Origin of the sequence: Actinoplanes sp. NPDC051346, from assembly GCF_040682215.1 — a bacterium.
In the GTDB taxonomy this organism is placed as follows: Bacteria; Actinomycetota; Actinomycetes; order Mycobacteriales; family Micromonosporaceae; genus Actinoplanes.
On record NZ_JBFBAJ010000001.1, the window covers coordinates 512,810 to 570,480 of the forward strand.

Annotated in this window: 47 protein-coding genes and 2 pseudogenes (2 of these 49 running past the window's edge); 31 read left to right on the forward strand and 18 right to left on the reverse strand. The window is 72.1% G+C overall.

The genetic code is table 11. The features are described 5' to 3' along the window. The 6 genes from AB0M36_RS02335 to AB0M36_RS02360 form a co-directional block, all read right to left on the reverse strand. Nucleotides 1–1,506, reverse strand: partial view of an RHS repeat-associated core domain-containing protein gene (locus AB0M36_RS02335; RefSeq protein WP_364151083.1) — the start only. It extends 2,355 nt beyond the left edge of the window; only the first 1,506 of its 3,861 coding nucleotides appear in the window; it begins with the start codon at nt 1,504–1,506; the stop codon falls past the left edge of the window. Nucleotides 1,507–1,652: 146 nt separating this feature from the next. Continuing rightward, the gene (locus tag AB0M36_RS02340; RefSeq protein WP_364151086.1) at nt 1,653–2,405 is read right to left on the reverse strand and encodes a hypothetical protein; all 753 of its coding nucleotides are present in this window, start codon (nt 2,403–2,405) and stop codon (nt 1,653–1,655) included. A gap of 41 nt (nt 2,406–2,446) precedes the next feature. Then, a complete protein-coding gene (locus AB0M36_RS02345; RefSeq protein WP_364151088.1) occupies nt 2,447–3,769 on the reverse strand; it encodes an MFS transporter in 1,323 nt (440 codons plus the stop codon). A 94-nt stretch (nt 3,770–3,863) separates the two neighbouring features. After that, entirely contained in the window at nt 3,864–5,606 is a 1,743-nt protein-coding gene (locus AB0M36_RS02350; RefSeq protein WP_364151091.1) for a S9 family peptidase, read from the reverse strand. Nucleotides 5,607–5,617: 11 nt separating this feature from the next. Further along, complete coding sequence (locus AB0M36_RS02355; RefSeq protein WP_364151094.1) at nt 5,618–7,393, reverse strand: N-acetylglutaminylglutamine amidotransferase; 1,776 nt, start codon at nt 7,391–7,393, stop codon at nt 5,618–5,620. A gap of 20 nt (nt 7,394–7,413) precedes the next feature. Continuing rightward, a complete protein-coding gene (locus AB0M36_RS02360; protein WP_364151096.1) occupies nt 7,414–9,996 on the reverse strand; it encodes a carboxylate--amine ligase/circularly permuted type 2 ATP-grasp protein in 2,583 nt (860 codons plus the stop codon). 278 nt (nt 9,997–10,274) lie between these two features. Between AB0M36_RS02360 and ppdK the strand changes: the two genes are divergently transcribed. The 11 genes from ppdK (at nt 10,275) to AB0M36_RS02415 (ending at nt 21,983) form a co-directional block, all read left to right on the forward strand. Continuing rightward, nucleotides 10,275–12,953: a pyruvate, phosphate dikinase gene (gene ppdK / locus AB0M36_RS02365; protein WP_364151098.1), complete on the forward strand. Its 2,679-nt coding sequence runs from the start codon at nt 10,275–10,277 to the stop codon at nt 12,951–12,953. Between the two features lie 194 nt (nt 12,954–13,147). Then, nucleotides 13,148–15,301 carry a bifunctional SulP family inorganic anion transporter/carbonic anhydrase gene (locus tag AB0M36_RS02370; RefSeq protein ID WP_364151101.1) on the forward strand — a complete coding sequence of 718 codons (2,154 nt, stop codon included), beginning with the start codon at nt 13,148–13,150 and terminating at the stop codon, nt 15,299–15,301. Nucleotides 15,302–15,469: 168 nt separating this feature from the next. Next, complete coding sequence (locus AB0M36_RS02375) at nt 15,470–15,727, forward strand: hypothetical protein (RefSeq protein ID WP_364151103.1); 258 nt, start codon at nt 15,470–15,472, stop codon at nt 15,725–15,727. Next, a complete protein-coding gene (locus AB0M36_RS02380) occupies nt 15,720–15,989 on the forward strand; it encodes a hypothetical protein (protein WP_364151106.1) in 270 nt (89 codons plus the stop codon). Before AB0M36_RS02375 ends, AB0M36_RS02380 begins: the two co-directional genes overlap by 8 nt. Before the next feature lie 95 nt (nt 15,990–16,084). Beyond that, on the forward strand, nt 16,085–16,600 hold the full coding sequence (locus tag AB0M36_RS02385) for a methyl-accepting chemotaxis protein (RefSeq protein WP_364151109.1): 516 nt from the start codon (nt 16,085–16,087) through the stop codon (nt 16,598–16,600). A gap of 32 nt (nt 16,601–16,632) precedes the next feature. Then, nucleotides 16,633–17,082: a YchJ family metal-binding protein gene (locus AB0M36_RS02390; RefSeq protein ID WP_364151112.1), complete on the forward strand. Its 450-nt coding sequence runs from the start codon at nt 16,633–16,635 to the stop codon at nt 17,080–17,082. A gap of 43 nt (nt 17,083–17,125) precedes the next feature. Continuing rightward, nucleotides 17,126–17,983 (forward strand): tryptophan 2,3-dioxygenase, encoded by an 858-nt coding sequence (gene kynA, locus AB0M36_RS02395; RefSeq protein WP_364151115.1) that lies wholly within the window; start codon nt 17,126–17,128, stop codon nt 17,981–17,983. A 55-nt stretch (nt 17,984–18,038) separates the two neighbouring features. After that, on the forward strand, nt 18,039–19,268 hold the full coding sequence (gene kynU, locus AB0M36_RS02400) for a kynureninase (RefSeq protein ID WP_364151117.1): 1,230 nt from the start codon (nt 18,039–18,041) through the stop codon (nt 19,266–19,268). Continuing rightward, on the forward strand, nt 19,265–20,254 hold the full coding sequence (locus AB0M36_RS02405; RefSeq protein WP_364151120.1) for an amidohydrolase family protein: 990 nt from the start codon (nt 19,265–19,267) through the stop codon (nt 20,252–20,254). Before kynU ends, AB0M36_RS02405 begins: the two co-directional genes overlap by 4 nt. Further along, nucleotides 20,251–21,072 (forward strand): SDR family oxidoreductase, encoded by an 822-nt coding sequence (locus tag AB0M36_RS02410; protein WP_364151122.1) that lies wholly within the window; start codon nt 20,251–20,253, stop codon nt 21,070–21,072. The genes AB0M36_RS02405 and AB0M36_RS02410 overlap by 4 nt, the downstream gene beginning before the upstream one ends. A 29-nt stretch (nt 21,073–21,101) precedes the next feature. Next, nucleotides 21,102–21,983: a serine hydrolase domain-containing protein gene (locus AB0M36_RS02415; protein ID WP_364151125.1), complete on the forward strand. Its 882-nt coding sequence runs from the start codon at nt 21,102–21,104 to the stop codon at nt 21,981–21,983. Here AB0M36_RS02415 and AB0M36_RS02420 read toward each other — a convergent pair. Continuing rightward, nucleotides 21,980–22,999, reverse strand: a complete 1,020-nt coding sequence (locus AB0M36_RS02420; protein WP_364151128.1) for a Gfo/Idh/MocA family oxidoreductase — start codon at nt 22,997–22,999, stop codon at nt 21,980–21,982. The genes AB0M36_RS02415 and AB0M36_RS02420 overlap by 4 nt on opposite strands. 157 nt (nt 23,000–23,156) lie before the next feature. Between AB0M36_RS02420 and AB0M36_RS02425 the strand changes: the two genes are divergently transcribed. Next, entirely contained in the window at nt 23,157–23,978 is an 822-nt protein-coding gene (locus AB0M36_RS02425; protein WP_364151130.1) for a methyltransferase domain-containing protein, read from the forward strand. Nucleotides 23,979–24,006: 28 nt separating this feature from the next. On the opposite strand, the gene AB0M36_RS02430 is transcribed toward AB0M36_RS02425, so the two are convergent. From AB0M36_RS02430 to AB0M36_RS02450, 5 genes are all read right to left on the reverse strand, one after another. Next, nucleotides 24,007–25,470: a tetratricopeptide repeat protein gene (locus AB0M36_RS02430; protein ID WP_364151133.1), complete on the reverse strand. Its 1,464-nt coding sequence runs from the start codon at nt 25,468–25,470 to the stop codon at nt 24,007–24,009. Nucleotides 25,471–25,501: 31 nt separating this feature from the next. Further along, a complete protein-coding gene (locus tag AB0M36_RS02435; protein ID WP_364151136.1) occupies nt 25,502–27,004 on the reverse strand; it encodes a glycosylase in 1,503 nt (500 codons plus the stop codon). Beyond that, entirely contained in the window at nt 27,001–28,083 is a 1,083-nt protein-coding gene (locus AB0M36_RS02440) for a glycosyltransferase (protein ID WP_364151139.1), read from the reverse strand. Before AB0M36_RS02440 ends, AB0M36_RS02435 begins: the two co-directional genes overlap by 4 nt. After that, entirely contained in the window at nt 28,080–29,231 is a 1,152-nt protein-coding gene (locus AB0M36_RS02445) for a glycosyltransferase (protein ID WP_364151142.1), read from the reverse strand. Before AB0M36_RS02445 ends, AB0M36_RS02440 begins: the two co-directional genes overlap by 4 nt. Nucleotides 29,232–29,356: 125 nt before the next feature. Further along, nucleotides 29,357–30,358: a glycosyltransferase family 4 protein gene (locus AB0M36_RS02450; RefSeq protein ID WP_364151145.1), complete on the reverse strand. Its 1,002-nt coding sequence runs from the start codon at nt 30,356–30,358 to the stop codon at nt 29,357–29,359. A gap of 62 nt (nt 30,359–30,420) precedes the next feature. On the opposite strand from AB0M36_RS02450, the gene AB0M36_RS02455 reads away from it, so the two are divergent. Continuing rightward, nucleotides 30,421–32,115 (forward strand): alpha-glucosidase, encoded by a 1,695-nt coding sequence (locus AB0M36_RS02455; protein ID WP_364151147.1) that lies wholly within the window; start codon nt 30,421–30,423, stop codon nt 32,113–32,115. Here the strand turns inward: AB0M36_RS02455 and AB0M36_RS02460 are convergent. The 3 genes from AB0M36_RS02460 to AB0M36_RS02470 are packed head-to-tail and all read right to left on the reverse strand — an operon-like array spanning nt 32,097 to nt 36,353. Further along, nucleotides 32,097–33,332: an MFS transporter gene (locus AB0M36_RS02460; RefSeq protein WP_364151150.1), complete on the reverse strand. Its 1,236-nt coding sequence runs from the start codon at nt 33,330–33,332 to the stop codon at nt 32,097–32,099. The genes AB0M36_RS02455 and AB0M36_RS02460 overlap by 19 nt on opposite strands. Before the next feature lies 1 nt (nt 33,333). Next, nucleotides 33,334–33,930, reverse strand: a complete 597-nt coding sequence (locus tag AB0M36_RS02465; protein WP_364151152.1) for a winged helix-turn-helix domain-containing protein — start codon at nt 33,928–33,930, stop codon at nt 33,334–33,336. A 56-nt stretch (nt 33,931–33,986) separates the two neighbouring features. Then, entirely contained in the window at nt 33,987–36,353 is a 2,367-nt protein-coding gene (locus tag AB0M36_RS02470; protein WP_364151155.1) for a LuxR C-terminal-related transcriptional regulator, read from the reverse strand. 143 nt (nt 36,354–36,496) lie between these two features. Between AB0M36_RS02470 and AB0M36_RS02475 the strand changes: the two genes are divergently transcribed. Further along, the gene (locus AB0M36_RS02475; protein WP_364151158.1) at nt 36,497–37,165 is read left to right on the forward strand and encodes a sigma factor; all 669 of its coding nucleotides are present in this window, start codon (nt 36,497–36,499) and stop codon (nt 37,163–37,165) included. Here the strand turns inward: AB0M36_RS02475 and AB0M36_RS02480 are convergent. Further along, nucleotides 37,153–39,177, reverse strand: a complete 2,025-nt coding sequence (locus tag AB0M36_RS02480) for an N-acetylmuramoyl-L-alanine amidase (protein WP_364151161.1) — start codon at nt 39,175–39,177, stop codon at nt 37,153–37,155. The two genes, AB0M36_RS02475 and AB0M36_RS02480, sit on opposite strands and share 13 nt — an antisense overlap. A 201-nt stretch (nt 39,178–39,378) precedes the next feature. Here AB0M36_RS02480 and AB0M36_RS02485 point away from each other — a divergent pair, with 201 nt between their 5' ends. The 14 genes and pseudogenes from AB0M36_RS02485 to AB0M36_RS02550 all read left to right on the forward strand — a co-directional run bounded on the left by AB0M36_RS02485 (nt 39,379) and on the right by AB0M36_RS02550 (nt 53,094). Then, on the forward strand, nt 39,379–41,706 hold the full coding sequence (locus AB0M36_RS02485; RefSeq protein WP_364151164.1) for an EAL domain-containing protein: 2,328 nt from the start codon (nt 39,379–39,381) through the stop codon (nt 41,704–41,706). A gap of 182 nt (nt 41,707–41,888) precedes the next feature. Continuing rightward, nucleotides 41,889–43,259: a hypothetical protein gene (locus tag AB0M36_RS02490; RefSeq protein WP_364151167.1), complete on the forward strand. Its 1,371-nt coding sequence runs from the start codon at nt 41,889–41,891 to the stop codon at nt 43,257–43,259. 244 nt (nt 43,260–43,503) lie between these two features. After that, nucleotides 43,504–44,094: a hypothetical protein gene (locus AB0M36_RS02495; protein ID WP_364151170.1), complete on the forward strand. Its 591-nt coding sequence runs from the start codon at nt 43,504–43,506 to the stop codon at nt 44,092–44,094. Nucleotides 44,095–44,116: 22 nt separating this feature from the next. After that, complete coding sequence (locus tag AB0M36_RS02500; RefSeq protein ID WP_364151173.1) at nt 44,117–44,746, forward strand: bifunctional 4-hydroxy-2-oxoglutarate aldolase/2-dehydro-3-deoxy-phosphogluconate aldolase; 630 nt, start codon at nt 44,117–44,119, stop codon at nt 44,744–44,746. Continuing rightward, nucleotides 44,743–45,663 (forward strand): sugar kinase, encoded by a 921-nt coding sequence (locus tag AB0M36_RS02505; protein ID WP_364151176.1) that lies wholly within the window; start codon nt 44,743–44,745, stop codon nt 45,661–45,663. Before AB0M36_RS02500 ends, AB0M36_RS02505 begins: the two co-directional genes overlap by 4 nt. A 78-nt stretch (nt 45,664–45,741) precedes the next feature. Further along, a pseudogene (locus AB0M36_RS02510) lies at nt 45,742–46,325 on the forward strand (isochorismatase family protein). Further along, nucleotides 46,322–47,239, forward strand: coding sequence for an AraC family transcriptional regulator (locus AB0M36_RS02515; protein WP_364151178.1), 918 nt, complete (start codon nt 46,322–46,324; stop codon nt 47,237–47,239). Before AB0M36_RS02510 ends, AB0M36_RS02515 begins: the two are co-directional and overlap by 4 nt. A 47-nt stretch (nt 47,240–47,286) precedes the next feature. Next, nucleotides 47,287–47,859: a nucleotidyltransferase family protein gene (locus AB0M36_RS02520; RefSeq protein ID WP_364151181.1), complete on the forward strand. Its 573-nt coding sequence runs from the start codon at nt 47,287–47,289 to the stop codon at nt 47,857–47,859. After that, the gene (locus tag AB0M36_RS02525; protein WP_364151184.1) at nt 47,852–48,964 is read left to right on the forward strand and encodes an XdhC/CoxI family protein; all 1,113 of its coding nucleotides are present in this window, start codon (nt 47,852–47,854) and stop codon (nt 48,962–48,964) included. The genes AB0M36_RS02520 and AB0M36_RS02525 overlap by 8 nt, the downstream gene beginning before the upstream one ends. Then, nucleotides 48,961–49,836, forward strand: coding sequence for a pyridoxal-phosphate dependent enzyme (locus AB0M36_RS02530; RefSeq protein ID WP_364151187.1), 876 nt, complete (start codon nt 48,961–48,963; stop codon nt 49,834–49,836). The genes AB0M36_RS02525 and AB0M36_RS02530 overlap by 4 nt, the downstream gene beginning before the upstream one ends. Before the next feature lie 82 nt (nt 49,837–49,918). Next, nucleotides 49,919–50,824, forward strand: a complete 906-nt coding sequence (locus AB0M36_RS02535; RefSeq protein WP_364151189.1) for a hypothetical protein — start codon at nt 49,919–49,921, stop codon at nt 50,822–50,824. Beyond that, entirely contained in the window at nt 50,821–51,261 is a 441-nt protein-coding gene (locus AB0M36_RS02540; RefSeq protein ID WP_364151192.1) for an ABA4-like family protein, read from the forward strand. Before AB0M36_RS02535 ends, AB0M36_RS02540 begins: the two co-directional genes overlap by 4 nt. A 19-nt stretch (nt 51,262–51,280) precedes the next feature. Beyond that, nucleotides 51,281–52,471: a histidine kinase gene (locus AB0M36_RS02545; RefSeq protein ID WP_364151194.1), complete on the forward strand. Its 1,191-nt coding sequence runs from the start codon at nt 51,281–51,283 to the stop codon at nt 52,469–52,471. Then, a complete protein-coding gene (locus tag AB0M36_RS02550) occupies nt 52,468–53,094 on the forward strand; it encodes a response regulator transcription factor (protein ID WP_364151196.1) in 627 nt (208 codons plus the stop codon). Before AB0M36_RS02545 ends, AB0M36_RS02550 begins: the two co-directional genes overlap by 4 nt. Nucleotides 53,095–53,105: 11 nt before the next feature. Here the strand turns inward: AB0M36_RS02550 and AB0M36_RS02555 are convergent, their stop codons facing one another. Further along, nucleotides 53,106–53,942, reverse strand: coding sequence for an alpha/beta fold hydrolase (locus tag AB0M36_RS02555; RefSeq protein ID WP_364151199.1), 837 nt, complete (start codon nt 53,940–53,942; stop codon nt 53,106–53,108). Between the two features lie 100 nt (nt 53,943–54,042). Here AB0M36_RS02555 and AB0M36_RS02560 point away from each other — a divergent pair, with 100 nt between their 5' ends. From AB0M36_RS02560 to AB0M36_RS02570, 3 genes are all read left to right on the forward strand, one after another. After that, a complete protein-coding gene (locus tag AB0M36_RS02560; protein ID WP_364151202.1) occupies nt 54,043–54,567 on the forward strand; it encodes a deaminase in 525 nt (174 codons plus the stop codon). 35 nt (nt 54,568–54,602) lie between these two features. Continuing rightward, on the forward strand, nt 54,603–55,835 hold the full coding sequence (locus AB0M36_RS02565) for an MFS transporter (protein ID WP_364151204.1): 1,233 nt from the start codon (nt 54,603–54,605) through the stop codon (nt 55,833–55,835). Between the two features lie 230 nt (nt 55,836–56,065). Further along, complete coding sequence (locus AB0M36_RS02570) at nt 56,066–56,995, forward strand: hypothetical protein (protein ID WP_364151207.1); 930 nt, start codon at nt 56,066–56,068, stop codon at nt 56,993–56,995. 570 nt (nt 56,996–57,565) lie between these two features. Here the strand turns inward: AB0M36_RS02570 and AB0M36_RS02575 are convergent. After that, nucleotides 57,566–57,671: pseudogene (locus tag AB0M36_RS02575) on the reverse strand (hypothetical protein) (its annotated part continues 247 nt past the right edge of the window); the annotation flags it as partial.

Genomic DNA, 57,671 nt, shown 5'->3' on the forward strand with positions numbered 1-57,671 from the left:
CAGCATTCCGTGGGCGTTGTAGGTGTACGTCCACACCTTGCCGGCGGGATCCGTGGTGGACGTGCGGTCGCCCGGGTGGTCGGCGTCGCCGTACGTGTGCGTCGTGGTGAGGTCGCCCTGGCTGACCTTCGTCAGGTTGCCCTTCGCGTCATAGGTCCGGGTGGCGACACGGCCCAGCGGATCGGTCGTCGTCAGCACCTTGTTCGTGGGGCTGTACGTCGAGCGCGTCACCCTGCCGAGGGCGTCCTTCGCCGTGGCGACGTTGCCGTAGGCGTCGAAGGTCTGCTCGATGGTGTGCAGGTTCGGGTCGACGATCTTCGAGATGCCGCGCAGCTGCGGGTCGTAGCTGTACGACCAACCGCTGGTGCCGACCACGCGCTGCACCATGGCGCACTGGGCGAACGTGTACGTGCGCAGCACGCCGCCGCCGCTCGTCACCCTGACGACCTTGTTGGGACAACCCATCAACGGCTTCGCGTCCGGGTTGGTGACGTAGTCGTACTTGGTGACGTTGCCCAGCGCATCGGTCTGCGACGTCGCCTGGATCGCGTAGTTCAGGTACGCGTAGGTCACCCGGGTCGTGTGGCCGCGCGGGCTCTTCACCGAGATCAGCTTATGCTCGGCGTCATAGCCGTAGCGGGTGACGGCACCGACCGGATCGGTCACTGCCACCAGGTGTCCGGCGCTGTCGTACGCGTAGCCGACCGAGCGGCCCGCCGCGTCGGACACCTTCGCGACGCGGTCGCCGGCAGCCGTGATGGTGAGCTTGCGCCCGGCGGTGTCGGTGATCGCCGTCGGGACCTTCCCGGACCAGCTGATGGTGATGCCCGCCCCGTTCTCGTCCTTCATGGAGAGCAGCTCGCCACCGACCTGCGGCAGCGACCACGGCGCCGGGTTGAACGTCAGCGTCGTCTGGTCGTGCCGCGTCAGCACCCACTTGCCGTCGGGCGCGATGACGATCCGCTGGCCGAGCGCGCCGCTGAAACTCTTGCCGCCGGGATCGCGGGAGAAGTGCAGAACGTTGCCGTGTTCGTCAACGAGCTCGGGTTGGAACGAGAAGCCGTTGGACCGCATGAACGGCAGGGAGCTGGTCCAGCCGGGGCCGAACAATCCGCCCAGGCTCATGATCCCCGAGTTGTAGGTCCGGCCGAGCGCGGCCGCCACGCCCCGGCCCGGCACGGCCAGGTCGGTCTTGGTCAGCCACAGGTTGCCCGTGGCGAGGTTCACCGGCAGGGCACCCACGGACGGCGACGTCGAGGTTCTCGGTTCGTCCACGAGTCCGGGACCCATCATCCGCGCCGCGCTGTACGCGTACTCGGGCAACGGCGGGGTGCCCGGCGGCGGGATCGCCTCGGTGGGTGGCGCCGCGTCGGCCGCCCGGGGCTGCACGCCGATGAGCGATACCCCGGCGACCGCGACGGCGACCGCGACCGCCCATGCCGCTCGCGCCCGGCGGCGCCGCACGGCGGGCGCCCGCTCGGACGGCGGAAGGCCGTCAGATTCCACGTTTCCTCCTCAGACAGGTGGCGCCCGGTGATCATTACCGAGCGCCACGACAGTCTCGACGAGGAGTATTCACACCGACAGATCCCGCGGCTTGGTCTTACCTCGCCCAAACGAAGCCCGGATCGGCTCCGTACAGTGTGGACGAGCTATTCGGCCGCGGGCTCGACCTGCCGATCCGCGGGTGGCTGGGGCTCCTTCGGGTCGGCCGGTTGGTCCGGGTCGCTGGCTCCGCCCGCCCCTGGGGCCTGCGTGGTCGCCTCGGTCGTCGGCTCCGGCGTCACCGGTGTGGTGGTCGCCGGTGGTTGCTGCGGGGCGTCCGTCGGTGCCTCACTGGTCGACGGGTCCGGGGTGGACGTTTCCTCGGTTGGGCTGTCGGGGGAGGGGACTGAGGTCTTCGGCTTCTTCTCGTCCTTGCCCGTGTCGCTGCGGCCGCCGAACAGGGTGCTTCCCGTTCCCGAGGTCTGGCGCACCGTCGCCGAGATCGGCTTGTCGGTGAACGCCTCGATGAGGCTCACCGCGCCCATGGACAGGGCGAACAGCGCGCATGCGGCGAGGGCGGCGTGGCCCCAGCGGATCCTTCGCCGGGCCCGCGGCGGCACGATGTGCGCGGGGTTCTCCTGTTCGGTCGCGGCCGCGACCGGCGGTGTGCCGACGGCTGCCGGGGCCTTGATAAATGACGGCGCCACCGTCTGGAGTTGTCTCGTGCCGCGCTTCAGGGAGTTGTTGAACAGCTCCGTGCCGACCGAGCCGACCACGCTGGCCAGCGCGGCCCCGGCCAGGGTGCCGGCCACGCCCAGATAGGAGCCGAGCACGGCGGCTGCCACCGCCGCGAGGGTGCCGGCGATGACCTTGCTGATCTGGATGCCGGACCATAACCGGTCCGGTGCTTGCTCGCTCATGTCCTCCTCACTTGCCAGGGTCCGCCGATTGCGCGAAGCTCTCAGCCTTTACCGGTGCGCTGGGCGCTAAACCATCCTCGTTCGGCGAGGATTTCGCGCAACGGACGCACGTGGACGCCCTCCTCGGCCAGCCGCTGCCGGGCCAGCCTGCGGGTCCGCAGGATGCCCGCGACCCCCACGGCGCCGATCAGATATTGCGTGGACATCGCCACCTTGAAGTCGGCGATGTCATATGTGGCCTGCCCGCCCGTGCGGACGTCCAGGATCAGGCCAACGAGCAGGATCGTGACCAGCGACGCCACGAAGCCGCCGACGTTGACGACGCCGGTGGCCGTGCCCAGCCGGTGCGGCGGGTTGAAGGTCCGGGCGAACTCGAAACCGATCATCGAGCCCGGTCCGCCGAGTCCCATCGCGATCACCAGCGGCACCACCACGGGCAGGGGTGCCCGTCCCGGCCAGGCGATCACCATCGCCCAGCCGAGCCCGTTGGCGGCGATCACGCCCAGCACCAGCCACGAGCGGCGCAGCGGGTGCCGTTGCACCAGTACGCCGAGCAGCGGGCCGCCGGCCATCCCGACGAACACGAACATGGTGAGCAACGCGCTCGCCGTGGCCCGCGACAGGCCCTCGCCCGCGACCAGGAACGGATATCCCCACATGAGGGCGAAGACCGTGCCCGGGAACGGGGTCGTGAAGTGGGTCCACAGCCCCAGCCGGGTGCCCGGATGCCGCCAGACGGTGACGAGGTCGGCGCCGAGCCGGCGGGCGGTCATCGCCTCTCCCGAGGTGACCCGGCGCTCCGGGCTGTCGTGCAGCGCCACGAGGGCGACGATGGCGACGAACAGCCCGGTGGCGGACGCGCCGACGAACGCGGTGGTCCAGCCGGCGCCGGCCAGCAGTGCCGCCAACGGTACGGCGCTGAGCACCTGCCCGAGCTGCCCGACGATGCCGGTGAGCTGGGTGAGGACCGGCACCCGCCGCGACGGGAACCACTGCGGCACCAACCGCAGCACGCTGATGAAGGTCATCGCGTCACCCGCGCCGACCAGCACCCGCGCCAGCACCGCACCGCCGGCCCCGTCGGCGACCGCCATCAGGGCCTGCCCCGACGCCATGATCAGCGCGCCGGCGACCACGAGCCGCAGCGAGCCGAACCGGTCCAACAGCACCCCGACCGGGATCTGCAGGGCGGCGTACACCAGAAGTTGCAGCACGGCGAACGAGGCGAGCGTGCCGGCGCCGATGCCGAACCGGGCCTGCGCGTCGAGCCCGGCCACCCCGAGCGACGTGCGATGCAGGACGGCGACGATGTAGGCACCGAGCCCGACGGCCCACACCGCCCAGGCGCGCGCACCGCCTCGCATGAAACCCACTCCGTCCGCTCGCCTGCCGCTCCACCCTGTCCCGGGCGGCCCATGAGCGCCAATGGCGAACGCCATAAATCGGACGTGTGTCCCGTCACCGGGCGGAGGGCTGGCCCCCGAGGTGTCGGGTGAGCCAGCCGACTGTCTCGCGCAGATATTCGGCTCGCGACGACCGGTGCAGCAGCTCGTGGCCCTCGTCGGGGAAGAGCAGATACCGGTGCTCGACACCCCGCGCCGCGAGGGCCTCGACCACCTGTTCCGCCTCGATGACCGGGACGTTGCTGTCGTTCTCGCCGTGCACCACCAGCAGCGGCGCCCGCAGGCGGTCGATCCGCGTGATCGGCGAGAGGTCGCGCAGCAATTCGGCGTCACGGACCGGGTCGCCGTACTTGGACACGGCCGCGGCGGCGATCCAGGGCTCGGTGTGCTCGTAGAACGTGGCGAAGTTCGCCATGCCGCAGACGTCGATGCCGACGGCGAACAGCTCCGGGTACGTGGTGAGCGCCGCGAGCGTCAGGTAGCCGCCGTACGAGCGGCCCATGCAGCCCACCCGCGCCGGGTCGGCCACGCCCGTGGCGACGAGATGCTCGACGCAGGCGGCGACGTCGGCGACGGCCGCCCACCGCAGCGGGCCGTTGTCCGCGTTGACGAAGCCGCGCCCGAAGCCGGACGACCCGCGGACGTTCGCCGCGAACACCGCGATGCCACGGCCCACCAACGACTGGAACAGCGGTCCGTGCCCGGGCCGCTCCTGGGCCTCCGGGCCGCCGTGCAGCCACAGCACCACCGGGTGCGGGCCCGACGTCGGCGGCGCGAACAGCCAGCCGCTGATCTCGAGGCCGTCGTGGGAGGAGAACCGCCGCAGCACCGGCTGGACGGCGTCGGGGGAGGGCTCCTCGACGGACACGGGATGCAGGTCGCCGTCCCACGCCCAGACGCCGTGCGCCTGTCCCGGCGCTTCGGCGGTGAACGCCAGCGTGCTGCCGTCGGCGCTCCACACCGGCCCCGAGACCACCGTGCCGGGCAGGTCGATCCGGGTTTCGCCGAGCACGGTCAGCTCGGAGAGGCCGCCGCCCGAATTCCACAGGACGGCCACCCTCGTGCCGTCGGGGGTGAGGGCGAACGTCTCGACCTCCGCGGTGTCGGAGGCGGCCAGGATCTCGGCGGCGCCGCCGCGGGCGCGCAACAGCACCGGGCGCTCGCCGGCGTCGCCGCGGGCGTAGACCGAGCCGTCGGGGGCGAAGCAGGCCTGTTCGCCGCTGGTCACGTACTCCTCGATCCCGGTCTCGAGGTCACGCAGCACCACGTGGCGGCCGCCGCGGGGGCCGTGCCGCAGCAGGGCGCGGCGACGATCCGACGAGACGTCGAAGAGGGACACCAGTTCGCCCTCGGCGATCACCTCCCGGGTGCCGTGCTCGGCGTCGACCAGCAGGGCCGTGGTGAGGTTCTCGGTGACCGCGAGCAGCGGCCGCCCGGGCAACCAGCGCACGTTCTCCGCGCTGTCCGTGCCGAATCCGGCGACCTGGTGCGGCACCGAGCCGTCCGGGCGGACCAGCCAGACTTCGGTACGGGGTGCGCCCCCCGGCGCGATCACGCAGGCCAGCCAGCCGCCGCCGGTGGACCAGTGCACCGAGACGACCGGCTCCTCGCCGGTGTCGACGAGGAACGTCAGGTCGCTGCCGACCGGCTGCACCCACACCTTCGGGGAGCCGCTGCGGTCGGACACGTACGCCAGGTGCCGGCCGTCCGGTGACAGCGCCGGCGACCAACTGCCGCTGGCTTCCGAGGGGTAGGAGCCCAACGCCCGCCAGCCCGCGGGCAGCACGGTGACGTCCATCCGGCTTCGCCTCACAATCGCTTGTCCTGCAACCACATCTCCAGCAGGGCCAGCTGCCACAGCTGGTTGGCCCCGAGGGTCGTCCGTGGCGTGTTCGGGTCGGCCAGGAGCGCGTCGACGTACTCCTTGCGGAACAGTCCCCGCGCGCGGGCCGCAGGTGCGTGCAGCGCGTCGCGGACCAGCTCCAGCATCGGGCCTTCGAGGTGGCGGATGCCGGGAACCGGGAAGTATCCCTTGGTCCGGTCGATCACCTCGTCGGGCACGGTCCCACGGGCCGCGTCCTTGAGCACCCCCTTGCCGCCCTGGGCCAGTTTCAGCTCGGGCGGGCAGGCCGCCGCGAGCTCGACCAGCTCGTGGTCCAGGAACGGCACGCGCGCCTCCAATCCCCACGCCATCGTCATGTTGTCGACCCGCTTGACCGGATCGTCGACCAGCATGACCTGCGAGTCGAGTCGCAACGCCGCGTCGACCGCGGTGTCCGCGCCGGGCCGGGCGAAGCTCGCCGCCACGAACTCGCGGCTGACGTCGCGGTCGAGGAACCAATCCGGGTTCAGCTGGCCGGCCAGGTCACGGTGCGGCCGGTCGAAGAATTCCCGCGCGTACGCGTCCACGGCCCGGTCCCTGGGAACGTCGGCCAACGGCGGATACCAGCTGTATCCGGCCAGGATCTCGTCGGCTCCCTGCCCCGACTGGACGACGGTGACCTGCTGGGACACGTCCTCGCTGAGCAGGTTGAAGGCGATGCAGTCGTGGCTGACCATGGGCTCGCTCATCGCCGCGACGGTGCGGGCCACCGCGGGCAGGAAGCGGTCCCGGCCGATGCGGATCTGCTGGTGCCGGGTGTCGAAGTGCTTCGCGATCAGGTCCGAGTACGCGAACTCGTCGCCGCTCTCCCCGGCCGCGGACTCGAAGCCGATCGAGAAGGTGGTGAGCCCGCGCTGCCCCTGCTCGGCCAGGAGCGCCACGATGTAGGAGGAGTCGAGCCCGCCGGAGAGCAGCACGCCGACCGGCACGTCGGCGACCATCCGGCGTTCCACCGCGGTCCGCAGCCCGGCGTGGATCGCCTCGGCCCACTGTTCGCGGGTCGAGGGCGTGTCGACCCGGCTGTGCGACGCCTCCCAGTACACCGTCGAGGTCGACGTGCCGTCCGAGCGGATGACCCGCACGGTGGCCGGCGGCAGCTTGCGAATGCCCTCGACGATCGTGCGCGGAGCGGGCACGACGGAGTGGAAGGTCATGTAGTGCTGCAACGCCACCTTGTCGATCGCGGTGTCGACGTCCCCGGCGGCGAGCAGCGCCGGCAGGGTGGAGGCGAAGCGCAGCCGGCCCGGGGTCTCCGCCAGGTAGAGCGGCTTGATGCCGAGCCGGTCGCGGGCCAGCATCACCGTGCCGGTGGCGTGCTCGACGATCGCGAAGGCGAACATGCCGAGAAAGCGCCGGACGCAGTCGGTACCCCAGCGGTGGTACGCCTTGATGATCACCTCGGTGTCCGAGGTGGAGTCGAAGGTGTAGCCGTAGCCGCGCAGTTCCTCGCGCAGCTGCCGGTAGTTGTAGACGCAACCGTTGAAGACGAGCGTGAGGCCCAGCCGCTCGTCGGTCATCGGCTGCGCACCGGCCTCGGTCAGGTCGATGATCTTCAGCCGCCGGTGACCGAGGGCCACCGGGCCGCGATGCCACAGGCCCTCACCGTCGGGGCCCCGGGACTCGAGGCTCGGCAGCATGCGCCGGACCGCCTCGGGGTCGGCCGCCCGGCCGTCGAACCGCAGCTCGCCACCGATTCCACACATGATCGACTCCTCCTCTTCCGTCAGCCCAGCAGCCAGGTGTCTTTGCTGCCGCCGCCGCGCGAGGAGTTGACGATCATGCTCCCGGCGGGTGCGACGCGGGTCAGGGCGGCGGGGGCGACCACCGATTCCCGCCCGGTGAAGACGAAGGCGCGCAGGTCGACGTGGCGGGGCACCAGCTCGTGGCCGTCGAAGACCGGGTGGGTCGACAGGTCCACCACCTCCTGGGCCACCCAGCGGTGCGGCGCGGTGAGGATCTGGCGACGCACGGCGGCCAGGTCGTCCCGGCTCGCGTGCGGACCGATGACGACGCGGTCGCCGCCGTAGCCGTCGACCGGCTTGCAGACCAACTCGTCCAGCCGCTCCAACACCCGCGCCCGCTGCTCCGGAATGCCACACAGGTATGTCGGCACGTCCGCGAGCAGCGGCTTCTCGCCGAGGTAGTACTCGATGAGCTTCGGCACGTACGCGTAGACGGCCTTGTCGTCACCGACGCCGTTGCCCAGCGCGTTCGCGAGGACCACCGAGCCGGCGTGCAGGGCGGTGATCAGGCTCGGTCCCAGCGGCATGCCGTCCGCGCCCGGCGAGTGCACCAGGCTGTCCTCGCCCATGCGCAGATAGACGACGTCGACGCGGTGCTTGCGCCCGTTCGCGACCCGGAACACGACCGCGTCGTCCACCAGCAGTTCGGTGCCGCGGACCAGCGGCACGCCCATCTCCTCGGCGAGCATCCGGTGCTCGAACCACGCCGAGTCGTCCGGGCCCTGGCTGAGCACGACGATCCGCGGGTCGTCCCCGGCGGCCGGCCCGGCGGCGTCGAGCAGCGCCCGCTTGAGCAGCCGCGGCGTCTCCTCTCCGCTGAGCAGGCCGGCCGGGCGGGGCAGCTCGGGCAGGACGCTCTCGGTGAGGCGGCGGTTCTGCATCGCGTACGCGATCCCGGACGGCACCCGCAGGTTGTCCTCCAGCGCGTACCAGGTGCCGGCGCCGTCGCGGACCAGGTCGACGCCGGCCACCTGGACGCGGACGCCGGGGTGGCCGGCCAGGGCGCCGCTGGGCCGCAGCTCGGGCGAGCCGTCGACGACCCATTGCGGGACGATGCCGTCGGCGACCACGGCGCGGTCGCCGTACACATCGCCGAGGAACGCGTCGAGGGCCCGGACCCTCTGCACCAGCCCGCCGCGCAGTCGTTCCCATTCGGTCGCCGGCACGATCCGCGGCACGAGGTCGAAAGGAAACAGCCGCGTGGCGGCCTCGCCGGCGACGCTGAAGGTGATGCCTCGGGCGCGCTGCTCGTCGTCCTTGGCGTCCTCGCGGCGGCGCAACCCGGCCGGGCCTAGAGCGCCGAGAACGGTGACGATCGGCTCGTACGCCTCCACGACATCGCCGCCGGGGAACGCCTCGTCGCCGCTCGCCGCGTACGGGGTGAGCCCGGCCGGGACGGTCTGCCCGCCCGGACCGATGCCGGTGGCGCCGCCGCGGGTGTCGGCGACAACGAGGTCGACCACGTCGGAGATGCGTCCGCGGCGGGCCATGGCCCGCCGCTGCCGGGCGGCTGAGCTGCCCCGGCTCAGCGCCTGCACGGACAGGTCGAACACCTGCTCCCAGTCGCCGAGTTCCTCCAGCTGCGGGCGCAGGTCGCCGACGAGGCGCTCCACGGCGACCGCGGCCGGCACCGGCACCGGCGAGCGGGGCAGGTCCAGCAGGTCGCCCTCCAGGCCCGACCGGGCGGCGCGCCACATCGCGGCCCGGTGCAGCGGCGGGCGGACCGGCGCGGGTGGTCGGCCGGCGCGGTGGTCCTGGAGGGCGCGCAGCACCAGGCCGCGGAAGAGGCCGCCGAGCAGCACGACGGTGTCGGCGTCCGGGCTGGAGTCGGTGACGCGCAGCTCCACCGTGGGCAGATGCGCCGACGGGCGTACGTCGAAGTAGACCATCTTGGGATCGGTGATGGTGCCGGACGCGATGAGGTCGGCGACCAGCGCGTCGTGGTCGGCGGCGTCGGTGACGACGCCGCTGTCGCCGGCGGTCGGCCAGCGGGTCCAGACCAGCGAGCGCACGCTGGCGTAGCCGCTGTCCTCACCCATCCAGTACGGCGAGCTGGCGGAGAGCGCGAGCAGCACCGGCAGCGCCGGCGTGACCCGCTGCGCGACGGCGACCGCCTCGTCGCGATCGGCGACGCCGACGTGCACCTGGGCGCCGCAGATGAGCTGTTCCCGGGTGAGCATCTGGTATTCGTCGAGCATCCGGCGGTAGCGCGAGGTCGGCGTGACCGGCAGTGCGTCGAGATCGACGACCGGGACCGTCCCGGCGGCCACCAGGCCGAGGCCCAGCGACTCGGCGACGCCGATCGCCTCGCGACGCAGCGTGACGATTCCACGGCGCAGGTCGTCGAGGCCGGCGGCGACCGGGGTGTTCGTCTCCACCACTGAGCGATGCAGCTCCGCGGAGTAGTGCTCCCCGCCCAGCTGCTCCAGGACCTCCGGTGCGCGCGGCACGAGCTCGCGGGTCCTGAGATCCACGACGTGGAGTTCCTCCTCCACGCCGAGCGTGAGGTCCGTGCCGCGGACCTCGTTCCCGGGGCCTTCGCTGACGCTCAGTGACTCCGCCATGTCAACCGCCTATGTCGCCTCGTGGGACCCGTGAGGTGCCCACTTCCGGCGGCCGCCAAGCATGATGATCAACACACCGCCCGGCGGCGGGGCGATGCTCGCTCGGCGTGCACATGTATGTGCGGTGCGCAAGGATGCTCGAAGGGATCGCCTTCCGCGCTCAATCACGCGAAACCTTGTGCAAATGTTCACGAAGGCTAGGGCGTCCGGTGGCGCCGCCCGTAGCCTCCGGGACACCATTAACGGGCGTTCGGGCTCGATGGCAATGGGAGGCGGCAATGGCCGGGGAGAAGTACGTCTACGATTTTTCCGAGGGTCACAAGGGTCTCAAGGAGCTCCTCGGCGGCAAAGGCGCGAACCTCGCCGAGATGACCCGCCTCGGGCTGCCCGTGCCGGCCGGATTCATTGTCACCACCCGGGCCTGCCAGGCCTACCTGGCGACCGGGCACAACCCGGACGGGCTCGACGCCGAGATCGACGAGCACCTCGCCGCGCTCGAGCGCACGATGGGCCGCCGGCTCGGCGACGCCGAGGATCCGCTGCTGGTATCCGTACGTTCCGGAGCCGCCTTCTCCATGCCCGGCATGATGGAGACCGTGCTCAACGTCGGCCTGACCGACGCCAGCGTCACCGGGCTGGCCGCGCAGGCCGGCGGCAACGAGCGCTTCGCCTGGGACTCCTACCGCCGGCTCATCCAGATGTTCGGAAAAACCGTCTGTGACGTGCCCGGCGAGGAATTCTCCGACGCCCTCGAAGAGGCGAAGAAAGCCAAGGGCGCGACCGACGATCTGCACCTCGACGCCGCCGACCTGCGGGCCCTGGTCGATCGGTTCAAGCGCATTTTCGCCAAGCACACCGGATACGACTTCCCGCAGGATCCGCGCGAGCAGATGCGGCTGGCGATGGAAGCCGTCTTCCGCTCCTGGAATGCCGAGCGGGCCGTGCTCTACCGCCGCCAGGAACGCATTCCGGCCGACCTGGGCACCGCGGTCAACGTGTGCTCCATGGTGTTCGGCAACCTCGGCGCCGACTCCGGCACCGGCGTGGCGTTCACCCGCGACCCCGCCTCCGGCTCCCAGGGCATCTACGGCGACTACCTGTCGAACGCGCAGGGTGAGGACGTGGTCGCCGGCATCCGCAACACCGTGCCGCTCGAGGACCTGAAGCGGCTGGACCCCAAGTCCTACGAGGAGCTCCTGGCGATCATGGCCAAGCTCGAGGGCCACTACCGGGACCTGTGCGACATCGAGTTCACCATCGAGCGCGGCAAGCTCTGGATGCTGCAGACCCGGGTCGGCAAGCGCACCGCCGCGGCCGCCTTCCGGATCGCCGCCCAGCTCGTCGACGAGGGCATGATCACCCTCGACGAGGCCCTGCGCCGGGTCTCCGGCGCCCAGCTCGCGCAGCTCATGTTCCCCCGCTTCGACCTGTCCGCCGACCCGGCCGTGCTCACCAAGGGCATCGGCGCCTCCCCGGGCGCCGCTTCGGGCAGGGCCGTCTTCTCCGCGGCGCGGGCGGCCGAGCTCGCCGCCGAGGGCGAAGACGTCATTCTGGTACGCCGGGAAACCAACCCGGAGGACCTCGCGGGCATGATCGCCGCGCGCGGCATCCTCACCGCGCGCGGAGGCAAGACCAGCCACGCGGCGGTCGTGGCCCGCGGCATGGGCCGCACCTGCGTCTGCGGCGCCGACCAGCTGGAGATCTCCGGCACCAGGTTCACGGTCAACGGCCAGACGGTCGCCGAGGGCGACGTCATCTCGGTCGACGGCACCACCGGCCGCGTCTACCTCGGCTCGGTGCCGGTGCGCCCCTCCGAGGTCGTGCAGTACTTCGAGGGCGACATGGTGGAGGAGTCCACCCTGGTCGACGCCGTACACACGATCATGGGTCACGCCGACGCCACCAGGCGCCTGGCCGTGCGGACCAACGCCGACACCGGCGAGGACGCGGCCCGCGCCCGGCGCTTCGGCGCCGAGGGCATCGGCCTGTGCCGCACCGAGCACATGTTCCTCGGCGACCGCAAGGAACTGGTCGAGCGCCTGATCCTCAGCTCCACCGAGAGCGCCCGCAACGACGCGCTGGCCGCCCTGCTGCCGCTGCAGCGCGCCGACTTCGTGGACCTGTTCCGCGCCATGGACGGCCTGCCGGTCACCGTGCGCCTGATCGACCCGCCGCTGCACGAGTTCCTGCCCTCGCTCGAGGAGCTGGCGGTCAACGTCGCCGTCGCCCGCGAGCGCGGCGAGGAGAACGCCGAAGAGGCGCAGCTGCTCGACGCCGTACGCCGGATGCACGAGCAGAACCCGATGCTGGGCCTGCGCGGCGTCCGTCTCGGCCTGGTCATCCCGGGCCTGTTCGCCATGCAGGTACGAGCGATCACCGAGGCGGCCGTCCAACTCGCCGGCGAGGGTCTCAACCCCCGCCCCGAGATCATGGTCCCCCTGGTCGGCGCCGTGCAGGAGCTGGAAATGGTCCGCCAGGAGTGCGAACAGATCGTCGCCGAGGTCGTCGCCGACAGCGGCGTCGAAATCCTCATCGGCACGATGATCGAGGTGCCCCGCGCGGCCCTGACCGCCGGCCAGATCGCCGAAGCCGCCGACTTCTTCTCCTTCGGCACCAACGACCTCACCCAGATGGGCTGGGGCTTCTCCCGCGACGACGTCGAGGGCGCCTTCTTCTGGCGCTACCTCGAACTCGGCATCTTCGGCATCTCCCCGTTCGAGTCCATCGACCGCGACGGCGTCGGCCGCCTGATCCGCATCGCCGCCGAAGAGGGCCGTGCCGTACGCCCCGAACTGAAGCTCGGCGTCTGCGGCGAACACGGCGGCGACCCGGAGTCGGTGCACTTCTTCCACGAGGTGGGGCTGGACTACGTATCCTGCTCACCGTTCCGAGTACCGGTCGCCCGCCTCGAAGCGGGCCGCGCGGCCGTCACGAGCGAGGACTCCGACAGCCGCTGAGCCCTGAGCGTCACGGGCGGCGTCCTCAGGGGGCGCCGCCCGTTACTGTCAGCCCGGTTCCCCGCCTGAGAAGGCGCTGAGAGTAGTCGTCCGGACCGCATTCCGTAACGGATTGTTCATCCAGTCTGGCTATGGTGTCCCAAATATCCCACTTGCGGTTTTCGCATGGTCGCTCGCGGCCGGGAAGGGACCAGATGCCCACGCTGGAAACCATCGATGTCGACGCGCCTTCCCGTTGGCGCGTGCTGGTGCGTCATGACCTGCCGGCCTCGATCGTCGTCTTCCTCATCGCCATTCCGCTCTCGCTCGGCATCGCCGCGGCCTCCGGTGCGCCGCTGTTGGCCGGGCTTGTCGCCGCGGTCGTCGGTGGGATCGTCGCGGGGGCGCTCAGTGGGGCCCGGCTGCAAGTCAGTGGCCCCGCTGCCGGGCTGACCGTGATCGTCGCCGGCGTCGTCGCCGACTTCGGTTGGGCCGGAACCACCGCGATCGTCGCCATGGCGGGTCTCGTGCAGATCGTGCTGGGGGTGTCGCGGCTGGGTCGGGCCGCGCTCACGCTCTCGCCGGCGGTGGTGCACGGCATGCTCGCCGGCATCGGCGTCGTCATCGCCCTGAGCCAGGTGCATGTGGTGCTGGGCGGTGACGCGCAGAGCGCCGCCTGGGACAACTTGCTGGACCTGCCCCGGCAGGTTGCCGGCAATCATGGCGGTGCCGTGCTGGTCGGCGTGCTCACCATCGCGATTCTGTTGCTGTGGCCGCGTTTCGTGAAGCTGTCGCTGCTGCCCGGCGCGCTTGTCGCGGTGACCGTGGCGACGGCCGTCGCCGGCCTGGGCGGCCTCGCGGTGGAGCGGGTCGATCTGCCGTCGGATCCGCTCGGCGGGTTGACGTTTCCGCGCTGGCCGGACGGCTACTGGGCGGACATCGCCGTCGCGGTCGTCACCATCGCGCTGGTGGCCAGCGTCGAGTCGCTGCTGTCCGCGGTGGCCGTGGACCGGCTGCACGACGGCGAGCGCGCCGACCTCAACCGGGAGCTGTTCGCTCAGGGCGCCGCCAACACCGTGTCCGGTGTGCTTGGTGGGCTGCCGGTCACCGGGGTGATCGTGCGTAGCTCCACCAATGTCGCCGCCGGGGCGCGGACCCGGGCGTCCGCGATGCTGCACGGGCTGTGGATCGCCGTCTTCGTGCTGCTCTTCGGGGCGTTGCTCGAGCGTATTCCGCTCTCCGCGCTCGCCGCCGTGCTCGTCGTGGTGGGGCTGCGGCTGGTCAGCCTGGCCCAGATCAAGACCTACATCCGGCACCGGGAGCTGCCGACGTACCTGGTGACGGCCTTCGGGGTGATCTTCACCGACCTGCTCACCGGCGTCGCGTTGGGCATGGCCACCGCCGTTCTGCTCATGCTGGTGCGGCTGGCCCGGTGCGAGATCACCCGGACCTCGCCCGCGCCGGGGCGCTGGACCGTCGTCATCACCGGCACGCTCGCCTTTGTCGGTGCCGGCCGGGTCGCGCGGGAGCTGTCGGTGCTGCCGCCGGGGGAGTCCGTGGAGCTGGAGCTGCACCTGGACTACTTCGACCATGGGGCGTTCGAGGCCATCCAGGACTGGCGCGAGGCCTACGAGCGCGGCGGCGGGCGGGTGCAGATCCGCGAGGTCCACGACAGCTGGTTCCAGCGGGCCACCGTGGGGCGGCTGGGCGTCGCCCGCACCCAGTCCACCCGCGCGCCGCGTCTGCTCGGCTCGTGGTCGCAGTGGGTGTCGCTGAACGAGCAGCGCCGCGACGCCATGCAGGCGGGCATCGACGAGTTCGAGCGCAGCGTCGCGCCGCTGGTTCGTTCCCACCTGGCCGATCTCGCGCGCGACGGTCAGAAGCCCGAGCAGCTCTTCATCACCTGCGCGGATTCGCGGGTCGTGCCCAACCTCATCACCACCAGCGGGCCGGGCGATCTCTTCTGTGTACGCAACGTCGGCAATATCGTGCCGCCGTACGGTTCGGGCGACGCGTCGGTCGGCGCCGCCGTGGAGTACGCCGTGGACGTTCTCGGCGTCACCGCCATCACCGTCTGCGGCCATTCGGGCTGCGGTGCGGTACGCGCCATGATGGCCGGCGCCGCGGGCGGAAACTCCGCGCTGGGCACCTGGCTGGCCGCCGCCGCGGCGACGCTGGAGGGCGAGAGCGAGACGGAGTGCGTCACCGCCAACGTGAAGCAGCAGCTCGAGAACCTCCGCGGCTATCCGAGCGTCCGGGCGGCGACCGCCGCGGGCCGGCTGACCCTGACCGGGCTCTACTTCGATCTCGCGGAGGCCCGGATGTATCGCGTCGAGGACGGCGTGCGCCGACCCGTGGGCCTGACATGAACCGGCGGTCTTTGTGCCATTTCCCCGGTAGGCATTGAGGTCCGCGTCCGGACGGCCCAAGGTGGATCCTGGCCGGTACGCGAAAGTTTCCGGCCCGCCCGGCCGCGAGGGACATCCGCTCCGTACGGCTGGGTGCGGGTGAAGACGTCGCCCGGCCGGAGGTGACAGATGACTACCGTGGAGCGGGCGACCCGCGCGGGTGACATTGTGCTCGTGGGGCGGTCGGCGAGCGTGCAGTTCGCCGTCCCCAACGGGTTCGCGTTCCGTGTGATCGACGTCGACCCGCGGCCCACCTATGCCGGTTGGGTGTGGCTCGACGGCTACCAGTTGGACCGGTACGGACACCCCCTGATGCGGCGGCGCATCTTCGTCCGCGAGGCGGGTCTCCGCCGACCCGGGTCACCGCCGTCCCCGCGCCATGGCTGAGAGCCGCCCGACCCTGCACCCCGGCGATGTCGTGCTCGTCGGGCGGGCGGCCAGCGTGCAGTTCAGCGGCCGGTCGGGCTTCGCGTTCCGGATCATCGCCGTCGACGGGCGGCCCACCTACTCCGGCTGGGTGTGGCTCGACGGCTACCAGCTGGACCGTCGGGGGCAGGCCGTGGCCCGCCGGCGGATCTTCGTCCTGGTGGCCGGCCTGCGTCCCGCGCCCTCTCCGGGGCCGTCCGTGCGTACGGATCGCCACCGCTAGAAGCCGCCCACCGTCAATTGGGGGGAAACGGCGGCGGATCCCCCGGCCGAGATGCGATGTTGGGTGTACGGGGACGAGTGATGGGGCGGGATGCGATGAGCGATTACGAGACCGGCGCCGAGGAGTGGTCCGCCGATGCTGAGGTGGATACCGGGAAGTACACGTTGCCGTCGGAAGCACGTGACTCGGTGCACCGGCTCGCGGACGTCAGCAGCGACATGGCGACGGCGACGAGGTCGGCGGTGAAGGCGGCGCAGACCGCCGTGGCGGTGATCCAGCGGCTGGACGCGAGCAGCACCGAGATCGGCAAGGTCGTCCAGCTGATCGCCACCATCGCCAAGCAGACCAACCTGCTCGCCCTGAACGCCACCATCGAGGCGGCGCGGGCGGGCGAGGCGGGCCGGGGGTTCGCGGTCGTCGCCAGCGAGGTCAAGGACCTGGCGAACGAGACCGCCACCGCGACGAACGAGATCGGCGGGCAGGTCGGCGGCATCCGCGCCGACACGCAGAACGCGGTCTCTGCCATCGAGGAGATGCAGTCGCTCATCGAGGAGCTGGACCGCTGCCAGATGGTGATCAGCGGGATCGTGACGGAGCAGCAGGGCGGCTGACACCCGGTGGCGGCAGGGGGAAGGATAGGGCCATGGCCCGACGCACACAGCGGCGCCGACCGGAGGCACCGGCCGGATTCGCCGAGACCGGCCCCTGCCCCTGCGGGCTGGGACAGCCCTACGGCGAATGCTGCCGCCCCGCACACCACGGCCACGCTCCGGCGACCGCGGAGGCCCTGATGCGGTCCCGCTACGCCGCCTTCGTGCTGGACGACGCTCCGTACGTGCTGCGGTCGTGGCATCCGATCACCCGCCCGCAGTCGGTCGAGCCGGACCCGGCGCTGCGCTGGACCGGCCTGGAGGTGGTCGAGGCGACCGGCGGCGGGCTGTTCGACGCCGAGGGTGTGGTCGAGTTCCGCGCCCACTACACCGACGGCGGCAAGCCGGGGGACATGCGCGAACGGAGCCGGTTCGTGCGGCACGACGGTCAGTGGGTGTACTGGGGTCCGGTCCTTACCAACGGGGCCCTCGCCAATATCTGACCTCGTGTGCTTCCCTTCAAGGGATCACTCGAGGAGGGGCATCGTGTCGTCGAACCAGAGGCCGTTGGAGTCCGGCATCGTCCGGGACTTCAAGGTCAATCTCTCGTACGGTAAATATCTGGATCTGGACCGGATCCTGTCGGCGCAGCACCCGGTCAGCGTGCCGGTGCACCACGACGAACTGCTCTTCATCCTGCAGCACCAGACCTCCGAGCTGTGGCTCAAGCTGGTCCTCCACGAGCTGCGCGCGGTCCTGAGGCAGCTGGCCGCCGACCAGCTGCGCCCGGCGTTCAAGGGCCTGGCGCGGGTCAAGCACATCCAGCGCTGCCTCACCGAGCAGTGGTCCGTGCTGGCCACCCTGACACCCAGTGAGTACGCCGAGTTCCGCAGCTTCCTCGGCACCTCCTCGGGCTTCCAGTCGTACCAGTACCGGGCGGTCGAGTTCACCCTCGGCAACAAGGACCGGCGGATGCTGTCGATCTTCGACGACGACCCGAGCGCCAAGGCGATGCTCACCGAGGCGCTGGAGGCCCCGAGCATCTACGACGAGTTCCTGCGCCTGCTCGCCCGGCAGGGCCACGCGGTGCCGGCCGCGCTGCTCGAACGGGACGTGACCCAGCCGTACGAGTTCCACCCGGACCTCGTGCCGGTCTTCGTGACGATCTACGAGAACAAGGACAAGTACTGGGAGGCGTACGAGGCCTGCGAGGAGTTCGTGGACCTGGAGGAGAACTTCCAGTTCTGGCGGTTCCGCCACCTGAAGACGGTGGAGCGCACGATCGGCTTCAAGCGCGGCACCGGCGGCTCCAGCGGCGTCGACTTCCTGCGCAAGGCGTTGGACCTCACGTTCTTTCCAGAGCTGTACGCGGTTCGTACCGAGATCGGTGTGGTAGAGGCATGACCGACTGCACCGCGGCGAAGCAAGGGCCACGAGGGCATGCCCGGGAGGTTCAGTCGTGAGCGACGAGTTTCTGGAGCGGGCGGAGTCGCTGGACGCCGCCGATCCGCTGGCCGCCCTGCGCGACCGCTTCCTGGCGCCGGACGACTTCGACGTCGTCTCCTACCTCGACGGCAACTCGCTGGGCCGGCCGCTGCGCGCGACCGAGCGGCGGATGACCGAGTTCGTCCGGGAGCAGTGGGCGGGCCGGCTCATCCGCGGCTGGACAGACGGCTGGCTCGCCAAGCCGCTGCGGCTTGGCGACCGGCTCGGCGCGATCGCCCTCGGCGCCGCCGCCGGGCAGACGGTCGTCGCCGACTCCACGACCGTGCTGCTCTACAAGCTCGTCCGGGCCGCCGTCGCCGCGCGTCCCGGCCGCCGCACGATCGTGCTCGACACCGACAACTTCCCCACCGACCGGTACGTGTGCGAGGCCGTGGCCGCCGAACGCGGCCTCGAGCTGGTCTGGATCGACACCGATCCGGCGACGGGGATCATGCCCGAGCAGGTCGCCGCGGTGGTCGGCGAGGACACCGCGCTCACGCTGTTCAGCCATGTGGCGTACCGCTCGGGGTGGCTCGCCGACGTCGCGGAGATCAACCGGATCGCGCACGCGGCCGGCGCGCTGACCCTGTGGGACCTGTGCCACTCGGCGGGCTCGGTCGAGGTCGAGTTGGACGCGTGGGGCGTGGACCTCGCCGTCGGCTGCTCGTACAAGTACCTCAACGGCGGGCCGGGAGCGCCCGCTTTCGCGTACGTGCGCAGCGGTCTACAGGACGAGCTGCGGCAGCCGATCTGGGGCTGGATGGGCCATCGGGCGTCGTTCGAGATGGGACCCGGGCACGAGCCGGCGCCGGGCATCCGCGCGATGCTCAGCGGCACCCCGCCCATCCTGGCGATGGTGCCGTTGGAGGTGAACCTCGACCTGCTCGCCGAGGCCGGCATCGGGGCCGTCCGGCGCAAGTCGCTGCTGCTCACCGAGTATGTGATCGAGCTGGCGGACCGCTGGCTGGCACCGCTGGGCGTCGAGGTGGTGAGCCCGCGCGAGCCGGAGCGCCGCGGCGGCCACGTGACCCTGCGCCGGCCGGGTTTCGAGCAGCTGCTGGAGCCGCTCTGGGACGCGGGGGTCATCCCCGACTACCGGCGTCCCGACGGGCTCCGGATCGGTCCGGCGCCGCTGAGCACCGGCTTCGCCGAGGTGCACCGGGGGCTGAGCATGCTGCGGGACCTGCTCGAGAAGCAGCCGTGACCTGGCTCGTCCCGGATTCGCTCTGGTGGCAGGGCCGCCTGCACACCGGGCGGGCCCTGCGCGACGGCACCGCCACCGCGGCCGGCGATGTGCCGGCCGCGGATCCGCGGCAGCGGCTGCCGGGCACCGTCCTGCCCGGGCTCGGCGACGCGCACGTGCACTCGGCGCTGGTAGACCTGCCGACGCTGCGCTCGGGCGGGCTCGCGTGGGTGTGGGACCTGGGCGGTGAGCCCGGAAGCCTGGTCTCGCTGGCGGCCCGCCATCCGTGGATGCGCTTCGCCGGGCCGTTCCTGACCGCGCCCGGCGGCTATCCGAGCGACCGCGCCTGGGCGCCGCCGGGGAGTTGCCGGGAGGTGCGCTCCGCGGCCGACGCGGGTGAGGCGGTCGACGAGGCGCACGCCGCCGGGGCGAGCCTGATCAAGGTGACCGCGCACGCGGGCGGCCCGACGCTGCCGCCCGCGACGCTGGTCGCGGTGGTCGAGGCCGCGCACGAGAGGAAGCTGCCGGTGGTCGTGCACGCCGAGGGGCCGGGCACGGTCGCGGCCGCCGTCGCGGCCGGCGCGGACCTGCTCGCCCACACGCCGTGGACCGAGGAACTCGACGACGCGCTGGTCCGCGACTGCGCCGACCGGATGACGTGGATCAGCACGCTCGACATCCACGGCTACGGCACCACCACCCCCGAGCGGGTCACCGCCGTCGCCAACCTGCGGCGTTTCCTCGCGTACGGAGGAAAAGCGCGCTACGGCACCGATCTCGGCAACGGGCCGCTGCCTCCGGCGATCAACCCTCGGGAGATCCGGGCCCTGCAGGAGTGCGGCCTCGCCCCCGCCGACATCCTGGCCGCGATGACCGAGCCGGGCCGTGCCGAGCTGAGCTGGATCCCCGGCGGCCTCGACCTCGAACCCAGCCGGTTCGCCGATTCGCTGGCGACCGCGCGAGTCCTCGGCCCCGAGGTCCGTCCCCGGAATATCCTCCGCTCATGATTGTGGTGAGTGGGGCGACCGGCCGGCTCGGCGGGCGGGTCGCGGCCCGCCTGGATCGCCCGCAGCGGCTGCTCGTGCGCGACGCCGCCCGGGCGCCCCGCATCGCCGGGGCCCAGGTCGCTCAGGCCGAGTACGCCGACGCCGCCGCCGTCCGTGCCGGCCTCGAGGGCGCGGACGTCGTGCTGATGGTCTCGGCGTCGGAGGGGCCGGGCCGGGTCGACCAGCACCGCGCCTTCGTCGACGCGGCCGTCGCGGCGGGCGTCGGCCAGCTGGTCTACACGTCCTTCGCCGGCGCGCGTCCGGACGCCACCTTCACCCTGGCGCGCGACCACTGGGCGACCGAGCAGCACATCCGCGCCACCGGTCTGCCGTTCACCTTCCTGCGTGACAACCTGTATGCCGACTTCGTTCCCGCTCTGGTCGGCGACGACGGGGTGATCCGCGGGCCCGGCGGTGCCGGCGCGGCCGCGGTCGTCGCCCAGGACGACATCGCCGACGCGATCGTCGCGGTGCTGCGTGATCCGGGACCGCACGCCGGGCAGACCTACGACCTGACCGGCCCACAAGCGCTCACCTTCGCCGAGATGGCCACGACGCTCACCGCTGCCACGGGCCGCGAGATCCGCTACCACGACGAGACACGCGAGGAGGCGTACGCGTCCCGTGCGGGGTACGGCGCGCCGGACTGGCAGTTGGACGCGTGGGTGAGCACCTACGCCGCCGTGGCTGCGGGGGAGCTCTCCACCGTGGACCCGGCGATCGAGCAGCTCACCGGCCGCCCGGCGCGACCCCTCGCGGAAGTTCTCGGACTTCCCTAGAGGCGGTGAACCTCCCTAGAGTCGGCGAAATGAGACAGGGAGGACTCGTGCGGTTCGACCGTGGCGACGAGGTGGTCGTCGGCGGGGATTCGCCGATCCGCTACCAGCTCGCCTCGGTGAGCAAGCAGTTCACCGCCACGGCCCTGCTGCTGCTTGCCCAGGACGGTCGGGTGAGCCTGGACGACCCGCTGGAGCGGTGGATCGCCGGATGGCCCGGCGTCACCCTGCACCACCTGCTCGCACACACCTCGGGGATCGGGCACTGGGACGACTATGCGATCGATCTCGGGGTGCGGGTGGAGCGGGCGGAGCTGGTCGAGACCTTCCGCTCGGTGCCGCCGCTGTTCGCGCCCGGTGCGAGCTGGCGCTACAGCAGCCCGGCGTACGTGCTGGCGGCCCAGGTCGTCGAGCGGGTCGCCGGGATGGCGTACCCGGATTTCCTCACGGGCCGGGTCTTCGGCCCCGCCGGGCTGACCGCGACGTTCGCCGGCGCGCCCGGCGATCGCATCGGGATCGCCGCGGGACACGACGAGCACGGCGCGCCCGTGCCCTCGTGGGACCTGGAGGTGGTCAACATGGGCGCCGGGGACGTCTGGTCCACCACCGGCGACCTGGTCCGCTGGATGGCCCGGCTGTGGGCCGGCGACGTGCTGCGCGAGCCGTGGCGCACGCTGATGCTCACCGAGCGCGCCGCGACCGGCCAGGCCGACGACTTCTCGCGCGGCTACGGGTACGGCTGGTTCGTCGGCAGCTACCACGGCGAACCGTGGTTCCAGCACGACGGTCACAATGCCGGCTACAAGACCTTCGCCGCCTGCCTGCCGGAGTCGGACCGGCGCGTCGTGGTGCTCAGCAACAGCGAGGAGTTGGAGCCGGCGGCGCTTTTCACGCTGCTGCGGAGTCTTCTCTAGAGCGCGACGATCTCGCCGGTGGTCGCGCTCGTGCGGGCCGCGTCGAGCACCTCCATGGTGCGCACGGCGTCCCAGGGATCGACGGGCAGCGGACCCTCGCCGCGGACCGCGGCCGCGAACGCCGGGTAGAAGCTGTCCCAGCGCCCCCGCTCGCTGCGCACGGGCGCGCCGGTGGCGCCGCGGTAGAGGCGGCCCCAGGCGTGCTCCGGCTCCAAGCCCCAGCGGTCGCCGAGACCGGCGGGGGAGCGGCCGGCCTTGAGCAGCGCCTCCTGGCCGTCGATCCCGTCGACGATGTAGGTGCCCGTCGTGCCGGAGACGCGGAAGCGGGGGCCGGGCGCCGCCTGCCGCCAGCTTCCCCACAGGTGCGATTCGACGCCGCTGGCGTGGTGCAGCGCCAGGAAGAACTCGCTGTCGAGGTCGCCGTCGGCGTGCAGCTCCGCATAGACCCTGGTGGCCGGGCCGAACAGCAGATGGGCCTGGTCCACGAGGTGCGCGCCGAAGTCGAGCAGGGTGCCCCCGCCCGCGGCCGGCGGCTGGCGCTCCGGGGCCCAGCGCTCGAACCGCGACTCGAAGCGCCGCACCTCGCCGAGCGCGCCCTCGCCGATCAGGCGCCGCACGGTCAGCAGATCGGCGTCGTAGCGGCGGTTCTGGTAGGCGGTGAGAAGCACGCCGCGCTCGTCGGCCAGGGTGGCGACCTCGCGGGCCGTCACCGCGTCGAGCGCGAACGGCTTGTCGACGACCACGGCCAGCCCGAGGCCGATCGCCTCGCGGGCCAGCGCGGCGTGCGTCGCGGCGGGGGTGGAGATCGCGACGGCCTCGGCGCCGCCGGCGGCCAGGTCGGCGATCGAGTCGTACGCCGGCACCCCCGGGTGGAGGCGGGCGAGCTCCTCGCGCCGCTCGGCCGAGCGGGTCACGACGCCGGCGAACTCGACGCCGTCCGCCGACGCGAGCAGGGGCGCGTGGAAGACGCGCCCGCCGGAGCCGTACCCGACCAGTCCGATCCTTGTCGCCGTCATGGACCGGATCCTACAAACCGCGGCGCAGGTCAGCCGTGATGGAAAGCACTGACCGACCGGCGAATCGGGGTGGGATGAACACGAAAGGTGAGCGTTCCGTGTCGGATGGTTGACGGGTGCCCGCGACGCGGCGATCCCGCGAGCAAGTATGGGCGCCATGGAGCCCGCACAGTTGGACCGCACCCCGTTCGCGGACCTCGACCGGATGCCGCCCGACATGCTCGCCATGCTCGTGGCGGCGCTCGAGGCGATGTCCCGCCATCCCGAGATCCGCCGAGTGCGGCACGCCGCCTGGCTGGCGATGCGGCCCGAGCCCGGGCAGCGCCTCCTGGACGCGGGATGCGGAGCGGGCGACGTGGCGCGCGAACTGGCCACCGCCGTGGCCCCCGACGGCGAGGTGGTAGCCCTCGACTACTCCGAGGCGACCCTCGCCGCCGCCCGGACCCGGCACGCCGGCGGCGACATCACCTACGTCGCCGGAGACGTCTGCGCGCTCGACTTCGACGACGAGAGTTTCGACGGGGTGTGGTGCGAGCGCGTGCTCCAGCACGTGGACAACGCGGACGCCGCGGTGGGCGAGCTGGCCCGGGTGACCCGCACCGGCGGCCGGGTCTGCCTGGTCGACACCGACTGGGCGTCGCTGGCCTTCGACGGCGTCGACGCGACCCTGGCCGACACGGTGGTCGCCCACATGCACGGGCGGCTCACGCCCCGGCAGCTCGACATGGGCCGCACGCTGCGCCGCCGCCTGCTCGACCACGGCCTGAGTGACGTCACCACGACGCCGGTGACCTGCTTCTTTCCCGACCCGGCATCGGCCGCCGTGGTGCTGCCGATGGTCAACCACGACGTGCCGGAGGCGGACTGGATGACCCCGGACGGCGTGCGGGACGAGTGGCTCGCCCAGGTCGCCAGTGCCGGCGAGCGTGGCGACTTCCTCGCCGTCCTCACCATCTGGGTCGCCGCCGGCACGGTCTGAGATCTGTACGTTTCCCGGGTCAACCGGCTCAGCGTTCGCTGAGCCGGTTCCGGAATTCCGCGAGAGCGGTCCGGAGCACGTCGTCGAGCCGCTTCAACTCGTCCTCGGTCGGCTCCCGGCGCAGTGCGACGTCGATCTTGAAGTCGTCGTCCACGATCGCCACCTCCAGGCGGTCGAGCAGGTCCGCGGGAAGCCTGGTGACGACGAACTCGCGGAACGCGTCGGCAATCGTGCTCGCCATGTCGCCGCACCCACAGGTGCGGCCCTCCAGGACCGCACCCAGGTGGCTGCGGCCGACAATGGCGTCCGGGTGCACGGGGTCCATGACGGTCAGGCCCTCCTCCAGCACCGTTTGGGCCTCCGACAGCCGCCCCTCGTGCTGAAGGAACAGGCCGAGGGCCACACAGGCCCGCCCGACCAGGTCGGGGTCGGCGCCGCGGCGCGCCTGGCTTACCGCCTCGGTCAGCCGTTGCTCGGCCGGTCCGGTCCGGCCGATCTCCTTGAGCGCGAGTCCCCAGTTGCGCAGGACCTGAGTCAGCGCCTCCGGGCGTCCGATGCGCTCCGCCCTTTCGTACGCCGCCGCGTACGTGCGTAGCCCCGCCTCGGCGTCACCGGCGTCGCCCTGAGCCATCGCCAGGCCGAGCGCTGCCATCAGCGCCTCCTCCTGCCGGCCCCCGCGGTCGTACGAGGCGAGCACGCGCTCGATCGCCGCGATCCGCCCGGCATGGTCACCGAGATCCCGGCCGAGGTTCGCCAGTACGGACAAGGCGTCGAGCGTCGCCTGGTGGTCGGCGCTGAGCCGCTCCTCCAGGGCCGATACCAGACAGGCGAGCAGGTGGTGGGAACCGGGATCGCCACGGTCCAGCAGCGGGACCACAGCCTGCCCCATCCGCTCGACGACCTCGTCCGGCAAGGGGCGCAGGTCAACGAAGGGCGGCTCGCCGGTGCCGCCCGCGTGCACGATCGCCGCCCGCAGCGCCAACGCGGAGGCGATCCGCTCGTGCCCGTTGCGCCACAGGTTCTCCACCGTCTCCTCGACGACCTGCCGCGCCTGCGTCACGTCGCCACGCTGCCGCAGCAGGTCCGCCAACGGTTCCAGGCCGAACGCGTACCCGGCGTGCTCGCGACCGTAGAAGGCGAGCCGTTCCCGAACGCCCTGGCGCAACTCCGTCTCGGCCTCGTCGAGCCGCCCGGCCACGCGCAGCGCCAGACCCAGATTGAGCCGGTAGGTCAACTGCTCCTTGCGGGACCCGTGATCGCGAGGCGCCGCGGAGGCCGCCTGGCGGAAGCACTCGATCGCGCGGTCGTGTTGCCGGGCCTGGAACAACACGTTGCCGAGGTCGCACTGGGCGGAGGCCCACTCCGGGCTGCCGTGGCCGTGCTTCTCGGTCGCGGTCCGCAGCTCGCGCGTCACGAGATTCTCGGCGTCTCCCAGCCGGCCCTCCCGCACCAGAGCGAAGGCCACCTCGACCGCGTCGGGCGATGTCGTCACGAGCCGGAAGTGTACGGCTCCGCCAGCGGGATCAGGGAACGACGACCATGGCGTCCAGGAGGCGGCCCAGCGGGATGCTCGCGAAGCCGACGCGCACGTCGCTCGCGCCGTACGGCAGCCAGAGCCGGCCGCCGTGCAGCAGCCCGCCGCAGGAGTAGACGACGTTCGGCACGTACCCCTCGCGTTCGATCTCGTCGGGGTCCAGCAGGCCGTGCGGCAGGTCGGCGATGACGCGCTCGGGGTGCTCGAGGTCGAGCATCATCGCGCCGATCACGTAGCGGCGCATCGGGCCGACGCCGTGGGTGAGCACCAGCCAGCCCGCGTCGGTCTCGATCGGTGAGCCGCAGTTGCCGACCTGGATGAGGTCCCAGCCGCGGTGCGGCATCAGCAGCGGCACGGCCTCCTGCCACCGGTTCGACTCGTCGCGCTCGCTGAGGCCCAGCGTCTCGCCGTCGGAGCGGCACAGGGCGAGGTGCCGGCCGTTGACCGGGCGGGGGAACAGGGCGACGCCCTTGTTGCGCGCCGCCGGGCCCCGCAGCGCCGTGACCTCGAAGTGGCGCAGGTCGCGGGTGTGCAGCATGCGCCCGCCGATCTGCCGGCCGTCGTACGCGGTGTAGGTCGCCTGGTAGGAGATGCGCCCGTCGTCCTCGACGACCTGCACGAAGCGGGCGTCCTCCATGCCGTTGCTCTCGGCCGGCGTGGCCGGCCAGAGCACGCGCTGGTGCAGCGGCACGGTGGCCGGGAAGGTCACCGCGTAGTCGGTGGCGACGAGCTCGCGCAGCACGCCGAGGGTCTCGCCGGTGGTCGGGCGGGACAGCAGCTCGCCGGGGAGGTGGCCGAGGACCTCCTCGAACTCCTCGTCGTCGTAGCGTTCCGGCAGCGAGCCGAGCACGCTGCAGGTCAGCTCGTTGTCGATCTCGAGCTCGGCGAGGCCGGCGGCGAGCAGGTCGCGCTGGTGCCGGGCGCCGGTGCGCTCGCTGATCACCAGCGGGCCGGCGCGGTCCTCCAGGCGGATCCCGTCGTTGGGGCCGAGGATGGCCGAGCAGAAGCCGATCGAGGAGATGTGGCCCTCGCCGATCTGCCGCAGGCTGATCGCCACCCGCAGCTGTCCCGGGCCGAGGCCGCTCTGGTCGGGGTGCGGGACCATCGACGGATTGCACAGGGCCGCGGACTCGACGGAGTACTCGTGGCTGAAGTACGCGCCGATCAGCGTGCGCGCGTTGGGCGACAGCTCGACGTCCGCGGGCACGCGGTGGTGCACCAGGTCGTAGTGGTGCTGGAAGGTGTGCAGCAGGTCGTGGTGTCGCCCGGAGAACCGGGTCATCACGTCGTCGACCAGCCGGCCGATCTCGTCCTCGTCGAGCTGCAACACGCGCTCGATGAGGCGGGACGCCCGGTTCTGCACGACCTGGGTGTCCTCGCCCGGCACGAACAATTTGATCACCACGCGCCGCCCGTCCGGCTGCATCGTGATCGCGTGGCGCTGGACGAGGGAGGTGGTCCGCACCTCGTGCGGGTCGAGAATCGCGGTCACGCTGGGCCACCTGAGGGTCGGGTCGCGCCACGGCCTGCCCACGCGCGGGCGTGCTGCAGCGTGGAGACGAGCGCGAGAGTGGATTCGGCACCTTGGTTCAGATTAGGCCCATGAGCGGTCAATCCGTCATATCCCCCGCCAGTTTGGGGGTCGTACATGACGGTTCCGGTGTCGTTGTCGCCGAGGAACCACCCGATCGCGGCCAGCAGCGGCGTGTCCCAGGCGTCGTCGCCGGTCACCGCCGCGGCCGTGGCGCAGGCGTCGGCGGTGGCGGCCGCCTCGATCGGCTGTTGGTCGAAGCGGTGGCGGTCGGTGTCGGGGCGCCAGCCGCCCACCGGCACGGTCGACAGATGCCCGTCGTGGTCCTGCATCCGGCACAGCCAGCCCAGCATGCGCAGGCCGTCGGCCAGCAGGGGCTCGTCGCCCAGCAGGTCACCGGCGTGGATGAGGACCTCGGGCAGGGCCGGGTTGGCGTAGGTGAGCTCGCGTTCCGGCCAGACCCAGCGCGGGTCGCCGCCGGGCAGCCCGATGACGGTGGCGGCGTCGGCGAGCAGTTGCGCCGCCTCGCCGGCCCGCGGATCGGCGCGCAGCACCTCGGCCGCGCCGAGGCCGGCGAAGGCCATCGCCCGGGCCCAGGGCGAGCGCTGCTGGGCGGCGACGGAGAAGGCCTCGCGGGCTTCCTTGCGGATCCACGGGACGGTGCTGCGGGCGGCGGCGGTACCCAGCCCCCAGAGGGCCCGACCCCACCAGTCCCCGGTGTCGGGCTCGTCCAGCCAGCTGCGGGAGTACGACAGCCGGTTGCGGACCCTGCCGTCGGGCGCGCTGGCGTGGGTGAGGAAGGCGAGGTAGCGCTCGGCGAGCGTGACCACGTGCGCGGCGGGCCGAGGTTCGCGGCTCGCCACGACCAGGCCCCGGGACACGTCGTCCACGCAGTAGCCGTGCTCGCGCCGCACGATCGCGTTGCGGGCGTGCTCGAGCAGGCCGGTGTCGTCGGAGAGCCGGACCAGGTGGGACCAGTCCGGTGCCGGCGCGTCGAGCAGTTGCAGGGGCGGCGGTACCAGCCGCAGGGAGACGCTCACGCGGGCACGGAGGCGGCGACGGGCCGGCGGTCGGCGAGCAGCCGCCCGGCCAGGCTGTGGTAGCGCGCGGCCACGGCCGGCCAGCGCAGCGTCGGCCCGCCGGCCAGGCCGGTGAGGCGGTTCGCCGCGTCCGGGGCGGACATCAGGTGCCGGATTCCGGCGGCCATCGCGTCCGGGTCGTGGTGCGGCACGAGCAGGCCGGGACCGTCGGCGAGCAGCTCGACGGCGTGCGGGAACTCCGTCGCGACGACCGGCACCCCGGCGCCGACCGCCTCGATCAGCACGCCCGAGGTCACCTGCTCGGTCGAGTCGTACGGCAGCACCACCACGTCCGCGGAGCGGATCAGCCGGCTCAGCGCGCCCTGGTCCAGGTAGACGTCCTCCCACCGCACCTGCCCGGTCACGCCCAGCTCGTCGGCCAGCGTCTTGAGCGATTCCCGGTAGCGGTCGCCCTGGTGTTCGAGCACCTTGGGATGCGTACGGCCGGCGACCGTGTAGACCGGGAGGGGGTCCACGTCGCCGAGCAGAGCCAGGGCGCGCAGCGCCCACTCGATGCCCTTGCCGGGCCCGAGCAGCCCCCAGGTCAGCAGGTGCGGCACCTCGAGCGTCTCGCGGGGGGCACTGGAGTGGCTGCCGGCGCCGTGCGGGATGACGGTGACCTTGCGAGGATCCACCCGGTATCCGGTGGTCAGCCGCTGCCGGGCGGTGTCCGTCATGGTGACGACGGTGTCGGCGGCGGACACGATGCGCTCCAGCACCGAGCGCTGCATCGGCGACGGCGTGCTGAGCACGGTGTGCAGGACCACGATCGTCGGGATCTTCAGCGCGCGCAGCAGCGGCAGCACCTCGTCGCCGTCGAAGCCGGGATAGATGCCGTACTCGTGCTGGACCACGGCGACGTCGAAGCGGTTCAGGGCGTTGGCGGCGGCCGCCCAGCCACCAGGAGTGTCCGTGTGCCACGTATGCACCACCCGCGGCGCCGTCCGGTCGACGTCCAGCCCGCCGCCGGCCGCGTCCGCGGAGAGCAGCCGGATCACGCCGCTGCCGGGCGTGCCGCCGGTGAGGTGGGACGCCAGCGCCGCATTGAAGGTCGCCAAACCGCATTGGGTCGGGGGATAGGTGCTGAGAAAGCCGTACGTGGCGGGCATGACTGGCCTTTCTGCTCAGGTTGCTGCCTCCCCGCAGCACGGATCGGACGTACTTACACGCTATTACTCCGTGATTCGCAGGAAATGCCGAAATTGGTAATAAGACATTAACAAAAGCGGCCTATTCAACAGACGAATTCCCGGTAAATCCTCAGGTAGTCATCGACCATGCGATCCGCGCCGAATCGGCTGCGGGCCCTCGCCCGGCAGGCTGCCCGGTCGAGGCGGCCGATGCCCGCCACGGCGTCGACGGCCTGGTCGACGCCGTCGACGAGCCGGCCGGTGAGACCCTCGTCCACCACTTCCGGCATCGAACCTCGCGGGTACGCGACCACCGGCGTACCGCAGATCATGGACTCGACCACCGACAGCCCGAACGGCTCCGCGAACCGGATCGGGTGCAGCAGGGCCGCGCTGCCGCCGAGGACCCGCGCGCGGTCCCGGGGGCCGACCGACCCCAGGTAGATCACGGCGTCGCCGTCGATGTGCGGCTCGACCCGCTCGGCGAAATACCGTTCGTCCTGGACGATGCCGCACAGCGTGAGTCGGCGGCCGGCGCGACGGGCGATCTCGATGGCCGCGTGGGTGCCCTTGTCCGGATGGATGCGCCCGAAGCAGACCAGGCCCTCGCCGCCGTCCGGGCTGAAGGGCAGTTCGTCCAGGTCGACTCCGTGGTAGACGGTGCCGACGTAGTCCAGGTCGGGCGAGCGGTCGGCGTCGGAGATCGACACGTACGCCGAGCGGGCCCGCCGGTACGCCGGCAGGATGTTCGGTCCGGAGAACCCGTGGATCGTGGTGAGCATCGGCGCCCGGCAGTGGCCGGAGAACGCCAGTGGCAGCCAGTCCAGGTGGTTGTGCACGAGGTCGAAGTCGCCCGAGCGCTCCAGGGCGTACCCGACGTGCAGCGCCTCCCAGACCCGGCCGTCGATGTCCGGGTCCTCCTCGTAGCCGCGGCTCACGACGCCGTCCAGGGTGGCCTTGGTGACCGAGTCGAGGGTCGCGAACAGGGTCACGTCCACGCCCCGCGAGGTCAGCCCCTCGGCCAGCAGGCTGGTGATCAACTCCCACGGCCCGTAGTGGACGGGCGGCGTCCGCCACGCGATCGGTCCCAGCAGCGCCACCCTCATGAACGACAGTATGCGAGCGGATTCGGTGTTTCGCCGGTGGTTCCCGTGTTAAACCAGGGACCATGGACAACCCCTGGTGGCACCGCTCCGTCGTTTACCAGATCTATCCCCGCAGCTTCGCCGACGCGAACGGCGACGGCATGGGCGACCTGAGGGGGATCATCCAGCGCCTCGACCACCTCGCCGGCCTGGGCGTCGACGTGATCTGGTTGTCGCCGATCTGCCGCTCCCCGCAGGACGACAACGGCTACGACATCAGCGACTACCAGGACATCGATCCGGCCTTCGGCTCGCTGGCGGATTTCGACGAGCTGCTGGCCGGCGTGCACGAGCGCGGCATGCGCCTGATCATGGACCTGGTCGTGAACCACTCCTCGGACGAGCACGCCTGGTTCGCCGAGAGCCGCTCCGGCAAGGACAGCCCCAAGCGCGACTGGTACTGGTGGCGGCCCGCCCGCCCGGGCATGGAACCCGGCACGCCCGGCGCCGAGCCGAACAACTGGGGCTCGGTCTTCGGCGGCTCCGCGTGGGAGTACGACCCGGCGACGGGCGAGTACTACCTGCACATCTTCAGCCGCAAGCAGCCGGACCTCAACTGGGAGAACCCGGAGGTCCGCGAGGCGGTCTACGCGATGATGAACTGGTGGCTCGATCGGGGTGTCGACGGCTTCCGGATGGACGTCATCGACCACATCTCCAAGGACACCTCGCTGCCCGACGGCGTGGTGCGCCCCGGCTCGCTGTACGCCGAGGGCGGTCCGCACTACATGAACGGGCCGCGTAACCACGAGTTCCTGCACGAGATGCACGAGCGGGTCTTCGCCGGACGCGCCACGCTGCTGACCGTCGCCGAGATGCCCGGAGTGACCATCGAGGAGGCGGCGCGCTACACCGACCCGGCGCGGCGCGAGGTCGACATGGTCTTCGGCTTCGAGCACGTCTGGGTCGACCGCGGCCCCGACCCGTGGGTGCTCTACCCGTTGCGGCTGACCAAGCTCAAGGGCATCCTCGGGCGCTGGCAGGCCGGGCTCGCGGACGTCGGCTGGAACAGTCTCTACTGGAACAACCACGACCAGCCGCGGGTGGTCTCGCGCTACGGCGACGACTCGCCGGAATTCCGCGTACGGTCCGCCAAGATGCTCGGCGCGGTGCTGCACCTGCACCGCGGGACGCCCTACATCTATCAGGGCGAGGAAATCGGCATGACCAACGCGCCCTTCGCGTCCATCGCCGACTTCCGCGACATCGAGGCGCTCGGCCACTATGCGCAGGCCGTCGAGCACGAGGGACACTCGAGCGAGGACGTGCTCACCGTGCTGCGGGCCCGCGGCCGCGACAACGCGCGTACGCCCATGCAGTGGGACGACTCGCACCAGGCCGGGTTCACGACCGGCACGCCGTGGCTCGCGGTGAACCCCAACCACAAGGAGATCAACGCCGCCGCGGCGGTCGAGGACCCCGACTCGGTCTACCACTTCTACCGCCGGCTGATCGCGCTGCGGCACGACGACCCCGTCGTGGTGTACGGCGACTTCACCATGCTGCTCCCCGACGACGAGCGGCTGTACGCCTTCACCCGCCGGCACGGCGACACCGAGCTGTTGGTCGTCGGCAACTTCTCCGGAGAACGAGCCCGTGCCGACATCCCCGGAGCCGAGGCCTGGTCGTCGGCGGAGCTCGTCCTGACCAACGCCCCGGCGCGGACCGGCCTCGACCTGGAGCCATGGCAGGTGGTGATCTACCGGCGGAGAGCGTGAACGCGATCCGGCGCGGGCGGGCGGAGCGCCGCGAGCACCATCGCGCCGGCGAGGGAGTAGGCCACGCCCTGCGCCGCGATGACCGGCAGGATACCCAGGTGCCCGGCCAGCGTCCCCGCCGCGACGGTGCCCAGCAGCATCGCGGCGCCGTCCACCGCGACGGTCGCGCCCCAGACGCGTCCCCGGTGCTCGTCCTCGGTCGCCTCCTGAAACACCGTCATCGCACCGGCCGTCATGAACGCGGCCGGCAGTCCGACCAGCACGATGAGCGCGACGGCGGGCCACAGCACCGGCCTCAGCAGGGGATAGGTGAACAGCGCGAGATCCAGCAGTCCGAAGGCGACGGCGCCGCAGCCGAACATGGCCCGGGGCGTGAACCGGTGCCCGATCAGGGTGACGATCAGGCCGCCGCCGAGCCCGCCGATCGCCTGCGCCGCCATGATCATTCCGTACGCGCGGGCGCTGCCGCCGAGAACGTCGCGGACGAACGGCGCCATCAGCGTGCCGATCACGGCCTCCCCGATGCCGGTGATCAGTCCGAAGGCGAGCCAGACCCGCAGGGTGGGGCTCGACGAGGCGATGCGCAGGCCCTCTGCCCACTCGCGCAGCGGGTGCGTGGCCTCGCCGGCCGCCGGGCGCCGGCGCACCCGGATCGCCAGCAGGAGGCACGCGCTCAGCAGGAAGGTCACGGCGTTCAGCGCGCCGAGCAGCCCGATCCCGCCGGCGGCGGCGACCACGCCGCCCAGCGCGGCGCCGATCAGCCGGGCGACGTCGCGGACCTGGGCGTTCAGGGAGTTCACCGTGACCAGCTGATCCTGCGGCGCGACGCGGGGGAGCAGCGCCGCCTCCGCCGAGGCGAAGAAGGGCGCCAGGCAGCTCTGCAGGGCGAGCACGAGGTAGACGATCCACGCCCGCCCGGCATCGTGGACGGCGATCAGGGGCAGCAGCGCGGCGGCCATGAGCAGATCGGTGGCCACCATGGTGCGGCGACGGTCCCACCGGTCGGCGAAGACCCCGGCGACGGAGCCCAGCACGATGGTGGGGACGAGCGACGCCAGAACCGCGGCGGCCGACGCGAGCGTCGATCCCGTCAGCACATAGATCTGGTACGCGACACCGGTGCGCAGCATCCACTCGCCGGTGAGCGAGACCAGGTTGGCGGCGAGAAGAAACCGTAGGTCCCGGGCGTCGCCGAGGAGCGTCCACAGCCGCCGCACCTCAGCCGCCGGACGGCGTCGGACGCAGCGGCACCGCGACGAGCGTCAGGTTCACCGGCACGGCGTCGGCGGGCCGCTTCGTGGCGTCCCCGAGCGGCCGCTGTCGGACCCAGTCGACGACCAGCGCGTGCCAGGCGGCCTTGAGCTCGGCGAACTCCTCCAGCGTGAGGTAGAGCAGGGACTGGTCGACGCCGGCGTGATCGCTCCAGCCGGGGTCCTCGTCGGTGCGCCGTTGCTGCCAGTCGGCGAGCTGCGCGGCGGCCTGTTCGGCCATGTAGCGGTCGAGCAACTCGACCGACTCCCACCCCTCCGGCGAGTCGCCGCCCTCGTAACGGGTGGACGTGGCGGTGATCTGCCACGGTCGCTCGCGGTTGTCGCCGGCCGGGCCGGGCTCGACGTAGCCGTACTTGGCGAGCTGCCGCAGGTGATGGGAGGCCAGCGCCTGGCTGACGCCGAGCTGACGCGCGGCCTCGGCGGCGGTGATGCTTCCCTCCCGGCCCACCAGCGCGTGCAGTTTGAGGCGCAGCGGGTGGGCGAGGGCCCGCAGAGCCTGCGGGTCCGTGACGACCCGACGCCCGGGATGTGATTCCAAAGACATGCTTGGGATTCTGGGCGTGACGATGATCGATGTCAAGCAACTGCTTGGAATTCCGGTCAGCGTTGTGCGGCGAGCCAGGCCGCGACCTGGGCGCGGGAGGTGAAGCCCAGCTTGCTGAGGATGTTCTCCACGTGTCCCTCGGCCGTGCGCTGGGCCACCACCAGCCGGGCGGCGATCTCCCGGTTGGTCAGGCCCTCGGCGACGAGCGCTGCCACCTCCCGCTCGCGGGGGGTCAGGCCCAGGCCGCCGAGGCGGGCCGGCTCCGGCGTGCCCGGGTCCGGGCCGCGGCTCACCCGGGTGTCCGGCGCCGGGCGCGGGGCCGGCATCCGTTCCACGGCCAGCGCCATCGCCTCGGCGGGGGTCAGGGCGGCCCCGTGGTCGAAGGCCGCCTCGAACGCGCGGTCGCCGAGCCGGGCGCGCAGCTCCGAGGTGACCTCGTCGTGGAAGTCGCGCAGGGCGCGGAACGACGACAGGGACGCGTGCATGGCCCGCCACATGCGGTCCGAGGCGCCCAGCAACTGCGCGGCGCGCTGGTCCCGGCGAAGGCTGGCCGCCACCCAGCCCAGCGCCTCCAGCGACAGGCCCACGGTGAACTGTTCGTCCTCGACGACCGTGCCGATCTCCAGGCTCTCCTTGGCCGCGGTGGTGGCACCCGCGTGGTCGTCCGCCCGCCAGCGCAGCACGCACAGCGCCCAGAGCGCGAACGAGCGCCACCACACCTCGCCGTGCGACGCCGCCAGGTCGCGGCAGGCGGTCAGGTCGGCGTAGCCGTCGGACGGCTCCGCCGAGGACAGTCCCCGGGCGAGGCCCAGGACGGCCAGGCACCACAGCTCACCGGCGCGTACGTCCTGCGCGCGGAACCCCGCGAGGGCCTCCTCGAACAGCGGCACGGCCGTCGCGTGGTCTCCGGCAAACATCGCGATGTTGCCCTCGACCACCGGCACGAAGGCCTGTTCCGGAGTCGGCGGCAGTGTGGCGACGAGTTCCTTGGCCTCGGACAGCAGCGCCGAGGCGCGCGCAAGATCGCCCTGGACGCAGGCGATCCACGACGCTACGCGCAGCGCCCTCGCGCGGGTCCAGTGCCGCGGCGGCGGCATCTCGCACGCGCGGTCCAGCCAGTGCCGGCCCTCGGACAGGAAACCCCGGACGAACCAGTGGTTCTGCAGGTCCGCGGCGAAGCGCAGGGCCACCTCGGGCGCGGCGGAGCCCACCGCGTATTCCAGGGCGACGCGGAGGTTGGCCTGCTCGTGGCGCAGACGCAGCATCAGGGCCGCCTGGTCCGGGCTGGCCCAGTGCACGTCGCCGTAACGGGCGAGCTCGGCGAACCAGTCGCAGTGCCGTCGCGCCACCTCGGGCTGTTCCCCGGCCTCGGCCAGGCGGGCGGCGCCGTACTCGCGGACCACCTCGAGCATCTTGTAGCGGGCCCGACGGCCGTCGCCGACCCGGAAGATGACCGACTTGTCCACCAGTGAGGCGATGAGGTCCAGGATCGACTCGGGAGCCAGCGGCGCGAACGCGCACACCTGCTCGGCCGCGTCCAACTCCAGGCCGCCGGAGAAGACCGAGAGCCGGGACCACAGCCGGCGCTCCGGTTCCGAGCAGAGGTCCCAGCTCCAGTCGATCAGCGCGCGCAGGGTCTGCTGCCGGGCCGGGGCGTTGCGGGCGCCGGTGGTCAGCAGGCGGTAGCGGTCGGTGAGCCGCTCGAGGATCTCCTCCAGGGTCAGCACCCGCAGCCGGGCCACCGCCAGCTCGATCGCCAGCGGCATGCCCTCCAGGGCCTGGCACAGCGCCGTGACCGTGGCGCAGTTGGCGTCCGTGACCTCGAAGCCGGGCAGCACGGCGGTGGCCCGCTCCACCAGCAGGCTCGCCGCCTCGAAGCGGGACAGGTCGGCGGGGGTGCACGCGAGGTCCGACGCCGGCACCGACAGCGGCTGCACGGTCAGCGTCGCCTCGCCCGTGATCCGCAGGGCCTGCCGGCTGGTGACCAGAACGCGCAGGTGCGGGCAGGAACGCAGCAGGGTCTCCACGAGGTCGGCGCAGGCCGCCACGAGGTGCTCGCAGTTGTCGAGGATGAGCAGCGCCTGCCGGTCGGCGAGGAAGGTCGCGAGCCCCGGCGCGTCCGGCCGGACCGACTCCTCGCGGACGCCCAGCGCCTCGGCGACGGTGACCGTGACCAGGTCGGGGTCGCGCAGCTCGGCCAGCTCGGCGAGCCAGACCCCGTCGCGGAAGGCGCGGCGCAGCTCCAGCCCGGCGTGCTGGGCCAGGCGGGTCTTGCCGACGCCGCCCGCGCCGGTGAGAGTGACCAGTCGGCTGGTGGAGAGCATCCGCCGGACACCGGTCAGCTCGTGCCGCCGGCCCACGAAGCTGGTCACCTCGGCGGGCAGGTTGCCCAGCGACCCGGGCGTGCTTGTGGCGGTGCTCATAGGTGCACGTTAGTGGGTGCGCCCCGCGGCTGCGGGGTCGCTGTGCGGGGACACCGGGGAACTACCCGGGTGATACCCGAATCCCCGGACGTGGGTACTTTCCCCGGTGCCGCGGGCGCCGTGGTCGATCAGCATGGGACCCCTTGACCGATCAACGAGGAGAGGGGCACGTCATGGGCCGCCACGCGGCCGATCGGCCCACCCGATCGCCGCTGCACGCCGACCTCTTCGCCCCGGCTCCCGGCATGGCCGCCGCGCGGGCGGCCCAGGAGCGGGCCGCCGACGCCTTCGACGCGCTGGTGGCGCCGCACCGTGAGGCGCTGAGGGCCTACGTGCTGCGGCTGACCGACGGCGACGAGGAACTGGCCGCGGACGTGCTCAAGGAGACCCTCTACCGCGCGGCACAGGATCCGGCCCGCTTCCCCCCGCGGGCCGCCGCCGTACGGCCCTGGCTTGTCCTCACGGCCCGTACGGTGCTGCGCGACGGCGAGCGCTCCGCCCCCGCCGGGCACGACGACCGCAGGGTCGTGCCGGTGGAGCGCTCGCCGTCCCCCTACCCGGAGGCGACGACCCCACCGATCCGCTCGGAGACGACGATCGTCGGGGCGATGGAGGATCTCCCGGCGACGCACCGCGAGATCCTCATCGAGCTCTTCTACCGCGGCGTGCCGCTGGAGGCCGCCGCCGAGAGCCGGGGCGTGCCGGTGCGGGACGTCAAGTCCAGCCTCTACTTCGCGCTACGGGCGTTGCGGACCGTGCTCGATCGGCAGGCGCCCGACGAGTCGCGGGTAGAGCAGCCCTACCGCAGGTAGACCAGCCCGTCGGAGATGACACCGGGACGGCCCGCGGTGCCCTCCACGACGATCTTGACGGTGTGCCGGCCGCTGGAGCTCCAGGAACGGGTCCACACCGCGCGGCGATGCAGCGTCGCGGGCGACCGCAGGTCGATGATGCCCGCCGGCTCGCCGTCCACGTACACCTGGACCCGGCCCGAGACCGCCGTGCGGCTCACCGCGAGCGCGGCCGACCGGCCGGTGAACGACCAGCTCAGCGACGCGCCGGCCGAGGTGGCCCGCAGGGCCGAGCCGCCCAGGAAGGTCCTGCTCCCGATCGAGCGCCAGGCGCCGCCACGCGCCGCGGCCGTCTCCGCGACCGTGACCGACGTCCGGACCGCCGCCACCGACCGCGCGTTCCCCGCCCGGTCCGTGGCCCGCAGGCCGTACGTGGTCCGCACGCCAGGCTTCACCGAGCCGGCCCACGCCGTCGCGGTCGTGCCCAGGCTGGCCGTCACCGGGGTGGTCAGCCGCACCGCGCGCAGGCCACCCGCGTCGCGGGCCGCCCAGTGCAGCCGGACCGGCACGACACCGTTGAGCGACCCCGGCCGCAGCGTGACGCTGGGACCGCTGATGAAGTCGGGGAGGGTCTCGTCGGCGAACACCGTGGTCTCGGTGACCGCGATCCGGCCGTTCAGCGCGACCGCCCGCACCCGTACGGTGTGCCGCCCCGGCGTGAGCCGCAGCGCCTGCTGCCGTTGCCGGGCCGGCACGGAGGCGGTCAGCGTGTTGTCGACGTAGACGTCGTAGCGGTTCATCAGCGTGGTCGCGGTGTCCACCTGCCAGTACGGCCGGACCGTGCCGCGGCTGAACCAGGTGCTGCCGATCTTCGTGGCGCCGTTCATCTTCGTCAGCCTCAGGTCGGCCGGCGGCGCCGCGGCGATGCCCCGGACCGCGCCGAGCTGGCCGTACAGGACGTTGCCGGGGCACTCGGTCTTGCCGGTGTCCCGGTGCCCGGAGACGCGGTTCAGGACGGCGCGGCTGCCCTTGGCGTAGCGGTCGCTGCCGCTGGAGACCAGGGTGGCCCGGCCGGCCGGCGGGTTGTTGTACGTGCCGAGCTTGTACGCCGCCACCTGAGCGATGACCGTGCGCACGCGGGCGGAGACACCCTTCGAGCTGAAGGTGCCGAGCACCGCGATCGCGCTGCTGTGCGCGTTGAACCCCAGCGTGTGCGCCCCCAGGACGGCCCGGGCAATGCCGCCTCGGCGGCCCTCGAAGAGCGTGCCGCACTTGTCGACGAGGAAGTTGTACCCGATGTCGTTCCAGTGGTTGCTCTTGACGTGGTACGCCTGAATGCCCCGGACGATCGCCGCCGACTCGGCGCAGCTGTAGCCGTTGGGCCCGGCCGTGTGGTGCACGAAGACGACCTGGACGTCGGGGGTGTACTCCGCCGCTTCCTTGACCATCTTCTCGTTGGCGCCCCACTGGGCCCGGGTGACGACGTTCGGCGCCGGCCGCGGCGGCACTGCCGTGGACCGCTCCAACGCCCTCGGGGCCGGCGCGGCGGGGGCCTCGCCGGGGTCGATCAGGTCGAGGCGCAGGCCCGGCGGCAGCGCCGTGGTGTGCCCGGCGTCCGTCGCCACCCGGGCCTCGATCCCGTCCGACAGGCCCACCCACAGCGGGTCGGTGGCGCCCCGGTTGCCGTCGGCGTCACGGGAGCCCGGCTCGGCCGGGTTCGGCTCGTCGGCCTCCAGGGACTGCCACGGCGTCCACGCGCCGTCTGTGGCCGAGCGGGCCCGCACCTGCACCGTGCCGGTCAGCCGCCGAGTCGGATCGGTCCAGGTCGCGCCGAGCAGGCTGAACCGGCCGGTCGAGCGCGGGGCGACGGCATTCCCGGCGGCCGTCGTCCGCGCGGCGAAGCCGCGACCGGTCGGCGACGCCGGGGCCAGGTCGATCGTCTGCAAGGAGGGCCCGGAGGTGGCCACCTCCGCGCGCAGTTCGGCCGGCTCGGCCTGCCCACCACTGCTCAGAATCACCAGTACGCCGCTCAAGGCAACGGCGGTGCCCACCGCTGAACTGATGAATCGCCTGTGCACTCGCTTCACGCGTATCCCCCCGCGAAAGACTTCGGACCGGCCCAGATCAGGATGAAACGTACGCGTTCCTCCCGAGTCGCGTAGGGGTTTCCGGGGACACCGTTACGCACCGGGCCGGCGGGTTAATGAGCTCGGCCGGACTGCCGATGAAAGGACGTGACCTCATCGGCGCCGCGGCGCGCGGATGCCGCCGCCGCCGTGCCGGCCCGCGTTGGGTCAGCGCTACCCCGGTACTGCCGGACCCTGGCCTGGTCCTACCTCGGTGGGGCCGGTGCGGCTCTGGCCCTGCTCGCCACGGGCCCGCAGTGGCTGCGTATCCCGTTGATGCTGACCAGTGCGCTGGCCGGACTCTGGGCCATGCGGTACGGCGCGCTGCGCATGGCGTTGCCCGCCGAGCGCCTCCCGTGGCTGTGCCTGTTGTGGTCGGCGACGCTCTTCCTCGCCGGCATCGTCGTGCGCGCGGTCGTGCCCGGTGCGGGCGCCTCCCCGCCGACCAACATGGCCCTGATTCCGGACGCGTTCGCGCTCCCGGCGTACGTGGTCATGTGGTACGCCTTCGCCGGCATGCTGTGGCGGCGCCGGGCGTCCGAGGACGACCCCGCCCGGATCGACGCCCTGCTGGTCGGCCTGGCGGCGGCGTTCATGTGCTGGACCTACCTGATGGTGCCGTCGATGCAGCAGACGGACCTCACGCCGCTGCGGATCGCCACCTCCTTCTTTCCGATCTTCGACATCGTGCTGCTGGTGCTCGCCGCCCAGCTCGCCCTCTCCGGCGGCGTCCGACAGCCCGCCCTGTGGCTGCTGATCGGGGGCGCCGCGGCGATGTTCGCCGGCGACTTCCTGTTCATGCTCCGCGACGGCGCGCTGGCCGACGTGCCGCCGCACACCGTCGACGTGCTGTTCACGGCGACGTTCCTGCTCGTCGGCGCCGCCGGACTGCAGCCGTCGATGCGCAGCCTGACCGCGCCGCAGCGGATCATCGTCAAGGACCTGAGCAAGATCCGTACGGTGCTGATCGCCGTCGTGGTGGTCGTCCCGGTCGTCATCACCACGGTCACTCCCGCCGGCGGCCTGGTGAACGGCGCGGTCCGGGCCGTCCTGTGCGTGCTGCTGATCCTGGCCGTGCTCTACCGCGTGGTCCGCTCCAACAACTCCCGGGCCCGCGCCGAACGCGCCACCCGCCGGCGCGCCACCCACGACGCCCTCACCGACCTGCCCAACCGGGAGCTGCTCGCCGAGACGATCGCGAGCTGGGGCGACCGGGCCGCCGCCGAGCAGCTCGAGGTCAGCCTGCTCTTCATCGACCTCGACCGGTTCAAGATGGTCAACGACCACTGGGGGCACCAGGTCGGCGACGAGCTGCTCTGCGCGGTCGCGGGGCGCCTCAGCGCCCAGGTCCGCGAGGACGACCTGGTGTGCCGCATCGGCGGCGACGAGTTCGTCATCGCCCTGGCGAGCCCCTCGCACTCGCGGCTGGCCGAGTCGCTCGCCACCCGGGTGCTCGAGGAGCTCTGCCGACCGTTCGAACTGTCCGTGGGCCGCGTGGCGATCTCGGCGTCCATCGGGGTCGCCAAGTCGCCGGGCGGCACCCAGGCGCTGGAGCTGATCCGCGACGCCGACACCGCGATGTACAAGGCCAAGGGGCAGGGGCGCAACGCGTACGCGCTGTTCGACACCTCCCTGCGCGACCGGGTCCGCGACCGGATGAACCTGGAACAGGCGCTGCGCACCGCGTTGTCGCGCGGCGAGCTCTCGGTGCACTACCAGCCGATCGTCGACCTGGCGACCGGCGAACTCGACGGCTTCGAGGCGCTGATGCGCTGGCGGCACCCCACGCTCGGCGCGGTGTCACCGCTCGACTTCATCCCCATCGCCGAGGAGACCGGCCTGATCGTGGAGAGCGGCGCCTGGCTGCTGCGCGAGGCGGCCGGGCAGCTCGCGCAGTGGCGGACCCAACGGGGCCCGGGGGCGCGGGCTCTGCACGTGTCGGTCAACGTGTCCGTACGGCAACTGCGCGACGGCGCCCTGGTCGGCGTCGTCCGCGACGTGCTGGCCGAGACCGGGCTGCCGCCGGAGGCGCTGTGGCTGGAGATCACCGAGTCCGGCGTCATGGAGGACCTGGAGACGGCGCTCGCCACCCTCGACGCCCTGCGGGAGCTCGGCGTGACCATGGCCGTCGACGACTTCGGCACCGGATACTCGTCGCTGAGCTACCTCCACCGGCTGCCGATCGGCATCGTCAAGCTCGACCGTTCCTTCGTCTGCGACGTCGGCGAACACGGTGCCAACGAGTCGATCGTGCGGGCGGTGCTCGCCATGACCCGGGCCATGAACCTGCGGGTGGTGGCCGAGGGCGTCGAGACCGAGTTGCAGGGTGCCTGGCTGCGCGAGCAGGGCTGCGACCTGGCGCAGGGCTGGCTCTACGGCAGACCCGCGCTGCCCGCCGAGCACGACGACCTGATCCTTCGGGCCACCGTGCGCTGAGCGGATCGGCCCGACCATAGGGGGTTCCCCTATGGATGAGGGTCGCCGCGCGGGAAAAGTCCCATTATCGGATCCGAATCGCCCATATTCGTCGGTTTCGTTGCCGGCGGCGCCACTTGCCGATCACCATCATCGATCCCTATGCTGCGCGGGATTCTTGATCAAACGAGTGGGGGATAAGCGTGGCAAGCATTCGTTTCCGGCCGTGGATCAGGGGCCTCGGCGCCATCGGGCTCATCGGGCTCGCCGTCGGTGCCTCGTCGACCGCGGCGCTGGCCGCTCCCGCCAAGCCGCACGTGGGGCTTGTCGGCGGCCCGGATACGACCGTCTCGGTCGCGCCCGGTGGCACGATCACCGACGCGGTCTCGGTCGGCAACTCGACCACCACCGCGATTCCCAAGGTGTACCTGTCCGTGCAGTGGTCGGCCGGCATGAAGCCGGTCAAGACCTTTGACAACTGCTACTACGACACTCGCTTCGCCTACTGCGAGATCGACACCGAGATCGCTCCCGCGACGCAGTACGTGCCCAAGACGCCGTTGCAGTACGAGATCAAGGCGGACACCTTCGCGCCGAGCCGCCTCGCCGGCGAGTCCAACTGGTACACCGCCGACGAGGCGGCGTCGAGGTTCGACAAGTGGCGCGCCGCGCATCCCACACGCGGCACGGACGGCAAGCTCGAACTGCAGGCCACGACGGGGACGTTCGCGCCGTCAGGGTTCGAACCTCACGACACCTTCACGAAGGTGGAGGTGACCGGCAACAATCCGCTCAACCTCAAGGCGGTCGGCGCCACCGTGACTGGCGCGGTCGGGGCCACGGTCAAGCTGAAGGTCGGTCAGCAGAACGCGGGGCCGGCGGCGGCCAGCTTCTGGGGTGGTGAGATCGCCAGCCTGAAGCACCTCACGCTCGTCACCATCCCGGCCGGAACCACTGTCGTCTCGACGCCCAAGAACTGCGCGGCGATGGTGAAGCAAACCGCGGTGGATTCGAAGCCGGGTGCGCCGCAGTACGTGTGCTACCTCGACGAGTCGCTGGACCGCGTGCTCAAGCCGAACGCGAGCCAGGACTGGGAGTTCGACCTCCGGATCGACCGCAAGGGCGAGACGAAGGGCAGCGTGAAGGTCAACTACGACTGGCAGATGGGCGGTCGGCACGGCACCGACACCAACGTCGCCGACGACACCGCGGAGATCATCGTCAACGCGGGCGAGGCCCCGGGCGACTCGGGCACCGGCAACGGCTCCGGCACTGGTAACGGCACGGGCACTGACAACGGCACCGGAACCGGCACTGACAACGGCACGGGCACGGGCACGGGCACCGACAACGGCACCGGAACCGGCACCGACAACGGCACGGGCACGGACAACGGCACGGGCACGGACGGCACGGACACCGACAACGCGAGCTCCGGCTCCGGCGGCGGCCTGCCGCTGACGGGCGCCAACGTGCTGACCGTCGCGGGCGCGGGCCTCGCGCTGCTGGTGGCGGGTGCTATCACCTTCCTTCTGGTGGCGCGCCGGCGACGGGCTACCCGCTTCGTCGCCTGATCCACCGCCACACCGAACGCACCGTCTAAGGATCTCGGTCTCTCATCACGGATGAGGGGCCGAGATCTTTTTGGCCCCCCAGCCCGGAAACCGGCGCAACGGCCGGACCAGGCACCGGGGTCGCGTCGTCGAGGCGGGACTTCTCGGTAGTCGTACCCGTATCTCTATGGTTTGGCGGTCGGCGAATCGAGAGATCCGCCGACGCGTCCGGTACTACCGGCCGAGGCATCGCTACCGTGGTCGGGTGTCTGAGATCCCGTGGTGGAGCCTGCCCCTCGTCGCCGCCGTGTTTGCCCTGGCCGGGGCGGGAGTCACGGTTCTGGTGTCGGCCCGTGACGACTACGTACGCAGCCGCGCGAAGCGGACCCGCCGCTGGTACGCCGAGCGCCGCGACGCGTACGTCGCCCTGTTGACCCAGTTCGAGCGGGCGACGTACCGGTTGCGGGTCGCGCTCGAGACCGGGCAGCGGATGCCGGGGCCGTACACGTACGTCGACGAGGTGGGTCCGGCGCTGATGCAGGTGCGCCTGCTCGCCTCGGGCCAGGTCCGCAGCGCCGCGCTGGCGGTGCACGTGCTGCTGGAGAAGCTCTACGGCGAGCGCCCGGCGCCGCCGCGCGGCGTGGATCCGGCGAAGTCGTTGCGCGAGATGCTCGGACACGTGCCGCTGGTGATGCAGGAGCTGGAGGCGGCCATCCGGGAGGAGTTGGGCATCGAGGCGACTCCGCCCCCGCCGGGGGAGGCGCCGCAGCGGTCCTCGCGGTCGCTGCGGTCGTATCTGCGCAGGGGCGCTCCGCTGGCCGGTGCGGCCGATTCCAGGGATGATCGGGGCAATTGACCAGACCCGATGGGAGCCGTCCGTGTCGGACATTTCGGTTACTGCGGCGGTGGTGCGCAGCGGTGTCGTCGCGGTGCTGCGGGCACCCACCGCCGACGCCTTCTCCGCGATCAGCGAGATCCTCGTCGAGTCCGGCATCACCGCCATCGAGGTCACCCTCACCTCCCGAGGCGCGCTCGAGGCGATCGCGGGCCTGCGCCGCCAGCTTCCGGAGCGCGTCGTGGTCGGCGCCGGCACGGTGCTCGCCGCCGCCGACGCCAAGGCGAGCATCGACGCCGGGGCGCAGTTCCTCGTGTCCCCGGTGGCCGTGCCCGGCCTCGACGGCACCGGCGTGCCCGTCTACCCGGGCGCGCTGACCCCGACCGAGATCGTGGCCGCGGCCCGGACGGGCGCGCCCCTGGTCAAGCTCTTCCCCGCCTCGGCCGTCGGCCCGGGTTACCTGCGCGACCTGCGCGGGCCGCTGCCCGGCTTGCGCATCATGCCGACCGGCGGCATCGAGATCGCCGACGTCGCCGCCTGGCTCACCGCCGGGGCCGTGGCGGTCGGCCTGGGCGGGCCGTTGATCGGCGACGCCGCCTCCGGAGGCAGCCTGACCGCGCTCGCCGACCGCGCCCGGCGGGCCGTCGACGCGGTCGCCTACGCCCGCTCATGAGCGGCCTGCTGACCTTCGGCGAGACCATGGGCGTGTTCGGCGCCGACACCGTCGGACCGCTGGAGCACGCCCGGGGCTTCCACCTCGGCATCGGCGGCGCCGAGAGCAACGTCGCGGTGGGCGTGGCCCGCCTCGGCCTTCCGGCGACCTGGATCGGGCGGGTTGGCCACGACGCGACCGGCGACCTCATCGAGCGGCGCCTGCGCGCCGAGGGCGTGCGGGCCGTGGTGATCCGCGATCCGTCGTTCACCGGTCTGATGGTCAAGCACCGCCGCACCGGCGCCCTGCTGCACGTCGACTACCACCGCGCGGGCAGCGCCGGCTCGCGGCTCACGCCCCTCGACATCCCGGTCGACGCGGTGTGTGCGGCGGCGATCGTGCACGTCACTGGCATCACGCCGGCGCTGAGCGACTCGGCGCGCGTGACCGTCTTCCAGGCGGTCGAGACCGCCCGGTCCGCCGGCGTCGCCGTCTCGGTGGACGTCAACTACCGGGCCAAGCTCTGGTCCACCTACGACGCGGCGCCGGTGCTGCGCGACCTTGTCTCCCGCGCCGACCTGGTGTTCGCCGGCCCCGACGAGGCCGCGCTGATCGTCGACGGGCGGCCCCTCGACGGCCTGGCCGCGCTCGGCCCTACCGAGGTGATCGTCAAGGACGGCGCCCGCGGCTGCACGGCCCTCATCGACGGAGAGCGGCACGCGCTGCCGGCACCGACCGTGGCGGTGGTCGATCCGGTCGGCGCGGGCGACGCGTTCGCCGCCGGATACCTCGCCGACCGGTTGTGCGGGGCATCGCCGGCGACCCGGCTCGCGACGGCGATCTCGGCGGGGGCGTTCGCGGTGACGGTCCCGGGCGATTGTGAGGGGCTGCCCACCCGCGGGGACCTGAGGTCGGCGAGCACGGACGTGGCGCGGTAGCGACCGATGACCGGATCGTTCCGGTGCCGGGCGCTTCCGTGCCTTCCGGCGGCGGTCGGTCGCGCCGAGGATCGACACATGACCAACGCGCTGATCGTCATCGACGTCCAGGAGTCCTTCCGTGCCCGTCCGCTCTGGCGAGCCGTCAGCAACCCGGAGATCGCCGAGCGGGTCCAGCGGCTCGCGGACGCCGCCCGGGCCGCCGGCGACCTCGTCGTGTGGGTGCTGCACGCCGAGCCCGGCAGCGGCGACGTGTTCGACCCGGCCAGCGGGCACGTGCGGGTCTTCGCCGAGCTCGCGCCCCTGCCCGACGAGCCCGTCTCACGAAGACCTCGCACAACGCCTTCACGACGACCAACCTGCAGCAGGTGCTCACCGCCCGGGGAGTGCGCCGGCTGACGGTCTGCGGCATCCGTACGGAGCAGTGCGTCGAAACCACCACGCGGGTCGGCTCGGACCTCGGGTACGCCGTCACGTTCGTCACCGACGCCACCGCGACCTTCCCCATCCCGCACTGGGACGCTCCCGCCGACCAGACCCTCGAAGAGCTGCTGTCGGATCCGCGGACGTTGCCCGCCGCGGCGGTGACCGAGCGCACCGAGTACGCGCTGGCGGGCCGCTTCGCTACCGTATCCACCGTGAAGGAGCTGACCGGATCGTGAGTCGCGTGGTGTTCGTGCTCGTCGCGGGCCTGCACCTGCTGGACCTCGCCGGCCCGGCCCAGGTGTTCTCGACCGCGGCCGACCACGGGCACGACCATGATCTGTCCTACGTCGCGGAGCAGCCCGGCATCCGCACCCATCAGGGTGTCGAGCTCCGCGCCGACACCACCTGGCCACGGCTGGACGTGGACGACCTGATCGTGGTGCCGGGCTGGCGCGCGCCGAGCCTGGCCGGCACCGGCCACCTCGGCCCGCGCACCCTGGAACGGATCGCCGCCCACCACGCCGCGGGCGGCACGGTCGCCAGCATCTGCGCGGGCGCCGACGTGCTGGGCCGGGCCGGACTGCTCGACGGCCGACGCTGCACCACCCACCACGACGTCCAGGAGGAGCTCGCCCGGCGCTATCCGCGGGCCCACGTGGTCCGCGACGTGCTTTACGTCAGCGACGATCGGGTCGTGACCTCCGCGGGCATCGCCAGCGGCATCGACCTGGCCCTGCACCTGATCGCCGTGCGGCACGGCCCGGCACTGGCCGCGCGGGTGGCCCGCCAGATGGTCGTGTACGCCCGGCGCAACGGCGACGAGCGGCAGTCCAGCGCCATGCTGCGGCACCGCGCCCACCTGAGCGACGCCGTCCACCGGGTGCAGGACCGCATCGACGCCCACTTCACCGAGCCGTTGCCGCTGGCCGAGTTGGCGGCAGCGGCGGCGGTCAGCGAGCGCACGCTGACCCGCCAGTTCGAGGCCGCCACCGGCCAGACGCCCCTGCGTTACCAGCAACTCCTGCGGGTGGAACGGGCGGAGCACCTGATCGGCCACGGCGCCACCATGGAGGCCGCGGCGCGTGCGGTGGGCTTCGGCGACGCCCGGATGCTGCGCCGCCTGCGTTCTCGCGTACCCGTCACACCGTGACACGGCGAGCGGTTTACGAAGGCCGCCCGGCGGTTACGCTCCCCAGCATGGAGATCGCCGGTCTGGTCCTCGCGGCGGGCGCGGGGTGCCGGTTCGGGATGCCCAAGGCCCTGGCGCCGTGGCGGGGGAGACCCCTGGTGGCGCATGCCGCCGAGACCTCGCGGGCGGCGGGCCTGAGCCGCACCGTCGTGGTGGTCGGCGCGGCGGCGGACCGCGTCCGCGCGGCGGCGCCCGGCCTCGACTACGTGGAGAACCCCGACTGGGAGACCGGCATGGCGTCGTCGCTGCGCGCCGGCCTGGCCGCGCTGGCCGACTCGTCGGCCGCGGCGGCGGTGGTCCTGCTGGTCGACATGCCCGGCGTCACCCCCGCGGCCGTACGCCGGGTAGCCGCGCTCGCGTCCCCCACGGCCCTGGTCGCCGGCGGCTACCCCGGCCGCCGTGGCCACCCGGTCCTGCTGGGCCGCGACCACTGGGCGGGCGTGGCGCGCGGCGCGACCGGCGACCGGGGCGCCCGCGACTACCTCCGCGCGCACGCCGCCGAGGTGCACGTCGTGCCCGTCGCCGACGTCGCCGACGATCTCGACCTCGACGTGCCTTCGACGGTGGGCGACCGTGCGTGACGTTCTGGAGCAAGTCGTCGCCGCCTGGCGGCGCGGGGAACCTGCCGGACTCGCGACCGTGACCGCGACCTGGTCCAGCGCGCCCCGGCAGCCCGGCGCCACGATGCTGGTCCGGTCGGACGGCACCGCCGTGGGAAGCGTCTCCGGCGGCTGCGTCGAGTCCGCCGTCTACGAGCTGTGCCGCGAGGTGGCCGAGTCCGGGCGCCCGCGCGCCGTCCGCTACGGCGTCAGCGACGCCGACGCCTTCGAGGTCGGCCTGCCCTGCGGCGGCACCATCGACGTGTTCGTGGAACGGGCCGGGTTCCCCGAGCTGGACGTGCTCGCCGCCGAGGTGGACGGTGGGCGGCCGGTGGCGCTGCTGACCTGTGTGGACGGCCCGCCCGAGCGGCTCGGCCGGCACCTGGTGCTCACCCCGGACGCTCGGCACGGCTCGCTGGACGGCGACCGGCTCGACGACGCCGCGACCGACGACGGGCGGGGGCTGCTCGCCGCCGGGCGCACCGGGCTGCTGCACTACGGGCCGGACGGACAGCGCCGGGGGACCGGGCTCGACGTGCTGGTCACCTCGTTCGCGCCGGCCGCCCGGATGCTGGTCTTCGGGGCCACCGACCACGCCGCCGCCGTGGCCCGGATCGGCGCGTTCCTGGGCTACCGGGTCACGGTCTGCGACGCCCGGCCGGTCTTCGCGACCGCCGAGCGCTTCCCGGAGGCGGCCGAGGTCACGGTCGACTGGCCGCACCGCTACCTCGCCGCCGAGGCGTCGGCCGGCCGGATCGACGGCCGCACGGTGGTGTGCGTCCTGACCCACGACCCCCGGTTCGACGTGCCGGTGCTGCGGACGGCGCTGGAGCTGCCCCTGGCGTACGTCGGCGCGATGGGCTCCCGCCGCACCCACGACGACCGCCTCAAGCGCCTGCGGGAGACCGGCCTGGACGAGGAGGCGCTGGCCCGGCTCCGCTCGCCGATCGGGCTGGATCTGGGCGCCCGCACCCCGGAGGAGACCGCGGTCAGCGTGGCCGCGGAGATCGTGGCCACACGCTGGAACGGCACCGGCGAACGGCTCTCCGGCACCTCCGGACCCATCCACAGGGAGGACCACCGATGACGCTCACGCCGATCCCCCTCGGCACGTGGCCGACCCCGCTCGAGCCGGCCCCGCGCCTGGCCGCGGCGCTCGGCCTCGACGAGCTGTGGATCAAACGCGACGACCTCACCGGGCTGGGCGGTGGCGGCAATAAGGTCCGCAAGCTGCGCTACCTCTGCGCCCAGGCGCTCGAGGCGGGCGCGACGAGGCTGGTCACCACCGGCGCCGCACAGTCCAATCACGCCCGCCTGACCGCGGCCGCCGCCGCCCGGCTCGGTCTGCCGTGCACGCTCGTGTTGCGCGGCGACCCGCCCGAGACCCATCGCGGCAATCTGCTCCTCGACGACCTGACGGGCGCGACGATCGTCTGGGCGGGCGCGGCCCCGCTCGACGAGGTGGCGGCGGCGCAGGAGGGCTATGTCATCCCGTTCGGTGGCACGTCCCCGGTCTCGGCCCGGGGATACCAGGACTGCGCCCGGGAGTTGCTGGCCGAGCTTCCGGACCTGGCGGCCGTCGTGGTCGCGCTCGGCTCCGGCGGCACGATGGCGGGCCTGGTCGCCGAGCTCGGCCCGCACCGGGTGTACGGCGTGGACGTCGGCGCGCTGCCGTCGCCCCGCGCCACGGTGGCGTCGCTGCTCGCCGACATGGGCAGAAAGGTGGACCCGGCCGCGCTGCTGATCGACGACTCCCAGATCGGTGCGGGCTATGCCGCGCTGACGGATTCCGTACGCTCAGCGCTCGTGCTCGCCGCCCGGACCGAGGGGTTGTTCCTGGACCCGACCTACACCGGCAGGGCGCTGGCGGGTCTGCGCGCCAACCCGCCGGACGGCAAGGTGGTGTTCCTGCACACCGGCGGCCTCCCGGGACTCTTCGGCCACCCCGCCTTCCCCTAGGAGGTTCTCCTCCTACCTAGGGAGGAGGGGACGGGCCCGCGGGCGGACGAAGTCGGGTCCGCGGCCGATGAGGATCGACGGCATGCCAACCCTGTCGCGTCTGCATCGTCCGCTGATGGCCTTCACCGCCGCCATGGTGGCGCTCGCCGTGGTCGCCGCGGTGGGCGTCATCGCCGACCCCCGGATCCTCACCGGCATGCCGATCTGGGCCAAGCCGTTCAAGTTCGCCGTGTCCTTCGCCGTCTACGCCGGCACCCTGGCGTGGATGCTGTCCCTGCTGCCGCGCCGCCACCGTGCCGCCGAATGGGCGGCGACCGTCGTGGTCGCGATGGGCGTCGCCGAGATGGTCGTCATCGTCACCCAGGTGGTACGCGGCACGACCAGCCACTACAACGCGAGCACCCCGCTCAACGCCACGCTGTGGCAGGTGATGGGCACCGCGATCATGGTGCTGTTCATCGGCCACTTCGTCATCGGCGTCGCGGTGCTGCGGGCCCGGATCGCCGACCGCGTCGCCGCGCACGCCGTTCGCTGGGGGCTCGGGCTGACCCTGCTCGGCTTGCTCGTGGCCATCCCGATGACACTGCCCTTCGCCGCGCCGCCCGGCCAGGACGACATCGTCGGCGCGCACAGCGTCGGCGTGGCCGACGGCAGTCCCGGGCTCCCGCTGCTGGGCTGGAGCACGACCGGTGGCGACCTGCGCATCGGTCACTTCGTCGGACTGCACGCGCTGCAGGCCCTGCCGCTGCTCGCCCTGCTGCTCGGCCGCCGCCTCGACGTCCTCACCCGGGTACGGCTGCTGGCGGTGGGCGGCGCCGCGTACGGAACGCTGATCGTGCTCTTGACCTGGCAAGCTCTGCGTGGGCAGCCGTTGCTGCGGCCCGACCTGCTCACCCTGGCCGCCGCCACCGCGCTGGTCGCCGCCACCGCCCTCGCCGCGAACCGGGTGATCCGGGCCCGCCGACCGGAACTGGAGCTCGCCGCATGACGCCCGTCCTGTTCACGCTGACCTTCGCCGTCGCCGCACCGTTCTGGGCGCTGATGATCGTGTTCCCGGGCTGGTCCTGGACCCGCCGGATCGTCGCGTCGCCGCTGATCGTCCTCCCGGTCGTGGTCATCTACGCCATCCTGGTGCTGCCCGCGATCGCCGACGTGCTGCCCACGGTCGCGTTCCCCACCCTCGACGGTGTCCGTACGCTCCTCGGCACGGCGGACGGCGCCACGGCGGCCTGGGCGCACATGATCGCCTTCGACCTCTTCGTCGGCCGCTGGGCCTGGCTCGACGGCACCCGGCGCGGCGTACCGGCCTGGATCCTGTCCCCGCTGCTCGTGCTGACGATCCTGCTCGGCCCGCTCGGGCTCGCCGGATACCTGCTCGCGCGAACCCGCTTCCACGCCACCGGAGACACCCAGGACAGGCCATAGGGTGGTCAGCGTGGGATGGGTGAGCAGACTCTTCGACGCGCGCGACACGTTCGTGCGCATGCTGCTGCTCGACCTCAGCGGTCTCGGCTACCTCGTCTTCGGCACCGGGGACGGCCGGGAGCCGACACGCACCCAGTGGATCCTCGCCCTGATCGCCTTCGCCACGGCGCTGCTGCTGCACAAGCGGCGCATGGCCAACCTGCTCGCCCAGTCGGCGCTGCTCATCGCCGCGAACATTCTGGTCCAGGACCAGATGATCAACGAGGTGGGCACCTCCTGGGCCCTGCTCGAGCTCACCATGGCGGCATCGCGCCCGCGGGTCTTCACCAGCGCCGCCGTGCTGGTCGCGGTCATCCACCTCATAGGCGGGTACGCCCACCATCCCGACCGCTGGGCCGGCCCCGTCTTCGGCGCGCTCGTGGTGGTCGGCCTGCCCGTGCTGCTCGGCCTGGTCATCCGCACCACCCGGGAACTCAGCCGGCAGGCCGAGGCCAAGGCGGCGGCCGAGCGCCACCAGCGCGAGTCGGAGAGCCGCGCGGCCCGCGCCGACGAACGCAGCGCCATCGCCCGCGAACTGCACGACGTGGTGGCCCACCACGTCGCCTCGATGGTGCTGCGCGTCGGCGTCGCCCGGCACGTCCTGCCGGACGCCGACCCCCGGGTCACCGACGTCTTCGACGACGTCCACCGCACCGGCACGGCAGCGCTCGCGGACCTGCGCAAGCTGGTCGCGGTGCTCCGCGATCCCACGGTACGCACGGACGCGACGCTGACCGCCATCGAACCGGCAGCACTGCCCGCAGCCCTGACGGCGGCCGTATCGACGGCACGCCAGGCGGGACTGACCGTCGACTACACGATCGACGACGAGGCGGCGGCGATCGACGCGGTCCGCGGCATGGCGGTGCTCCGGCTCACCCAGGAGGCACTGACGAACGTGGCAAAGCACGCGGGTCCGACCGCACGCGCCCAACTGAGCGTCGAAGTGACGAACGGCGACGTGATCTGGTCGGTCGCCGACGACGGCGGCGGCGTGGCCCCCGGCCTACCCTCCGGCGGCGGACACGGCCTGACCGGAATGCGCGAACGGGTCGAGGTCCTCGGCGGCCACCTCACGGCCGGCCCGTCCGCCGGCGGCTGGCGCGTGGCCACCGTCCTGCCCGCCGCCGTCCCGCCGCTGCCCGTCTCACCGCTCGGGGGCGACGGATGATCCGGGTGCTGCTGGTCGACGACCAGCCGCTCATCCGAGCCGGATTGCGCATGCTCTGCGGCGCCGAGCCCGACCTCGACGTCGTGGGTGAGGCCGAGAACGGCCGAGACGCGATCACCCTCGCCGCCCGCCTCACCCCGGACGTCATCGTCATGGACCTGCGCATGCCCGGCGTCGACGGCATCACCGCGACCGGCCGCATCCTCGCCGCCCGCCCCGCCACCAGAATCCTGGTCCTCACCACCTTCGGCGACGACGACCACCTCTACCCCGCACTGACCGCCGGCGCCTGCGGCTTCCTGCTCAAGGACGCACCCCCGGCCGAACTGCTCGACGGCATCCGCCGCGCGGCGGCCGGCGACAGCCCCTTCAGCCAGGAGATCCTGCAACGCCTCGTCCAACGAGCCGTCGAAGCCCGCGGCGGCGAGCCCAGGCGCGTGCCCGGCCTGACCGCCCGCGAACGGGACGTCCTGGACCTCGTCGCCGAGGGCCTGTCCAACACCGAGATCGCCGAACGCCTCCACATCGGAGTAACCACAGTCAAGACGCACGTCACCAGCCTGATGGCCAAGACCGACAGTCCCAACCGCGTCCGCCTGGCCCTCCACGCCCGCTCGAGCTAGTGCGCCCTGGGTTAAAGGGAGTGGCCGTCGAGCCAGGTTTCGACCGTCTCGATCACGTGCTCGGGAGCTCGGCGCGCCCACAGGAAGTGGTCGCGCACGGTGTCGATGCGGGCGCGTTCGACGTGCGCGGGGAGCCGGCTGGCGAGGTGGTCGACCGCGGCGGTCGTGATCATCCGGTCGCCCGCGATGCCGGCGAGCAGGACGGGTGTCTCCATCCGTGCCAGGGCGGCCTCGTAGTCGGTGCGGTCCCCGCGCAGGCGGTAGCGGCCGTGCCGGGCCTCGTATCCCCAGTCGGCCATCAGCGTGCGCGGCTGCCGGCCCGCGAATCCGAGCCGGTGCCCCGGCCAGTAGCCGAGCGAACAGGTCACCGCGCCCACGAAGCGCACGCCGGCGGCCCTGCGGGCCCGGCCGAGGCGGCTGCGGCGGGCGGCCGTGGAGCTCGTCCCGGTGCCGAGGGTGACGATCGCATCCGCGCGTACGGTGCCGGCCGCGCCGGACAGCAGCGCGAGCTGGCCGCCGAGGCTGTGCCCGACCAGCGCGACCCTCGGCGCCGCCGAGACGGCGGACCCGGCGAAGACCGCGGGCAGGTCGACGTTGACCAGGTGGGCGTACCCGAACGAATCCTTGCGCAGGTCGGTGACCGGGCTCTGCGGCATGCCGCGCAGCTCGACACCGACGAGGTGGCGTCCGCGGGCGGCCCAGGTGTCGAACAACTTGCGGTAGTACGCCAGCGGCACGCCGAGGGCGGGCAGGAAGACGATCGACGCGGCGGCGCCGGGCGTGCCGTACTCCTCGACCGTCAGCGTCAGTCCGTCCGGGGTGGCGACGGGGTGGATGCGCGGTTGCATTCCGACAGCTTCACACAGCCGAGGGGATAGGTCGATCATGTGAGCCAAAGGTGCCGTACGCCACGTCCCTGGACGGGTACGCCAGCCGTAAACTGCGATCATGGCTGCAAACGGGGCGTTCGACGCGTTCGGCTCCCCGGCGTTCACCGGTGCCTCTTCGGAAGATCGCAGCTGGCTGACGGCCGCGGTCGAGATGTCGCGGCTTTCCCCACCGACATCCACCAACTACGCCGTCGGCGCGATCATCGTCGACCGTCGCGGTTCCGTTCTCGCCACCGGTTATACCGGGGAGATAGGGCCCCGCGATCACGCGGAGGAAGCCGCTCTCGCGAAGCTTTCCGTCCGGCCGGGGATCGACCTCTCCCAGGCGACCATCTACAGCTCGCTGGAGCCGTGTACGGCTCGCAAGTCCCGACCGGGCACCTGCACGGATCTGATCCTCGCGGCAGGCATCGGACGCGTCGTTCTCGCCCTGCGTGAACCGCTCCTGTTCGCCGACTGCCACGGTGTCGAATCACTTCGCGAGGGCGGCGTGGAGGTCATCGAGATCACCGACCTCGCTTACCTGGTTCGCGAGATCAACGCGCACGTGCTCGATCTCAGACCCGCGCGTACGCAAATCTGACGGCCGTACCGAGGCCCTGGGCGGATTTGCGGATGGTGAGTGAGCGCAGACGCTGGCTGATCCTGGTCGTCGGCATGCTGGCGATGACCGCCGGCAGCACGTTCCAGTTCGGGCTCGCCTACCTGATTCCGGCGTTCCGGAACGAGGGCCTCTCCCTGGAGCAGGCCGGCGTCCTGGTCGCCTGCCCCACCGCGGGGGTGATGCTCACGCTCATCGCCTGGGGCGCCGCGGCTGACCGGTGGGGCGAGCGCGTCGTGCTGTCCACCGGCCTCGGGCTTGCCGGCCTCGTCCTCGTCGCCGCCCGCTGGTCGCACGGCACGGTGAGCCTGGGCGTGTGCCTGGGGCTGGCCGGCGCGGCCGGCGGCTCGGTGCTGGCGAGCGGCCGGCTCATCCTCGGCTGGTTCGCGCGGCACGAGCGCGCCGTGGCGATGGGCATCAGGCAGAGTGCGCAGCCGATCGGCCTCGCGCTGGCCGCCGCCACGCTGCCCGCCCTCGCCGCCGGCGGCACCGGCGTGCCGCTGCTGTTCCTTGCCGCGTTGTTCCTGGTCGCCGCCACAGCGGCATTCGTCTTCGTACGCGATCCAGCCCCGCAGCCGTCCGCGACCGGCCAAACGGATCCGGGTCGCAAGTCGACCTCGACGTCGCCCTATCGCTCTCCGGGCCTGTGGCGGATTCACGCGGCCAGCGCGCTTCTGGTCATTGCCCAGTTCACGGTCACCACGTTCGCGATCGTGTTCCTCACCGACGCCCGGGGCTGGACGGTCCTCGACGCCGGTTACCTGCTGGCCGGCGCGCAGGCCTGCGGCGCACTCAGCCGCCTCGGGGCCGGCTACTGGTCCGACCGCATCGGCAGCCGGTTGAAGCCCATGCGCGTCATCGCGATCGCAACCAGCGTGGGACTGCTGGTGCTGGCCTGCGCCGCCGCGGCCGGATCGAGCCTGGCGGTCCCCGTCCTGTTGTTCCTGGCGGTGGTGGCGGCGAGCAGCAACGCCCTGTCCTTCACCGCAGTCGCCGAGTACGCGGGATCCGCGTGGGCCGGCCGGGCTCTCGGCATCCAGACCACGGGCCAGAACGCACTGACGGCGGCCACTCCGCCGGTCCTGGCCGTGGCGATCGGAGCCGCGGGCTTCGCGTCGAGTTTCGCCGTGGTGGCGGCGCTTCCCCTGCTCGCCGCGATACTCGTACCGGTCGCGACGGAGCGGACCGGTGACGAGCAGGCCGGCCAGTCCGAGCCGGCGACCGCAGGGGCTCGAGGCACCCGTTCGTAAGTCCCGCCGGTCCGTTCTCAGGCGGGCCACTCGCACCCGTCCGCTGCCGGACCGTGCGGAACCCGGTCCAGGTTGAGCAACCGACAAGAGGCCACGTACTGCCGCAAGCGCCGAGGATGTACGTCAGAAGTCGTGGGCGCCGGAGCCTCCGCCTGATCCTCAAAGCGGACGAAAGCAACGCTTTGGCCCTGCGGGCCGATCGTCGCCCCGGTGTCGAAGGGAGTGCGCACATGCCGCAGATCACGGAGTTGCCCGCAAGCATCGAGATGGCCGCCAGGCGGAGCGCCGGGGCCGGCACCGGTAATGAGCTTCTCGCGAGATTGACAGTGGACCCCTACGCAAACGTCGTCAGCTATGAGTTCGCTGACACCGTTGGCTCTGCGACCGTGGATGTGCACGGCTACATGCCGGTGGGGTGGGTCGGGCAGCGGTTGGCGCGCCTGCCCGCCGACAGTCGGGTCGGGAGCTGGAGCTACGCCGAATCAGATGAGCGGAACCTTCTGGCCGGCCTGTCTTATCTCCTGGTCAACGCCGACGGCGAACGGCCTACTCGAGCGCAGATCGAAGAGGTCGGGGCCCCGGACCCCACGTTTGAGGACTACGTGACCGTGACTCCCATGGCAGGAGCCTGCCAGGGCAACGGCACGATCGTGGGAGTGGTCGAGGACGTACCCCTGCAGATGGACCCCGCGCAGGTGATCATCGGAAGAACGCCGGCCGTCTCGCTCCCCGATGGCCGCCGGCAGCAGGAGATCGGCTGCGCGATTCGGGTGGGTGGCGCGCGGATCGAGGGCCTCGGGGAGATCGAGATCGGAATGTTCGGCCACAAGAACGTCGGCTGGATCGAATCGATGCGGCCGGGAAGCGACTTCCCGGCGAAGATGATGCTCGACGTTCAGAAGTCGTACATCACTCCCGCTGGCACGTTCTACCGCGACAAGGAAGAGTTCATCGCCGAGAACATCATGCGATTTCCGCCGTTCGGCGTGGAGTTCCGGGCTGTGGATCCGATCGCACCGCTGTTCGACGTGCGGACCCGACAGCGGGTCGGACATATAGAGCTGAAGTGGCTCGTCCCGCTATGTTACGTGGATCCCGCTTCGTTCCCCTCAGCGGCCCTGAGCCGAACGACGCTGCGACGAGATGAGCTGACCCCCTGAACCGCCGACCGGGTCCACCGCCGATCTGGGTCTGGGCATGATGCGGGGGCACCAGCCCGTCCATCGCCGGATGTCACGGGCAGCTGGCGGATCACCTTCCAGGCCAACAACGGCTTCCTCCACACACGCGACTCCAACGGCGCGATCGTGAACACCGGCTACGGCATGACGGCCGGCACCAGCCCCGCCGTCTGACCGCCAACCCAAACCGCTGCCCTCGCCGGACCTCCCGATGGGGCAGCGGCCGTTCACCCCATTTGCCGACGCGTTCCCGGCCTATGCGCTGGAAGCGCCCGCCGTAACGGCACGACGACATCCACATCCAATTCCGTCGGAGCTCGCCTCGGCCTTTGTTCCGCCCGCGTCGTCTGATCTATGTGGTCGGACAGATTGGGAAGGTGCTCTTTCGCCCCCGGACGGCCCCCATCCGCGTTCGAGGGCCCTGTCGGCGCCCGAGGCTCTGTTGGCCGCCCGAGGCCCTGTCGGCGTTCGAGGGGCGCTGTCCGCGTTCTTCGAGGGGCGCTGTCCGCGTTGTTCGAGGGGCGCTGTCACCGTTCGAGGCAGGTCCCGTCACCGTTCGAGGCGGGCGGCAATCGCGTCGACGGCGTTCTTCGCGGTGAGTAGATCGGCGCCCGTCTCCTCGCGGAACAACCGCACCGCCTCGACGAACCGCTGT

Excerpts from the sequence above, each read along its gene's own strand:
- AB0M36_RS02340 (WP_364151086.1), bottom strand. The coding sequence starts at position 2,405 with ATGAGCGAGCAAGCACCGGACCGGTTATGGTCCGGCATCCAGATCAGC.
- AB0M36_RS02345 (WP_364151088.1), bottom strand. The coding sequence starts at position 3,769 with ATGCGAGGCGGTGCGCGCGCCTGGGCGGTGTGGGCCGTCGGGCTCGGT.
- AB0M36_RS02350 (WP_364151091.1), bottom strand. The coding sequence starts at position 5,606 with ATGGACGTCACCGTGCTGCCCGCGGGCTGGCGGGCGTTGGGCTCCTAC.
- AB0M36_RS02355 (WP_364151094.1), bottom strand. The coding sequence starts at position 7,393 with ATGTGTGGAATCGGTGGCGAGCTGCGGTTCGACGGCCGGGCGGCCGAC.
- AB0M36_RS02360 (WP_364151096.1), bottom strand. The coding sequence starts at position 9,996 with ATGGCGGAGTCACTGAGCGTCAGCGAAGGCCCCGGGAACGAGGTCCGC.
- ppdK (WP_364151098.1), top strand. The coding sequence starts at position 10,275 with ATGGCCGGGGAGAAGTACGTCTACGATTTTTCCGAGGGTCACAAGGGT.
- AB0M36_RS02370 (WP_364151101.1), top strand. The coding sequence starts at position 13,148 with ATGCCCACGCTGGAAACCATCGATGTCGACGCGCCTTCCCGTTGGCGC.
- AB0M36_RS02375 (WP_364151103.1), top strand. The coding sequence starts at position 15,470 with ATGACTACCGTGGAGCGGGCGACCCGCGCGGGTGACATTGTGCTCGTG.
- AB0M36_RS02380 (WP_364151106.1), top strand. The coding sequence starts at position 15,720 with ATGGCTGAGAGCCGCCCGACCCTGCACCCCGGCGATGTCGTGCTCGTC.
- AB0M36_RS02385 (WP_364151109.1), top strand. The coding sequence starts at position 16,085 with ATGAGCGATTACGAGACCGGCGCCGAGGAGTGGTCCGCCGATGCTGAG.
- AB0M36_RS02390 (WP_364151112.1), top strand. The coding sequence starts at position 16,633 with ATGGCCCGACGCACACAGCGGCGCCGACCGGAGGCACCGGCCGGATTC.
- AB0M36_RS02410 (WP_364151122.1), top strand. The coding sequence starts at position 20,251 with ATGATTGTGGTGAGTGGGGCGACCGGCCGGCTCGGCGGGCGGGTCGCG.
- AB0M36_RS02415 (WP_364151125.1), top strand. The coding sequence starts at position 21,102 with ATGAGACAGGGAGGACTCGTGCGGTTCGACCGTGGCGACGAGGTGGTC.
- AB0M36_RS02420 (WP_364151128.1), bottom strand. The coding sequence starts at position 22,999 with ATGACGGCGACAAGGATCGGACTGGTCGGGTACGGCTCCGGCGGGCGC.
- AB0M36_RS02425 (WP_364151130.1), top strand. The coding sequence starts at position 23,157 with ATGGAGCCCGCACAGTTGGACCGCACCCCGTTCGCGGACCTCGACCGG.
- AB0M36_RS02445 (WP_364151142.1), bottom strand. The coding sequence starts at position 29,231 with ATGCCCGCCACGTACGGCTTTCTCAGCACCTATCCCCCGACCCAATGC.
- AB0M36_RS02450 (WP_364151145.1), bottom strand. The coding sequence starts at position 30,358 with ATGAGGGTGGCGCTGCTGGGACCGATCGCGTGGCGGACGCCGCCCGTC.
- AB0M36_RS02455 (WP_364151147.1), top strand. The coding sequence starts at position 30,421 with ATGGACAACCCCTGGTGGCACCGCTCCGTCGTTTACCAGATCTATCCC.
- AB0M36_RS02465 (WP_364151152.1), bottom strand. The coding sequence starts at position 33,930 with ATGTCTTTGGAATCACATCCCGGGCGTCGGGTCGTCACGGACCCGCAG.
- AB0M36_RS02470 (WP_364151155.1), bottom strand. The coding sequence starts at position 36,353 with ATGAGCACCGCCACAAGCACGCCCGGGTCGCTGGGCAACCTGCCCGCC.
- AB0M36_RS02505 (WP_364151176.1), top strand. The coding sequence starts at position 44,743 with ATGAGCGGCCTGCTGACCTTCGGCGAGACCATGGGCGTGTTCGGCGCC.
- AB0M36_RS02520 (WP_364151181.1), top strand. The coding sequence starts at position 47,287 with ATGGAGATCGCCGGTCTGGTCCTCGCGGCGGGCGCGGGGTGCCGGTTC.
- AB0M36_RS02530 (WP_364151187.1), top strand. The coding sequence starts at position 48,961 with ATGACGCTCACGCCGATCCCCCTCGGCACGTGGCCGACCCCGCTCGAG.
- AB0M36_RS02535 (WP_364151189.1), top strand. The coding sequence starts at position 49,919 with ATGCCAACCCTGTCGCGTCTGCATCGTCCGCTGATGGCCTTCACCGCC.
- AB0M36_RS02540 (WP_364151192.1), top strand. The coding sequence starts at position 50,821 with ATGACGCCCGTCCTGTTCACGCTGACCTTCGCCGTCGCCGCACCGTTC.
- AB0M36_RS02550 (WP_364151196.1), top strand. The coding sequence starts at position 52,468 with ATGATCCGGGTGCTGCTGGTCGACGACCAGCCGCTCATCCGAGCCGGA.
- AB0M36_RS02555 (WP_364151199.1), bottom strand. The coding sequence starts at position 53,942 with ATGCAACCGCGCATCCACCCCGTCGCCACCCCGGACGGACTGACGCTG.
- AB0M36_RS02560 (WP_364151202.1), top strand. The coding sequence starts at position 54,043 with ATGGCTGCAAACGGGGCGTTCGACGCGTTCGGCTCCCCGGCGTTCACC.
- AB0M36_RS02570 (WP_364151207.1), top strand. The coding sequence starts at position 56,066 with ATGCCGCAGATCACGGAGTTGCCCGCAAGCATCGAGATGGCCGCCAGG.